The sequence below is a fragment of the Devosia sp. 919 genome (assembly GCF_013185965.1).
GTDB lineage: Bacteria > Pseudomonadota > Alphaproteobacteria > Rhizobiales > Devosiaceae > Devosia.
Genome location: NZ_JABAOL010000001.1, coordinates 1,070,782 through 1,128,452, shown reverse-complemented (window position 1 = coordinate 1,128,452; position 57,671 = coordinate 1,070,782). Strand labels below are relative to the sequence as shown.

Below are 57,671 nucleotides of genomic sequence, written 5' to 3'. Positions count from 1 at the left end.
GTTCAGATTCCTGATTCTCGTTCAGGTGCCTGAGTCACGCGCTATTCCGATCTTCGCGCTCGGTGTGGACGGGCAAAGCTGGCAGGTGCCATGAGCCGGATAGTTCAGCCCGGCACGAGACCACAAAGGATTAAAGCTCTGAGCGATAACCTAGTTGGCCGAGGAAAACTGGAGCGTCTAGCCAGCTTCCTGCCGACATTTTCCGCCAACGGTTTTGTTTTTGGCTCCTGGACGCAGTTGAGAAGCGAGGAGCATGGCGCAATGATCCTGCCTTCATACATGCTAGAACCGGCGGCACTCGCATTTGTTGAAACTTGCTACGCGGATGGGTGGATCAACCAAAACTTCGATTGGGTAAGCTGGAAAGAGACATCCGAGGCGTCGGCACTTCGAGATGATCCGACAACTCTCGCTTCTGCTTCTGCAAGCCAAATAGCACAGCTCCTAACAGTGCTCGTGCGACAAGATCGGTTTAGTGAGGGGACCCTAGATTGGGCCTTTCAAACTGGCTTACTCAGCAACATTCTTTCTCGTGTGAGCGAACTTGCAGGATTGTCTCATCCTAAATGAAAGCGTGAACCGCGCCACGCAGCACCCCTTCTTGCCCGAGATGAACTTTAGCCATTGACGCCGCACAGGCCTCATTCGCGTTCCGCCGCTTCTTCGGAGCTGGCGGGCCGCCCTTCTTCAACACGACGTGGCGGTTGACGCTGGCGATTTCACCGTCGCCCTCAAGGTAGGAAATTAGCAGTAACCCACTTGAGATCACTCGCACAAATGCTCGCCGAGAAAGTTTAAACGACGCCGGAGGGCTGGAGCGCATCACTTTCTGGTTCTCAGTTCAATACTTTATCTTTATACAAGATCACGAAATACTTGTACGGATCGAACATCCCGAATGACTGAAAGAAATCTTGAGAACAACCCTCACGAACCGGAGCTTTCGACCAAGATGGCGGGAACAATTGTGGGCCACTTCCACATCTGCTCCTACCAGCGTGGCTATCGTTGGGGAGAAAACGAAGTCCGCCAATTGCTGGATGACATCTGGGAAAGCAATGGCGCGCTGTATAGGCTGCAGCCTATCGTCGTCCGAGCGCTTAGCAAGGGGGAGTGGGAGTTGATCGATGGGCAGCAACGGCTCACCACGCTCTATCTGATCTATCGCTTTATGGAGCGCTCTGGGCTCAAGAATGTCCCGCCCCAATACTCGATCGCCTATCAGACACGACCGGACAGCGCTGATTTCCTAAACGACCCCACGCGCGCACATGCCACGAGAAATATCGACTTCCATTTTCTGCATCAGGCTTATCTCGAAATCGAAAAATGGTTTGGTCCGGAGGGACATGACCGGCAGGAACGGGCCGATACACTTTTCCTGTGGCTCAAGAAGAACGTCGAAGTGATCTGGTACGAGGCCCGCATTGAGGAGGACGCCATTGCCCTGTTTTCCCGGCTTAATGTCGGGCGCATCCCGCTGACAGCGGCCGAGTTGATCAAGGCGCACCTGCTGACTCAGTTGAACACTTCGGACCGCGGCCGGATCCATTCAGTCGCTGCGCAATGGGACAGCATCGAACGGGACCTGCGTCACCCCGATCTGTGGGCATTTGTGTCTAGGGAGGCTGCCGACGACTATCCCACTCGGATCACCCTACTGCTCGATACGGTTGCTGCTCGCTATCCCATCGAGGGTAGTCGCGACTTTGGTAAGCACCAGACCTTTGAAAGTCTTCGGCAGCATATCTCCAGCGACCCGGTCAGCATCTGGAACGAGATCGTGGAACTGCACGCCCGCGTTCAGGGATGGTTCGAAGATCACGATTGCTATCACCGCATTGGCTTTCTCGTCGCCGTGGGAGACCGCTTCGCGGACATCGTCCATCTGGCACAGAACAAGCTCGCATCGGAATTTACCGGCGCACTCGTCGATCGGATAAGGGGCAGGCTCGATCTCGACCGGACCGCACTTGCCGGACTCAGCTATGAAACTGAAGGGAGTCGGGCCAGATCGCTTCGCGCCCTGCTGCTGATGAACGTGGAGACCGTTCGCCGCCGCAAGACATCGGGGGAACGCTTTCCCTTCGCGCTACATCATGCCGGCCAATGGTCGCTCGAGCACATACATGCGCAGAATGCCGAAGCTTTGACCACCGAGAGCGAGTGGTCCGAATGGTTGGATCAGCATTTAAAAGTGCTAGTCGAACTCCCGGTGACTGCCGAGTTGACCGAAACGCGCGACGATTTGATTGCAAGACTCCAGGCCGTGACAAGACCCGTGACCGGCCCGGTTTTCGAAACCCTCGTCCCGACTGTGCTCGACTTCCTCAGTTCTGACGATGGCACAGCGGGCGCCACTTCCGTCGTTGAAATACATGACATAGCCAACCTCGCTTTGCTCCAAAGCGGCGCCAATAGCGCGCTCAGCAATTCCGCATTCGAGGTCAAGCGCCAGATGATCCTCGCCATGGACAAACACGGCAATTACATCCCGGTCTGCACCAGGCAGGTCTTCCTCAAATACTTCGGCGATAACGGCGCCCGTTCTGCTTATTTCTGGAGCGGGGACGACCGAAAGGCCTATTTTGGGGCACTTGAGGCGATGCTCGACCCCTATTTCAAGGAAGCTATCTGATGGCCGAGGGTTACATCACATCCTTTTTCCAGCTGTTCGAGGCGGACAAAGGTCCGCACCAGATCGATGAGATTCAAGTGCCGCTGATCCAGCGCGACTACGCGCAAGGACGCAGCGATGCCAATGCAAGCATGATCCGAGGCTCTTTCCTGGAGGCGCTGCATGAGGCCGTAGTCGGTGACCAAAGCATCAGCCTGGACTTCGTCTATGGCGATGTAGTTGAGGGCCGACTTGAGCCGCTCGATGGCCAGCAGCGCCTGACTACGCTGTTCCTGCTGCACTGGTATATTGCTTCCCGCGCCGGCAAGTTGGCTACAGATGCGCGCTGGAAGCAGTTCCGCTACGCCACGCGCCCCTCGGCCGAGCGCTTTTGTGCGCTGCTCGGAGAGCATGCCTATCCGGGGAGTGATGGCCTTGCGCAATGGCTCAGGAACCAGTCGTGGTATCTGCATACCTGGAATTATGACCCGACCGTTCAATCCATGCTCACAATGCTGGATGCAATCCACTGCCGCTTTGGCAGCGTGGACTTCGAACTGGCCTGGGACCGAATGACGAGCAGTACCAAGCCCGCAGTCTCGTTCAATCTCCTGCCGCTGGACGCTAGCCAGGGCAGCGCGCTCTACATCAAGATGAATTCGCGCGGCAAACCGCTGACCAGCTTTGAAAATTTCAAGGCCCACATGGAGCAGGTCGTTGCCGCACTGGACGATGCTCCCCTACTTGGCGGCAAGATGGACACGACCTGGCCCGACATCTTCTGGCCCTATCGCGACTCAAACACTCTGGTGGATGACCAGATGCTTCGCTATCTCGAATTCCTGTTCGAAGTCACGTTCTGGCGGGAAAATGAGCAGGCCAAGGAAAATACCTTCCGCCAGGTCCAACAGCTGTTCAACACCACTGATCCTAAAGCGCCCGAACGGCTCGCATGGCTGATCGCGGCGACGGACATCTGGGCCGAAGAGCCAATATCGAACGCGTACTCGATCTCGGCTTATTTCGGCGAATACCTCGAAAGCGATGCTTCCGGGACGCCGGGTCGACTGCCAATCTATCGAGCCGATCTCGACCTGCTCGAGCAATGCTGTAAAACCTATTCGCGGAGCGGCAACCCCCGGAAATTCGGCTGGCCTGAAACACTGCTGCTCTATGCATTCATCATCCATCGCATGGGGAAAACCACGGACTTCCGGCGCCGGCTGCGCATCCTACGCAATCTAATCGAGGCCTCGGCTAACGAATTGCGCCTCGACCTGATGCCGGGCTTGATTAGGGATGTCGAGACGTTGGTGTCGACGGCCGACATCAGGCAGGCACTGCACCTTACCACGTTCAATGCTGCGCAACGCGCGCATGAACTGAAAAAAGTCGAAGTGCTGGAGAACGAACCGTCGATAACCGGGGCAATGTGGCGCCTTGAGGATCATCATCTTCTGCGCGGCAGCCTGTTCGCCTTCAACCTCGATACTGATGCCACAACATTCAATGCGCGAGCAGCGATGTTCAATCAGTGTTTTGACCAGAGGGACTTGTGGCCGGACCTCGCCTGCGGGTTACTGGCAATTGGCAACTACAGCCGCCTCAAGGGTGCGCGTTTTTATTTTGGAAGCGGCCAAGAAACGTCATGGCGCGAGGTTTTTACCGGTGGCGATCACCACCAGGCAAAAGAAACCCGTCGCATCCTCGCATTACTCCTGGACAAACTGGCGCAGTCGCCAGCTGATTGTAAAGCTGAGCTACAAAGTGTAACTGCCGGCTATCTGGCCACGCCGCCCGGCGCCGGTGGATACGATTGGCGGCTCTATATGGTTCGCTATCCCACAATGCGCGATGGCAGGTCCGGCATCTATGTCAGTGTTGACCGACAGCTCGGATATTGCCTTTGCATGCTGGATAGGACGCAGCTCAATAGCTACTATCGCGACGCCGTCATATCGGCCATCGTCATGCAGGCCGCTGTGGCACCCGATCGGGTCGAGCAGATGTTTTTTGGCGGCGCGCACAATGCGCGTCGGATGAAGTTAAAGAGAAGCGGCATGACCGTTGAATGCGTTCCTGAAGGCTTCAAGATCATTCCACCGGTCGATGCCGCACAACTCGGTGACTACCTGTCCATCGCGGCTAACTTTGGCATCGTAAGTGACAGTCTCAACATCGCGAAGATGCCTGATGGTATCACCGACGCCGTCGATCGGATCGATCTTGGTGGAAAATTTCTAGCTGATCTGGTTACGACTGGACTATAGTCAAAATCATGCAGTTCGTGCCTAACTCCTTGTGGCGGTTGCCTTTTAATTAGGCTAGTGCAGGCTTTTGCCGAGTCGATGGACAGGAGTTTCTTAACTTAACGTCATGGCTAAGCGGTCCTAAGTCCACCAACAGGTGATTAGCTGGGCACCCGCAAAATCAGGTTTTTGAGCCCGCCGCCGCAATGAGGCTGCTGACTTCAGGGCTTGGGCAGACGTATTCTCGCATTGGACGGTCTGCTGTGCCTTACCTTTACTGAGTCACGACAGCATGAAATGCGCCCCCAAAGAGGCGAGATGACAGCAAACCTGGAGCAACCACGGCCTCCACGTTGTAAGCCCAGGCAGGCGGCCCCGATGTGCTTTCTTGTGTTCCCTGCTCAAGACCACAGCAGTCCCGCACATCATCTTTCTATAATCGAAGCATGTTCAACAAGAGAAACAACATGCCCGTACGCAAGCCACACGAAGATACTCGCCTCGTCCCCTTCCTGCAGAAGCGAATTCTCGAGCTTCGCCATACGAAGTCCCAGGCCGAAATCGCCTCCCAGGCTGGCTTTACCAACGTCAACATGATGAGCCTGATCAAGTCGGGCAGCACCCGCCTCCCCCTGGACCGCGTACCTGCACTCGCTCTCGCACTTGATGTCGATCCAGCCCGTCTGCTGCAGCTTGCGCTGGAACAGTGGGCGGGCTCCGCAGCCGCACGCGCCTTCGAGAGCATCTTCGAGACGATCGTCACTCGCAACGAAGTCGGCTGGCTGGCAGAAATTCGCAAGGCTTCCGGCAACAGTGATCCCGTCGTGACCAGCCGCGCCCGCTCTGCAATCCGCGCTATCTTCGGTAAGTAGACGTGCCCCTCCTTGAACCGCCGAGCCGCCGCCAGCCGGGAGACCGGCTGGTGCGGATGATCTGGCAAATGGCACTTGCCTCCGGCGGTAAGCTGCCGATGCCCACTGTCGAACGCGTCAAAGCGATGAAGAAGCTTGCGGCCTCCTGGCGGGCCGAGGATGAGGGAGGAGCATGCGATGAAGCCTAAGGCATGGCGGTGGCTGACCCGCATCGTTGGCGAACCAACGATCATCCATCGCATTGGCGTCTTCATTGACTGTGACGGGGTTTCTCCGAAAGATGCAGAACGCGCTGTTGAATTGATTACCGAGTATGGGCGCATCTGCCTCTTGCGAGCATACGGCAACTACACCGATCGCACTGCAAGTGCCTGGACCAGCTTCATCCGTCGCAACAGTGCTGATGCGCGCCATCTGCCCAACTTGACGGCGGGAAAGAACGCGACGGACATCGCTCTTACAGTCGATGCCGTTGAAGTGCTGCTGACCGGACCCATCGACCTGTTCGTGCTGATTGTCAGCGACGCTGACTTTGTTCCGCTCGCCCGCCGCATTCGTGCAGAGGGGAAAATGGTATTCGGGTTCGGGCAGAAGTCGACCGCGCTTTCGCTTCAGAACGCCTGCGACAAATTCTGGGACCTGAAATTGCTCGACAAACACTCTCCGTCCAGGGACCTTGCCCGGGTGTTCTGGAAGAAGTCGCCGAGGGATGCAGAGGAATTCCTGGTAATGGTCCTGCGAGAGTTGACCCCGCAGGGTGAGCCCGTCGGTCTTGAGATATTGAGGAAAGCGCTCGTTGAACGGGACCCCGGATTTGATCCACGAGTTTACAGTCGCCGTACCCTGACCGACCTGTTGCGTGAGCTGCCGTCTGTCGAACTGACCGAGCGAGAGGGGAGCCGCCAAGTTCGCCTGTCTAGAGTATGCGACTAGGACTGGCTGACTTTCGACGGAGGGTCCCTGCCCTAGTGACCGGTTGGGGGAAGAGTGAAGTCCTAGGAAATTCGAGACAGGGTGATGGGGATCAATCGGGTGTCCACCGAGCTCGGCGATCCTATCCTCCTGCCTGCGAAGGCAAGGTGATGGTCGCTCAATAGATCATCTGGTGCATCATGACCGGAGAGTGGGCCGATTACGAGATCGGCCACAAGGACACGATCCGCTCTGCCAACAGCTGGGATAACTTCCGGGAAGCAACGGAGAGTAAGAACCGGGCCAACCGGAAGGTCTTCTCCACCAAGGCGCTTAACGTGAAGGGGGAGCAAGGTCGGCAACCGCTACAAGGCTTACATTGGGGTGGCGGGCAAGCTCATCCACATTGGCACTTACGACACCCAAAAAGCCGCATCAGCCGCCTAACTGGACGCAGCTCGATACGTCCATGGCGAGTTCGCTCGCGCCTAACCGGAAGTTTACATCGGCAGCGAAAAGGTAAACTTAGCGACCGAAAATGTAAACTTAGCACCGCCCGACACCTACCGGATGTCAACTTTGAGGTGCGCCAAGCGGTAACTAAATACCGCCAAATTGTCGCCACTTACCACTAAGTTTACATCTTTTTGACGTTTTCACCCCGAAACAGACTTTTTAACCGCGATGTAAACTTAGCGCTCGCTCAGCGGACACTCACCAAACCAGCAGAGAAGCTCACCTGACGCAATCAACGTCACCCAGAGAGCAACGATAAGCAAACATATCACCGAAGCTCACCCACGAATTACGGAGAGAACGGGCAAACGCTGGGACCACAATGCTCAATAGCTATTTCCGTACATAGCTTTCTCCCGGTTGAACACTGGATGAGCCTCGTAGAGACATTCAGACTCACATCTGCTTGATGATCTGGTTTCGGACCGTGCAGAGCCACCAAGACCGGCAACTGGTACTAGCTGTAAGCGGACGCAAATAGTTATCCGAGGAGCCAAGAGTGGAAAGAGGAGGCTGGCGGTCGAGTCGACCCTCTCTCAAGTGCTACCGGAAATATCCTACCCTCCAGCAACCTGGCCGCACGCGCTGCGACTTCATCCCGCTGCGAAACTAGTCAGCATCTGGAAAGGCGCGATGGAGGTCATGGTGTTTCGAATAGGCACTGCTCATCATCGTACAGGGCTGTGCAGTGCTGTTACACCGCAGCGAGGAGATCCTCCGTCTCAACCTCGTCTATCCTCCAATGAGGGAGCATCTTTGTCTCACCGGGAGCGTCTCCGTCCTGATCCATCGTCTGTCCCTTTCTTACTTTCTTCTTATAAAGGTAATATCAATAGACAGACGATGGACTTTTGTGAGTTCCGGGAAGCGGTTACTCCAGGACGAATGAAGTCTGGGGCAGCTGTATGGATGAGGCCCTTTGTGGACTGGACACGCGGACCCGCATAGGCGCTCGCTGGCAGCGTTACCTGGCCGGCCGCAGTGTTGGCGTCACGTTGCAGCCGGACGCGGCCTGCGAGCTTCCCTGGCTCTGCAATTGGCGATCAGTTGACTGAGATAGCAGCATTGTCACTGTGGGTCTTCTGGAGTGTCCAATCATCATTCGTCAGCGTGTTCCGGCGCGACCTGGAATGGGCCAAAGCAGTCTTGGTCAGAGGTGAGAACGATCTTCATGAATCTAGGGGGGACAGCTATTGGCGCCAGGACCATGGTCGCTGTGCTCAAACGCACCTGCGCATAACGAACCGCTGGTGAGTTCCGCCTCCCGGCTACAGATCGGGATCAGGTGGGCGACAAGCCGCCGGAGTCGGGCGTGTCAGAGACAACACGCAATGCCAGTTTCGCGCGAGCAGAGGTGGGCAGCAAGCAGAGCCGCCCACCGGGTTTAACTAGAACTGCTCAATGGCAGCCGTGTAGGTCACGCGCTCGGACACAAGAAAGCAGACGTCAGTATACTCGTCATCTTCATCCAAGTGTGGTGCTGGCCGGTGCAGGTTGAACTCAAACCTGCCCGGGGCGGACGAGAACCCGGAGTGGTCACCGTAGTGGTCGAGGTGAACAGAACCCTCCGCCGGCATCAGGAGGTGGTGCGGCACAGGAACATGCAACGACTCCAATACGCCGATGTCGCAAATGGAGAACCTCTGGCTGTTCGCCAGCTCGATATCGATGGCCAGGTCACGGTCTGGAAAATAGGCCAGCGCGCGACTAATCTGCGCCTTTTCTTCGTCACTGACGAAGTTTGCGCGGTCCACGATGTTGCGCAGAGCATACCCGGTCGATGTCATCATTCCGCGTGAAACAGATCCGCTCATGCTGCTGGACGGAGGTGGCATGTCGACTGGATAATCGAATCCCGTGTAGGCGTCGGCCCGACCAAACTCGACATCATTGAGAGCCTCAGAGGTCTGCCGAGAAAGCTCGAACGCACCGTCCACAGATGTTGCGTCGGGGTCCTCTTCGATAAGGCTGAGTGCCTCCAAGCATGCTTCAAGGTGCGTCCAGTATTCTGGTGATGGATCAGCAATGATCGGGCGTGGCTCTGGTGCAGCCTGAAGAGCCCTGGAAAGGGCCAGGCAATAATCCGGCTGCGCACAATTTCCGTCTTCAACCACCCAGCTCAAGTAGTCGGCTACAGAAAGAGACGTGCCAAGCAGGCCTGACGTTTCGACGGCGCCCCTAGGAAAGAAGATTGTGGTCCAGCGAGGCAGGTTAGACAACGTGTTTGCCTTAGCCTGCAGCGGGCGGGAACAGAATAAAGCCCGCGCCTTCCCCATGGGAAGCGCCCCCTTGTAGCTCTCGATAGAAGATGCAAGGTCGTTCCCACCCTGGACGATGTCATAGCCGCGGCTGGGCAAGATCTCGTGAAGAGCCATCAGGCGGTGGTGGACGTGCAGAAGTTCGTTCTTACGGTCCTCCACAAGGTTGGACCATGAAGTTGGCGGGTTGAGCTTCGAAGCGAAGGGCATGTGCATTTGCTTTCCGATTGTTGATACTTTGCTTATAGCGAAACGCTTGCCGCAGATGCACATTTTGCGGAATTCAGTAGACGCATCTACCAAGGAAGCTGCATTCTTGGGGGATAGCCTCAAGCGACTGTTAGCGGATCGATGACCAAGCAAAAGCGAGACAATGCATACTACCTCCAACGTCTAAAGTCTGCGCGGCCGGACCTATACCGGAAGGTCTCGGCCGGCAAAATAACGGTGGCAGAAGCTCGTCGACAGGCGGGGCTTGGAGGACATCGAACTAGGCTGCACGAGCTCAAAAACGCCTGGTTGAAAGCTACACCGGATGAACGCTCCAAGTTCCTCTCCTGGGCAGGTCTGAGCGGCCATGCCGCGGTTGCCAAACCTGGCATTGTCAGCGCCTTTGATCCGGACGGGACAATGCAGAAGTGGGCCCAAGATCGGATCCTGGAGATAATGAAGCGTCGGCGCCTATCGTCCAGTGATGTATCGGATGAGCTAGGTATCAGCCGTCTAAACGCTTCAGTGGTCACGGCTGCTCAGCGGGGAACTAAAGTCAGGTCGCCTTCAACCGCTGCCGCTGTTGATCTATGGCTTGCAGCTAACGCTTCGGTCTAGAAAAGCTTCGACACCTGCTGCCGGCGCTGCTCCCAGCTCAGCTTGGCAAGCTGGCGGAGACTCTGGTCGATATACGTAAGGCGTTCCTGCTCGATCACCCTGGACGTGCGCGTGGCTCCCTTCTTCACGTAGTTTGCCCATCCTGCAGGACCACCAGCCTCGAGATCGAAGTTCTTGAGCTGCACCTGGCGCGACCCTGCACGCCCTGGAATATAACCGGCGGCCGACCGCAGGACGTTCTTCACAACGGACGGGCTGATGGTTCCAAGAACAATAGCACCATGAAGGTGCAGCTCGTCGCGGTCGTCAGGGGTCACTTCAAGCGAAAAGGCAAAGTAGGGCACCGCGAGCTTGGCGCGCTTAAACGCCCTCTGGATCCGCCTGCTCATAACGCGGACGGGGTCCTTTGAGCCAGTGACGGCAACGAGCGCATCCTTATCCAGACGAAGCGTGAAGACCCTGCCTCCCTTGGAGCCGATAACCTCATAAGCTTCCGCAAGGCGGTCAAAGTGGTCCGCCCGTTCCCATGCGGGCATGCACCAAGCGGTGACTTCCTTAGCGAGCCGGGTCGATGGGCAGGCGTTGGTAGCTGTGGCGTAGTCAAGCATCTATGTGTGTCTCTCTTCGGGTTCTTCCCCTGCCACCCTTCCCCACAACTGCCACTGGACAAACTGTACGGAGGGCTGGCGTGAGCAGCAGAAAACAAGGCCCGTAGCCCCACTTCTTGGAGCTACGGGTGGACCGGTTTTGTGCGGGATAAAGCGTCAATGCCTTCTGCTCACGCGTGCGATATAGCGAAACCAAATCCCCGAGCGCATCGAAAGGTAGATCCATCTACGCCGGCCCCCCCTAATTGGGCACCGTCCCCGTCTGCGCTCTAATCGCCGGTGCTCCGACCACCTGGAGTTCCGTGCCGTTGTGACCAAGTGGCCGCTATTGGCTTGGTCATCGATGCCGTGACCGTGAGATCATTGCTTGCTGCGCAGTGTCCAATGCTGGCAGGTAAGGCGAGATGCTGTGTGATCTGATGTTCGCAGACGTCGAGCGGCGCTTTAATAGGTAGTGTCCCGAGGCGGGGCGTAGCTGATCGGTAGTCATCGGCGGATTTCCGGTAAGGTCTGGTTGCTTCCCCCAACCCTGCACCGGAAGGACCACCGATGACTGAATGGATGATGAACCTGCTCACGCTGGTAAAGAAGACCCCGAAGCCGATATTCTGCGCGAGATGATTGGCTTTGCGGCTGAACGGCCCGTGGAACTGGAAGTGGGTGCCGCCACCGGCGCCGGCTATGGCGAGAAGAGCACCGAGCGGCAGGTTAACGCAATGGCTACCGTGAACGAGACTGGGAGACCCGGACCGGCACCGTCGAGCTGCTCATAGGCAGCTACTTCCCTGACTTTCTGGAGCCACGCCGCATGGCTGAGAAGGCGCCCGACGGCGGCGATCCAGGAGGCCTACATCTAGGTAATTTCGACCCGCTCGATAGACGACTTCGTCAAAGCCATCAGTGGCATCTCCAAAAGCCAGGTGAGCCGGCTGTGCGAGGAGATCGACGGCAAGGTCAAGGTCTTCCTCGATCGTCCTATCGAAGGGGACTGGCCCTGCTTTTGGATCGGCGCCACTTACCTCAAGGTGCGCCGGGGTGGCCGTATTGTCTCGGTGGCGGCCATCATGGCCGTAGGCGTCAACGCTGATGGTCGGCGTGAAATACTGGGCAATGGAATCGGCCCCTCGGAAGCTGAGGCGATCTGGACCGAGTTTCTGCGCAAGCTCACCCGTCGCGGTCTGCGTGGGGCGAAGCTGGTGATCTCCGACGCCATGAAGGCATCAAGGCAGCTGTCACTAGGGTCTGTGCGCCACCTGGCAACGCTGCCGGGTGCACTTCATGCGCAATGTTCTAGCACATGCTGGCAAGAGCGGCCGCCGGGTCGCCAGTGCCTTCCTCGCCGTGGCCTTCGCCCAGGAGACACCTGAGGCAGCCAATGCCAAATGGCGCGCCGTGCCGACCAGGCGGGGTAGAGGGACCATGTCCGGCGATTGACTTGTTCTTCGGGTTGTCGGTGCAGGGATTCTTCGACCATGGTGGCCCAAGCTTGTCGAAGTAGACCTTGCTGCCGTGCTGATTGGCATAGAAGAACACCGCTGCCGGGCGTTCACTCGGCCCCGGCCATATTTTAGGCACCCAACCAAATGTGCAGCTCGAGAAATGGTTGAAACCAGTCACGTTCTGCTTCCTGAGCTATGTAGCCTATGCAGCCGCCCCAATGATTTCAATGTAACCAATCAGCTCGGCCGCATAACTTGCGTCGCCGATCACCGCACCTTTGTGCTTCAGTTCCCTTTGAAGACTGGGTTCAACAGCTCTTGCAAACAGCTCCAGCCGTTCTGCCGGTAGGAAGCTCGGCTGGGTCGGGGGAGCATGCATGTACTTATCAAATTGGCGCTCAATCGCGGGGACGCGCGTGCCGTCTTCTCTCACGGCGATAGGTTGGACAATAACTCGGCGCTCGCCCTTGTCAGCTGAGGTGTCCACCTTCCAAAGGGAAAGCAGAACAGGGGACTCCACTTCCCCCAGCACAGCTATACCGATGTCTTCAGGAGGCAGATTCCGGCAGCGTTCCAGCTCCTCCCGCACAATATCATGGTCTAAGCCCATCAGATCCAAACCGTCGCGGCTGGTGGCTGCATCCCGGCTTACCGTGAAGAGAGCCCGACGCATCCCACTGCTCGTCACCAGCTCGAAAGTGTCATCGTCCAGCTTAACGAGCTTCTGATGATTGCCAGCTACGGCGGCTGTGAGAAAGCGCGTCAGCCGATCCAAACTGGACGATACATCCGAAAATGGTTTGTAGTCGTCCAGGCTGAAGCCTTCCAGATCCTGGAATAGGTCAAACACTACCTGCCGGGCTTCGCGGGAATTCGACAGCGCGGCTTCAAGTTCGACGTTCGTCCGCTTCAGCTCGGGATCGGATAGTGCTTCTTGGTACAGACGGTCGTAATTCAGCCGTTCTGATAGCTGCCCAAGAACCTGTGCCCTCAGGTCCTCAGCAACATTGCCTTGATCATCCACTTTCCCGAGCGTGCGCGCGATCTCGGTCAGCTTCTCGTCAAGAAGCATGAAAATACGCCCCTCAATGGTGTCCGAGAGCACCAGGTTGTAGACTTGAGCAGTATGGTTCTGCCCATAGCGATGGATTCGCCCAATGCGTTGCTCGATATCCATCGGATTCCACGGCAAATCGAAGTTGAACAGTATGCGGGCGAATTGAAGGTTTATGCCTTCACGGCCTGCAGCAGTGCAGACCAGCACACGAGGTCCGTCTTTTTGACGGAAACGCCGCTCCGCAGCCAGCTTTGCTCCGTGGTCACCGCCCCTGAGCACAACTACCCCTTGCCCGGGGTACATCTGTTCGATTTCCTGCGCGATCAGATCCACAGAACCCAGGTAAGTGGCGAAGATGACTATCTTCTCCTTAGGATTCTGACGCCATAAATGCCCCAGCCCATCAAGCAGCTTCTGCGCTTTAGTCTCCCGATGCTGAGGGAAGGCGCTTAGAAGATGGCGGATGCGCAAGCGTTCTTCAGGGAGATGTAGATCGACGGCTGCTGAGGCAGCTTCCTCAGCGTGAGCGGAAGAATACTCGCTACTATATGGCTCTGCTGCCAACTCCAGCGCCTCATCGTCCAGCTTCTTCACCAAACGGTATTTGAGGTCAGCCAGGACTCTGTCCACCTCGCTGCGGCCAATGCTGTCGTGCGGCAAGCCTAAGTCTTGATGGATTTGGGCACGTGCCTCGTCCATCAGGCTTTCGCGAGCTTCTATATCGAGTTCTTTGTCACGAAGCAGCGCTTCGTGCAGGGTCAGCATAAGCAGACGGCGCTTGAGGGTGCGTCGAACGGCGGCGAAGCTGGATGCAGCAATCTTCTGGAAGATCGCCATCAGAAAACCCAGGGCTTGCCCCTTGCTACCCTGCCGCTTTGCAAGGTCGAATCCTTCCTCAAGATACTTGCGCAGCTCGTCGTAGAATAGGCGCTCTTCCTGGTTCATCAGGAAGGATTCGGTGTGTACCCAGCGGCGTGCGAAAAGCGCAGAACCGTCCGGCTTGCAGGCGTCTGCTTTAGTACGCCTGAACATCACGGTATTCAGGCGGTGTCGGTTTTCGACCATCTCCTCAGGACTGCTGAATAGTGTCGGGTTGAGAAGCTGGACCAGCATCCAAAATTGGAAGTGATTGCCCTGGTGCGGAGTGGCCGACAGCAGCATCAAGTCACGTGAGTGATCCTTCAGTGCCTCGGCCAGCTTGTAATTTTCGGTCTTCCTGACCTTCCCGCCTATGCGGTAGGCTGTCAGGTGATGTGCCTCGTCAAAGACCACCAAGTCCCACCGAGGAGCGTCCAGCAGACGCCGAATGCGAGACGAGCGCTTCAAGGTATCGATGCTGGCGATCAGGCGATCGTGCTTGGCGAATGCGTTCGTTTTTCGATCGGTGATGTCCCCCTCGGAGCCAAACACCTCGAATCCCAGGTTGAAGACCTCGTTGAGCTCCTGGTGCCAGTTGTTCACTAGGCCGGCGGGCACAACTATCAGGGCACGATCCAGTTCGCCTCTACTCGCAAGCTCCCGCAAAATGAGGGCGGTCTCGATCGTCTTGCCCAGCCCAACTTCATCAGCGATCAAAAAGCGCCTGGGCGAAGCTGTCGCAACCCGGTGGGTCAGCACTACCTGATGAGGTAGCAGGTCGATCTTCGCAGAGGTGAGCGCAGAAGCGCTTTCGAGGATGGGGAGTGCGTGGGCCTCATATGACAACCAGGCATTCCGAGATCGGTCAACGCCGCTACCAACCGCGCCTAGGATGCGCGAGGTACGGGAGATCTCACGGCGTACAGAAGCTCCAGGTACCCGGCGTTCGCCTACACCGAAAAAGGCCCGAATGTAGCCTTCACGCGCCGGTTCTAGGACTACGCCTTGGCCGAAGTCAGGATGAGTGATCCGGTCGCCAGGGTACCAGTGGATTTCTGATTCCGTAACGGCCATCACGTAATCCGTAAGTGGAACAAACCGGCGGGTTTGCTGCCCTCCTTTAGAAGTATCTCTCGAGGATAACCGTTAGGCTTCCCCCAAAGAAGGCGGCCGAAGTCTAACTGCGTACCACGATAAGGGACCTCGCATGACCACGTCACCGCGTCGGTAGCGGTGTTGGTGGAGAGGCGTGCGTTCCCTAATGGCAACCAAAAAACGAGCGCGGCTTGCCCTTCATAGAAGGACTGGAACGAAAGAATGGCGCCTTTGATGGTACTACCCAGCCATGCTTCTCCATCCTGAGGGGTCAGCAGGTCCAGTCCTGCTTCCAACCCTGCGACAACGAGAGTGCGGCCTTCATTGCTCGGCAGATCGTCTGGCCAATTGTCGCTCGTCCGCAGGAACTGTCGCAAACTATATACTTCGGACGCAGTGCAGACATGGTTGCGAGCCTCCTCGTCCCAAATCCAACTGGTCCCTTGCCGCTGCCAACCTGTGTCTAGGAGCTGCCTCACGAAATATAATCCTCAAATAGGGAACCTTGGACAGGTCTTGGAGCTTGGCTCGCTGACCAGGCGTTGAAGATAGAGACTGCGCGTGAAGCGGCGTTTCGGGAATCTTGATGTGGGCTGTTGCGGTGTAGCCATTCCAAGAGGGGCTTCAATGCGACGTGAGGTTTGAAGTTCTCGTTCCTCAGAGTATCCGAAGCATTGATGCCGCTACCGTCGAAGCAGGCGCCGATCAACACTAAAGCCTGGTCGAGGTCCGAGGTGAGACCCCGACGATGTTTTCCTGACCACTCTCGAGCAAATTCCAACGGCTCCCTGCGGATGAATACCTTGTTTTTCTCCACGCACCAACCTCGCTGCACGAATTCATCGGGGGTGATGATTGAGCCCCTTAAGAATTTCTGAAGTTGATCGCGTTGCAGATCAACGGCATTGCCAAATGTACGCAAGAATTGACGGGTTATGGGCTCTGCGTTGCCAGGCAACGGCTCTTTGCCTTTGTCCGCATCATCATCGATGAGCTGGTTGATGCCAATCAATGCGTCCTTCACTGACATCGTACGCCCCTCATCCACAAACACTTTACCGTAGTGTCGCGAAAAATACTCCAAGGCCTTTCCACGCCGAATGACCTGAAGGTCAGCCGCAGGCAGACCGGCCCGGGCGTGGTTTTCTAACATGCCTTGCAGCTGACGAACGTCAGCAAGCACCTCACGGCGCATCCGGCCCCAGCTAACTGGCTTGGATTCCTCAGTGCGTTTGCGGCAGACGTGAATGATGTCGTACTCCACCTTTTGCGAACCATATTGACCATCGCCTTTGGTTTCATCGCCTCTTACAGGAAACGTTGCCTCAAGTATAAATCCTGCATCAAACAAACTCTCAAGGACATCAATCCAGGGTTCGTCCTGGCTATGATGAAACGTGAAGGCTAGAATGCCACCAGCCTTGAGTTTCTTTTTAACAGCTCCCCAACAACTGGTAAGAAGTCGTCTATAAAATTCGTCAGGGCCCTCAGGATTCCTAGCTCTGTTCGAAACAACTTCTAAATCTTTCGGAGTTTGCGCTCCTCCGAAAACCTCTGGATAAGTATCCTTCAGAAGAGGGCGGAGCCAGACGTAGAAAAAGTCCGACCATTCAGCATATTGCATAAGATCTCCGAAAGGAGGATCAGTTATGCACAGATCTAGTTGCTCATCCTTCAGGAAATCAAGGTCCGTCGACGATCCGCAATATATGTTCACACCGTCGGGATTTACTCTGTCACCGATGTAGGCCTTTTCGCTCTTTCCAGAAACTCCATCTATGTCCAGAGTGTCGTTGGCGACAAGCTCCCAGGGCTTCCGTGCCCACTCGACGGTTTCAATTATCTTTTCGCAGCATGAGGTCCAATTGCCACGCCCATCCTCACCAAAGAAACTATTCTCGACAGGCATTGCCTTTGGTCGGAAATTGTTCTTGGCAAATTGTGGCTCCAGCTTATCAGCCTGAACGTTCCAAATCGTCATCATGCATTGATTTCTCAGATATTGCTGGAATGCAGATATAACTAAATCAACAGCAGCGTCGGAATATTTTCCACGGCTCTCATGAATAGATTTGGACAGTATTGTAAGGCATAACAACTGGCGATGATTAAACATTGTGTGCCAATGAGTGTAGCCATGCCTGCGAACTGACCAGAAATCGGCTTCTAATCCGTACGGTAGTTCTTCCCTCGGCCAGAAGGCGGAAAGATCTTGGTCCTTGCGCTCTTCCCATTCCTTTTCTGCTGCATTCAAGGAATTTGTGTCCGCGACTGAGGAAAAGAATCTGCCTCCATAAAGCTTGGATTCTTCTCTCCTCTTAGGCGACATGCCTTGGAAGGCAATTGCTTGATAAGGAGCAGTCTTGTTAGTCCGAGATGTGCTGTCCAGAACATCTTGAACGAATCCGCAATGTGCGCACGCGAAGTTGGACTTCTTCGGGACACTACCACCACCTTCATCTGTCCTGAATCGTTTCTTGGTTTCAGGGCATTCGACCCAGATAGGCGTCACCGTTTGTATTTTGACAGCACCTGTCTGAGCGTTAGTTGTCTTGATTGTCTCCTTTCCACGAACTTCAAGCAGTCTCATAGACTTTGCCCGGTCGCGGTTCCAGCTTGACGTCGTATCTGCAGCGTCCTGAGCTGCCCCCCCGTAAGGCACGCCGTATTGGTCATAACTGGAGCTTCCAGATAGCCAATCAGGATCCACGACCAGCGCCAGCTCTACTTTCTTATTTTTGGCTTTGCTTAGCTTGATCATCGAAGCGTCGCCGCAGGAAGGGCAGACAACACGCCCCCTTGGGTCGAGGACCGCGTAGGGTTTTTCATCAGGCGCGACGTAAAGGGGAACGTCAGGTGCCATCCGCGCTTCCGTCATTTCGATATCGAAATCGGTACTACACGAGGCACAGACGTGCTCCCAACTCTTCACACTAAGAGTCTTCACTGCCATGACTGGCGTAGTCATAATTGGCGTACGATGCCCGCACCCTGTTACCTGACAGTGGCCGTGCTTGGACCAGAAGGTGTAGATGATCTCAGGTCCGTAATAGCTGTAGTCCTTCCGCTCGTTCGGCTTCAGAGCTAACGGATCGAAATCCACGCCCATTGTTTTGCCTGAGGGCTTGTGCGTCCAGGTGCCCTTCTCGCCTTCCGGACCGTCGCAGTAGTAGAACGGCATGATCTGCGGCCTCACCTCGGCCTCAATGTCAGCCAATAGGCGCTTGACTTCGTCGAGATCGACATCGGCAAGTTCCTGCTTCACTACAAACCAGGCCACAGGGTTCAGATCGTTCCCAGACATTTGCATGCCGAGCCGCGAGCCCTCGACCAGCGTAGTGCCTCCACCCATAAAGATGTCGGCTACGTTAAGGTGCTTGAAAGCACCCTTTTTATGGTGGTTGGCGTAATAGTTGTCCCAAACCAGCTTAGCAGCATGCGATGGATCTTCTGGTGCCTTGGTCGCGGCTGCGATCAGCATTGAGCGGAACACGCTTGATCGCCGCCGTGCCCACCATTTTGACATCTGATAGATCGGCTTGCCTGCATTACCCTCAATCGCAGCGACCTGGTTCACGGGCAGGATTGGAAAATCTACCTCAAGGCAGGTTTTTGGCCTATTCGGATCGCTGAAATCTACGGTATCCATGGCAACGGCTTTGCCGGCGCCCACCGCCCTAGCTACTTCTTGTGCGATCTTTTCTTTTTTGGTGGCCATCTGCCGCAATCCTTATTTGGTCAGCTCGACGAACGGGGAGAGCACCTCAAGGAGAGACAAACCGCCATGAGTGAGCGTCGGGTAACCGCCCGCGCTGCGCCATTTCCTTCGGCCTAGGGCCAGCAGGTGCGCTCCGTGTGGGCTGTTGATCTGCAATGCTACGGGCGGAACAAACGGACCTGTGTCACCAGCCCCCGCGCTGCTACGCCCGCTGGAAAAAGTCTGTTTCAGGAATTGGCTGACTTCGCCGTCCGCATCGGGAAAGTGACCCGTTGCCGCATAGCCGTGGTCCGAAGTAATAGCCAACCTCCGCCCGGTGGCGAGTCGCTCGACGAAATCCCAGAACTCGTCGCTGGTCAGCCGCTCGGCCACGTCCTTCGTCAACTGCTCTAGTCCATGCCCTGCACCAGAGCCGTCATGCAGCTTAGCGTCAGGCCAATGATGCCAAAAGATCTGGTTGGGAGCGTTGCCGACCAGGGCTTCACAGTCCTTCCATGGAAGGTCCAGCGCCTCGGTCTGAGATGGCTGCAACTTATGAGATGAGCCGCCGCCATTGTTCTGCAGCTTGCTGCGCCCTGCCATGCCAAGCGCATGAGCGAACTGATCAGTTTCTCCTGGAAGCTCCGAGGCGCTGGCGCTGACTTCGTGAAGAGTGAAGCCACGGTCCGTGGCGCCCTGCATAAGCCACGGCAACTCACGTAAAGACAGGCCGTCGAGAATGAGTACCGCTTTCGCGCTGTATGGTTCAGCCCACCAGCGAACTAAACGATCCGAGGTACGTTCCACGGCGTCGCCAAAATCTTGCCAGAGGTCCCAGCTGCTGGAAGAAAGGCAGTGATCAAGCGTGCCAATCTCTCGATCTCGTTTGATCACCTCGCTTGCCGCGTTTTCCACGATCAGCGGCTTGGACGTAATCTCGAGAGCGGTGCTGATGATTTGGCGCCAAGCTTCAACAGGAGAGCTTATGGTCAGGGTATCGAGCAGGACGCGATCAAGAGGCATCAGTTCTCTTCCTTCTCGAGGCTAAGCTCAAAGGTCATTCCATCGGGAAGTTTCTTCAGGAGCTCTTTCAGCTGCGCGCCGCTGGCAGCCGTTATCTTGATGGAAACATCTGCCAACTGCGTTCCTGGGTTGATGCCCCAACTCTCAAGCTTGCCTATCAAGTTTAAAGGTGACGTGGGGGGATTGCTGTAGGGAGCGCGCGGCTTGGAACCGCCCGAATTGCCGCCAATGAAGATCCCACCCCCTGGCGTTGCAGGTGGTGATGGTTTCTCCACAACGACGTCCTGCCCACCAGGATGAGTCGGCGGCCATGTGCCCCCCGAGACGTCTCCTGATCCAACATTTGGAGGGGGCGTGGGTACAGCTCCTCCGGTTGTTGGGACAGCAGATGGCTCCAGGAGAAGGATCTCGTCCAGCTGTCGTCCGGTGTAGGGCAATTTTGGCCGCAAGCGCTTCCATGCAGCGTCTTCGTCTTCGCCAGCTTGGGTCTGCAAATATTCAAGGCCGCGCACATTGAGCGCTATTCTGCCACGGGAGCAGAGGCCAAGGACCTTCTCCTTCATCACGGTTTCGCCGAGCCAAGGTACGCAATCTTGCCCTGCAGGCCGGGGCTCCTGCAGTTCACGCAGCAGCTTGCCAACCGAAGAACTTTCTGCCGCGGCCGCAACCACGAGTTCCTCGAAATCTTCTGGAACGAAAAGATCCCTTGAGAGCGTATCTTCGATCGCCTCAGGGATCTGGGTTCCCTGCTTCTTGAGACTCTCAACACTGAAAAGGCATTGGTTCGGGTCGGCGAAATTCCACCGATGAAGCACTGCAAACCGGTCAAACCGCTTCTTGAGGTTGTCGCGGAGGCTGGTTTCGAACTCCTTCTGAAGCTTTTTGTACTCGGGGCTTTGCTCGCTCCACTCCTTGGCCTTCATGTCGGCCCGCGCGAGTATCACCAGATCCCGATCCAGGAATGAATTCGTCGAACCAGCTGTGGGAAGCAGGAAGCGCACGGTGTTCCTTCGCTTCTGGAGGTGATCTTTGAGCCACTTCCCAAGTTGCTGGTCCAGTTTTTCTGGCTCTTCTGGAAGTACCAAAATGGGCAGCCGATTGTCCCACACATCGGGACGTTCAGCTTCTTCCAATGCCGACCAGGGATCGTGCTGCCACGACCGTGGGAGGGCGATCACTCTGAAGCTTTTCGCTACCTCTTGGCTCCCGCCGATCACATAACGTATCTGGTTGGCTAAGTGGCTCTGGTCCGCGCCGTCTGCGAAAAGCTTGTCGTTGCGAACGCAAGCCATCAGTTTGGCGCGTGGATTCTCTTCTTCTCGGAAAACCAGGCGAGCGCCGTCCTGGTGGATGTTGAAGCTGTTCTCGACAATGGTGGCGAGTTCGACTTGGAAGGCGTTGTCATCGATGGCCTTTCCGCGGGTGATGTCGATCTGCAAAGTGGCATCGTCTGCACCTGCGAGATTACCGACAGCAATGGAGCGGAGCCACAGCGCCCCCACCAACTCCTGCAAATGAGTAACAGTGGATCGATCGTAAACCGCTTCAGTTACTGAGATGACGTTCTGCTGGGCCTTCTCGCGCAGGGTGCGATGATGCTCGTTGGACACCGAGTCCAGTAGAGCGCCAATTCCGGAGGCGTCGTCGTCGAGACGGAAGTCTGCCGCTGTAAGCACAGGCGCCAGTTCCCCACGACTTTTGTAGAGATTGGCCAGGATGCGGATCATATCGCGCGTTTCCTGAGCGTCGGTGGCTACCAAAACCTGCTCTTCAAGAAGTCGAAGGAGGTGGGGAGCAAAGGGCCAGGACTCGGTAAACTCCTTGCGCTTGCGCTCTTGCTCCGCAGGCGGCACGGCGAGAAGGCGGAAATATTCCGATACGTGCGTCGCTAGAACAGTGTCGATTGCAGAGCTGGAGATTTGAAGACGATTGTCGAATAAGCGGTGAAGCAGCATCCGCCGGCGGTCTTGCTGAATCTGTTCGGCATTGCCGCCAGCTTTGAAATCTATGGCTACAGGATTAACCCGATGTACCTGCTGGTACGCGTCGCTGCCGCCATGACGGACGGAGATCACCAAAACAAGGAGATCCGGCCGCTCTTTTGCGATCTCGGACAAGATCTGTATGAAATTGAACGCCCAATTTCGCCAAGGATACTGCTTGGTGTTGGTCACACCATCGAACCAAGTCTGAAATTCGTCCAAGAGCAGCATAGTAGGAGAGTGCTCAAGCAGCTCAAGGATGAGCTTGTCGGAGGGAACATCAGTGCCCATTCCCTCCCATTTCCCCCTGATGTACGACCCGTGCGGATGGCGCTCGAATAGAAGATCCCAGAGGAATTTGTACCGCTGCCGATGGAGGCTCTCCCCAACAACGAGCATCGGGTCACGCAGAGCGATCTTGCCGATGCTTGGATCTCCCAAGGTAGTGGCCCAGGATTGCAGCCAAGCACTGGTTGAGGTGGAGTCATTTATGGTGTGGTACAGCGCGGCCAATAGGTGTGACTTACCCAAGCCACGATCACCAATAACGACTATTGGGCGACCCTGATCTGGCCCGACGGCTTCTATAGCCTTCAGCAGGTCATGCGTTGGGTAGGTGATACCAAGAAATTCCTTGGCCGCGATCTGAGTAGCGCCAGTGTTGTTCTCGTTGGCGAGCTCAATTGCCGTCCCTTTAAGGCGTTTGCCACGGAACTCTTCTCGTAGGTTCAACCCAAGCATCTACTCATGCCCTCCAGAGGATTTGTCGTTCGCACGACCTTCGAGCCATTTGCGAGTGGCTTCTTCCACAATTTCATAAGCGTTACGGTCCTCGTCGACCGCGGCTTTCTTCAATTCCTTGATCAAGCCCGCGTCCATGTAGACCAGCAAAGATCTACGACCATCTGCTCGGTCACGAATGGGTTTCAAGGGCGAATTGTCAGGCATAAGCTCTCTGCACGCTAGATAGCTAAAGAGCTTCATCGCTCGATAGGTCAAAGTGTCACGAGTTTGTTTACTTGGCAATCCCGAGCGGGGCCAGCTCTTGGCGCTGGGAATTCAGGATGCCGGCCAACTGCGGGACCTGGAGCCCGAGCGGGCGCGCGGCATCATGACCGTAGTAGGGCAGAAGATCGTCCACGAGCTCAATGGCCGTTCCTGCATGGACATAGAGACGGTGGCGCCGCAGCGCCAGGGATGCGCGGTCACCCGCAGCTTCGGGCAGCGCGTGACCAGCAAGGTCGAAATGGAGCAGGCGGTTGCGGGCTACGCCACTCGCCTCGGCGAAAAACTGCGGCGCTACGGCCTTGCCACCGACCACGTGACAGTCTTCATTCACACCAGCCAGTTCAACGATGGCGAGCCTCAGCGTAATGTCTGCATGACCATCGACGTCCCAGAGGCAACCAACGATACCATGCAGTTGATCAAGGCCGCCAGACGTGCCGTCGATGGCCTATGGAAATCCGGGTTCCGGTATTCCAAGGCCGGCATCCTGACCCAGAACCTGGCGACGCCCGGATCGGCGTAGAAATCGCCGTTGGACAGCTTGGATCACGATAAGGCGGCCAAGGTGATGGCGGCCATGGACGAGGCCAATCGCCGGTGGGGCCGCGCAACTGTTGTACCGGCTGCTGTCGGCTTCTCGAGCAAATCGGCTTTCTCGACCAGGTTCGAGATGCGATCAGCCCGATATACGACGCGGTGGGACGAGCTGCCCAAAGTTCGCTGAGATGCAGCCGGGATCGTATGCCTTCTCGCACCGTTGAACATCGCCGACCGCTTGCCAAGCGACAATCGTGCCAGCGCCTAAACGGCACTTTTGCTGCCCTATGTGAGATCGAGGGCAATGACATGGAGCCGGAATGGCACGCCGAGCCAATGCGGAGGCGCAAAGCTGCGTTCACGGCGAATGCGATCGTTACAAAGTAGCGCACGTAACGCCGTTACAAAAAACTCTTTAAACCGCTGATATTTCTTAGCTAACAACAATTCAATCCTGTCCGGCAGCACCAGTTTTCTTCCCCTACATCACAGATCTTCGCCGTGACTCGGCCCCTGCCGAATCAGGGGCGGACCAAGTCCAGTTCCTTGCCCAGGCGTTCCATGGCGGCTGCGAGCCGGTCATGGGCCGGGATGGCGCCGACGGCCGTCGTGAGCATCAGCTGCTGGATGTGATTGTCGTTATAAAGGCTGATCATGAAGTCCTCGACGGGGAGCGCCTCGACCGCTTCGGCCGGCACGGCGACCGGGAGCAGTTCGAGGCGTGGGCCGTCCGGCTGTAGCGCCACCAGGGTGAAGATATCGGCCAAGGCCGGCGCGCTGGAGCGCAGCCAGGCGCGATAGGAGGGAAGATCGGGGGCGCCATGCGGCAATGGCGCGCCCGCCTCGATGCAGGCGTCCCAGATCCGGTCGGGCACATGATCGAGCAGCACCGCGACCAGCCAGGCCTTGCGCAACGACAGGCGTGCGCATTGGCTTGCGGCGAAGTCGCGCTGCAGCAGGTGCCAGTGGGCGGCGAGCTGCTCCCGCGCTCCACTCGGCGCGGGTATGGCGCCCCCGTTGCTCACTGCAAATGCTGCGCAAAAAAATCCAGCGTTCGCTGCCACGCCGTTGCGGCGCTGGCCGCGTCATAGCTGGACTGCCGCTCATCGTTGAAAAAGCCGTGCCCCGCTGGATACAAATATACCGGCACCTGCGGATAGCGGGCGCGCAACTGCTCGATTTGCTCGAGAGGGATGCCGGTGTCGCGATCGCCAAAATGCATTTCGATGGGGATGGTGGGCGCCAGATCAATGTAATTGGGGATGCCGCCGCCATAAAAACCGGAGGCCGCGGCAAGCCCGAGCCCCGCATGCGCGGCGCGCCAGGTCACCATGCCGCCAAAGCAATAGCCGGTGATGCCGACCTTGCCCGCTTCCTTTGCCACCTCAACGGCGGCGGCCACATCGGCAAGACCCTGCTCCGGGCGGAAGTTGCCAAAGAAGGCCCGCGACTTGGCGAATTGCTCGGGGCCGTAATCGTTGACCTCGAAGCCGGGGGCCCAGCGATCCTGCATGGCCGGTGCCACGGCAAGGTAACCCTGCGCCGCAAAGCGGTCGCACACGGCGCGGATATGATGGTTGAGGCCAAAGATCTCCTGGATCACTACGACGCCGCCTTTGGCGGGCCCTTCGGGATCAGCCCGGTAACCCGCAATGCGCGCGCCGTCGCTCGCCGTCAGTTCAATGGTTTGGCCCACAATATCACTCCCTTGCCTCGCCCGTGGCGCAATGTCGGCCAGATGCAGCCGGCGGCGTTGTTGCACTCAACGCGTGAGCCGGCGATTGGAGCCCTTCGTTGCTGGCGTGGAAACATGGGGCCCCCCTCGCGTTAAGAGGGTTAACGGAGCAAGGAGGCTGCAATGTCAAACCAACACACCGCGCGTGGGCGCGCCCAGGACCGGGCACGCGTTGCTGGCGGGCAGGACCATGAGGTTCGTTATGAAGCCCGCAAGGAAGGCGTTTCCCAAGAGGAAGTGAAGGAAGCCGTTCAGGAAGTCGGCAATAGCCGCAAAAAGGTCGAGCAGAAGCTCGAAAAGGGCAACTAGCCCCGCTAGAAGGGCCGCACCAAGGGCAAGGACCCGACCTCCCGCGCCACTATTCGGAGCACTCCCTAAGCGTTTGAACGCTTGTGCGGAGCGCTGCCTGCAATAGTGCTGCTGCGGGAGACCGCGCCATGCCGAGCATCGTTTATCTCGTTCCCAACCTGGCCGATCCGGCGGTGGCACGCCGCATTACCATGTTGCGCGCGGGCGGCGCAACGGTTTCCGTTGCCGGCTTTCTGCGCGGCGGCGCGGTAGTGCCCGAGCTCCATGTGCGGCATTGCGTTTGCCTCGGGCACACTTTTGACGCCCGGTTTACGCAACGCATCGCAGCCGTCCTCCGCGGCTTGCTGCGGATCACCAGCCGCTTGGCGAACTGGCCCAGGCCGGACCTGATCATTGCCCGCAATCTCGAAATGCTGCCCTTGGCGCGGCGGCTGCAAAACCGATGGGCCCGGCAGCCCCAGCTGGTTTATGAATGCCTCGACATCCATCGTTTGCTGCTGCGCCAGGACTGGCTCGGGCGCAGCTTGCGCGCGGCGGAGCGGCACTGGTCGAGCACTGCAGCGCTGCTGATCACGAGTTCTCCCGGCTTTCTGCGCCATTATTTCGATGCGCAGAGCAGTCTTCCCTCCCTGCTCCTCGAAAACAAGGTGCTGCTGACCCAGGGCGCCATCCCCCCAGCCCCGCGTACAATGCGCCCGAATGGGGTGATCAGGATCGGCTGGTTCGGTGCGCTACGCTGCCAGCGCTCGCTGGATGCGCTCGCCGCCCTAAGCGATCGCTGCAACGGCAGGGTGGAGGTCGTGCTTCGCGGCCGGCCCGCGCTGAGCGAATTTCGCGATTTCTTCGCGCAGATTGCCGGGCACCCCCATCTGCGCTTTCTTGGGCCCTACAGTGCTGCCGAGCTGCCCCAGATTTATGCCGAGGTGGATGCAAGCTGGACGATCGATTTCTTCGAGGAAGGCCAGAACTCGGCCTGGCTGCTGCCCAACCGGCTTTATGAAGGCTGCCTGTTTGGCGCCATTCCCATTGCCGTGGCCGGCACGGAAACGGCCGGTTATCTCCAGCGTCACGGCCTCGGCGTCGTTGTGCCCGATATTGCAGCCGCGACCCTCGACAATATGGTGGCCCAACTGACGCCCGAGCGGATGGAGAGGCTGGCGGCTGCTGTTGCGCACGCGGAGCCCACCCAGTTCGCCCATGGAGCCGAAGACTGCCGCGCGCTAGTAGCGAGGCTGGCGAGCCTTGGCAGCGGCAAGACGCAGGTAGCGGGGGTGCTGGCGTGAGCGAGGCTGTAGCGCAAGTCCCCGCCGCAGATAGCCCACCATTCGCTTCAACAAGCGTCGATATCTGTGTTTGCACCTTCCAGCGGCCCCACCTGGCCCAAACACTGGGTTCGATCGCCGCGATCGAAGCCGCCGATGCCAAGATTCGCGTGCTGGTCGCCGACAATGACGCGGTCGCATCGGCAGCGTCCCTGGTGGAGGCGCAGCGCGCCGATTTTCCCTTTTCCCTGCTCTACCTTCATGTCCCCTCGGCCAATATCTCGCTGGCGCGCAATGCCTGCCTCGAGCACGCCGATGCCGATTTCGTCGCCTTTGTGGATGATGATGAACTGGTCTCGCCGAGCTGGTTGAAAGCGCTTCTGGACACTGCCCGGCAGACCCAGGCCGATGTGGTGCTAGGCCCAGTGCGAGCGCTTTACGAGCCTTCGGTGCCCGCCTGGCAGCGCGTGGGTGATTTTCATTCCACCCTGCCGGTTCAAACCGGGGGCGGGATCCGCACCGGCTATACTTGCAACGTCCTGCTGCGCTGCACCGCTGCCGTCAAGTCGATGCGCTTTGACCTGGGCTTGGGGCAAACGGGTGGCGAAGATACCGAGTTCTTTTACCGCCTCACCGACGCGGGCGGCCACATTGCCTTTGCGCCCGAGGCCTGGGTCTATGAGCCCGTTCCGGCAAGCCGCACCGGCCTAGGCTGGCTCGTCCGGCGCCGCTTTCGCTCCGGGCAGACCTATGGAGCGCGGCTGCTCGCAACCGGCGAGAACCGGTTGCGAGCGGTAGCGCTCGCCAGCGCCAAGGCGGCGTTGTGCTTGGGACTTACCCTCGCAACAGCGTGGTCGCCCATAGCTTGGCGCAAGAACCTGCTACGGGGCGTGCTGCATCTGGGCGTCGTGGGAGGCCTTTTCGGCACCAGACAGGCCCGTCACTACGGCGCCTGAGAAGGCCAATGCGAGACCATCTCCTCACCCGCTCGCCTTTACTCAGTTCAAGTATCCGCAACTTCACCAATACTCTAAGTAGTTGTACTATTCATATGCAGAAAACAACGTAATGAACTTGGTTGACCAGAATTACGCATAGACCGTATGCGTTCTTGGCATTGTTTATCTTCCTCATTCATGTTTTGTTAACTCGCGGCTTGGGACGCATATTACCCTGCCTTCGAGGATTACTTTCTGCCTGGTGCCAACAGCGCGTTCATTCCGCCTTGGGCGAGATGGGCCGCCGGTGGAGCACGCCACGGAAGCAATCCGGACTGGGGTCGCGTCGGTATGGTTGAGGCAAGGCACGAATGTCGCTGGTCAATTCTGATGTTTCCCGAATTCCGTCGTTCTCGGAACTGCCGCGCGGGGGCAAGCTGAAGCGCAGTTTCGATATAGGCGCGGCCGCCATCCTGCTGTTCCTGGCGCTGCCGGCCATGCTCATCATTGCAATGATGATCGCCACCTGGGATCCTGGTCCCGTGTTGTTCGCCCATGAGCGGATCGGCTATAAGGGGCGGCGCTTCCGCTGTCTCAAATTCCGCTCCATGGTGGTCAACTCCTCCGAGGTGCTTGCCCGCCATCTGGAGGCCTCGCCGGGGGCCCGAGCCGAATGGAACGCCAGCCAAAAGCTTTGCGCTGACCCCCGCATCACGCCGCTCGGTCAATTCCTGCGGATCACCAGCCTCGATGAGCTGCCGCAACTGATCAATGTGCTCAAGGGCGAGATGAGCCTTGTCGGGCCGCGGCCGATCGTTCAGGCCGAAGTGCCCCGTTATGCCGACGCCATCTCGGCCTATTGGAGCGCCAGGCCGGGGATCACCGGGCTTTGGCAGGTCAGCGGCCGCAGCGATCTGGACTATAACAGCCGCGTGGCGCTCGACGAGCACTATGTCCACACCTGGTCGATGCCCAACGATCTCAGCATTTTGCTGCGCACGCTCGTCGTCGTGCTCGTGCGCAAGGGCAGCCGGTGAGTTTCGGGGGCCTCCGGCCCAGCGAGCGGGACCTTCGGTGACCGGGCACCTTGTGCAATTGGGGTGTGAGCCGCTGGTCAGCGTCGTCATGGCCAATCACTGCGGCGCACCCTTTCTGGCCACTGCGATCCAATCGGTGCTCGGCCAGAGTCATGCCAAGCTGGAACTGATCGTGGTGGATGATGCCTCTTGTGACAACAGCGTCGAGATCATCCGCTCCCTTGCCGCGAGCGATGCTCGGCTCAGGCTGCTTGCCCTCCCACAGAATTGCGGGCCGGCAGCCGCACGCAATGCGGGTCTCGACGCAGCACAGGGCGAATGGGTTGCCGTTGTGGATGCCGATGACCTGATCGAGCCCGACCGACTGGCGCAATTGCTGCACTTGGCCCGTGCCTTTCAGGCCGACATTGTCGCCGACGACCTTGCTTTCTTTATGGAGGGAGCAGCGCCGCATCACCGCTTGCTCGGCGGCCTGGAACTGTCGGAACCAACCACCATCACGCCCGAAATGCTGATCACGGAACGCGCGGCGGCGCGCGGAGCCAGCGTCCAGTTCGGCTATCTCAAGCCGATGATACGGCGCCAGTTCGCCAAAACCGCGCGCTACAACGAACAGCTGCGCATTGGTGAGGACTACGAACTGCTGCTGCGTCTGGTGCTGGAGGGTGCAAGGCTTTGCGTCACGCCGCAGAGCTTTTATCATTACCGGCGGCATAGCGCGTCGCTCTCGCATCGGCTGTCGACCGATACTGCGCGCGCCATGCTGCAGAGCCATGATGACCTTGCGCGAGTTTACGCTGCAAGATCTCCCGGCATCCGGGCTGCCTTTGAGCGCCGGCGCCAGATATTGAGCGAGCAACTGGCCTACGAACACTTGGTCGAGGCACTCAAGCAGCGCCGGTTCGTCCCCGCCGCCAATGCGGTGCTGCGCCAACCCGCTCTCCTCCGCCACCTGGCTGTTTCTGTGCGCGAACGGCTCGCCCGAAGGGGACACCGATCGTCCTATTCGGTTGAGTTGTCGCCATGACGCTCGCAGTCCATTCCCCTCGCGCTCTCAGCCTTGGCTGGCAGATGCGCCTCAATCTCGCCGCCCTGTTGAGCGCGATCTGCCTCGGCGCCCTGCAACTCGATCCGCTGCTGGGTAGCCGGGCCATCCTCCTGTTCCTTGGCTGCGGCGCCGTGTTGGTGCTTAGCAATGTGCAGCACAACATCCAGGGCCTCCTGCGCTTCTGGCTTATTCTGCTGCTGCCGCTTTATTGCCTGGCATCGACCTTGTGGTCCGAAGCGCCCCCGGACTCCTTTCGCGGTGCCATCCAGCTTTGGTTGACGGTCATCATTGCCATCACCATTGCCGTTCGGGTGCCGCCGCGCTCTGCCCTGCGTGCGATCTTTGTCGTGATGTTCCTCACCATGATCGCCAGCGTGTTGTTTGGCCGCGTGCGCGCCGATATAGGCGCCTGGGTCGGCATTTTTGGCAGCAAGAATGCCTTTGCCGCCGCGGTGTCCGTCTTCCTCCTGGCGTCTCTCGCCACCCTGGGCGACCGGGCGGGCTCAGCGCTGGAACGCTGGAGCGGGCTTGCCGGGCTGCTGCTCGCTTTGCCCCTGATCGGGCTGGCCCAATCGGCCGGGGCCATCATCGTGGTTGTGCCGGGAGCAGCCTTGATCATGATTGTGCAGCTCATGCGCTGGTTCGCTCCGACGCACCGGGTGGTGCTTGCCGCCGCCCTCCTCATGCTCGCTGCCGCCATGTCCCTGCTGATCGCCGCATACTGGAGCGAGATCATGCAGCTCGTGCTCGAGAGTTCGGGCAAGGACGTCACCCTGACCGGCCGCACCGAGCTTTGGACGGTTGCGCTCGATTTCATCAGCCAACGGCCATGGTTCGGCATGGGTTTTCGGGCCTTCTGGCTGCATGGCTTTGCGCCTGCCGAAGCCTTGTGGGCCCAGTTCGGCATCGGCAGCCGCAGTGGCTTCAATTTTCACAACACCTACCTGTCCAATGCCGTCGAGATCGGCATTGTCGGCGTCGCTCTCCAGGTGATGCTGCTGGCAACGGCCTTCATCCTCACCCTGCGCTGGAGCCTGCGCGCGCCCTCTGCCGCCAACGCGTTCTTTGCCGGTTACCTGACCATGATCCTTTGCACCTCCATGGTTGAGGTGCAGGTGTTCTACCAGTTCAGCTTCCAAACCGTGGTGGTGCTGCTGGCCCTGGTTTACGCCATCCGCGCCGCGTCTCAAATTCCCCGCCGCAGCCCTCTGCGTTACAGCAGGTAACGCACCCCCTGCCTCACCGGCTCACGCGGCGGTTGCCCGGTCGCAAGTTTGTCGCGAACAATGCCACCGGCCACCGCCGCCCAGGCGGGCCCGCTCAACCCCAGTTGGCGGCAGGCTGCCGCAAGGCCCTGCTGCCGCCGGGTATCGAGAAAGCGGCGGAGCTCGAACTTGGCCCGCGTTTGGCGCAGATGCACGAGCAGGGCGCTGCGGGCCGCTTGCGGCAGGTTGGGATCGCGCAGCAGCGCCGCGTCCACCTCAACCAATTGCTGCAGATCAACGGTGCGATGGCGCCCACTCAAGCTATCGGCTCGCACCAGCGCCCGATACCCGCAAGAACGCACCACCGCAAAGCGGGCGCCGCGGGCCAGCAAACGAGCATAAAGGTCATAATCTTCACCCAGCCGCAACGCGGGGTTGTAGAGGCAGCCGCTGCGCAGCAGCGTTTCGCGCCGCAGCACAGGCTTGAGGAACCCATACTCTCCCCGGTCCACCCCCGCCCGCGCCAGATTGCCGGCCACGAACGCCGCCAGACCTAGATAGAACGGCTCCCCGATCGAACGTTCGGGGAGGACGACCTCAGGATCGGCCACAAAGGCGATGTCGTCGGCCAGCAGATCCCACGCCCCTTTGAACTGCGCCAGGCGCTCGAAGCGGCCGGGCAAAAAGGCGTCATCGGCATCCAGAATGGCAATGAACGGTTCGTCGCTGCTCTGGATGGCGAGGTTGCGGGCATAAGCCGGCCCCCGGTTCTGCTCGAGCCGCAATACCGTAACCCGATCCGTCCCCGCCCCTTCCCGCCGGGCGAGTTCACCAGTGGCATCGCGTGAGCCATCATCCACCACGACGACGCGCCGCACTTCCGGCTCCGCCAGTGCCGAGCGCACCGCGCGCCCGATGGTTGCGGCAGCATCCTTGGCCGCAATGATCACGCAGACGCCGCCGGCCAGGCCCCCGCCTCGCTGGCTCGCATTGGCCTCACGCGTGCTGTCGCTCACGGGCAAGCACCTCAGCAGGTGATCGATTGGGGGAACAAGCAGCGCTCCCCAGGGGCCGTATAGCCCACCCAGTCCACTTCCATGGTCAGGGGAGCGCCGGGGTCCTGGAACTTGCCCATCCAGTCGCTCAGCGTTTCGGTAGACCACAGGCTGAAATAAAGCTTTTGCTGATGCTCGGGGGTCGGTGCCGGCTCCCCTAATTCATGCACCGGCGCGCCGTTGACGTAATAGCGCACCCGCCCTGGCTCCCACACAAAGGCATAATCGATAAACGCCTTGTCGGCCGGCTGCGGCAGCAGCGGGGTGGCCAGTTCCACGCCCTTGCCACCGACATAGCCACCGGCCTGCACCCGCGCGGGGTCCTTGAGCAGGATTTCAAAGTCGATCTCGTCATGCACCTCGCCGATGGGCGGGCCGCCATAGGTGAAAAAGGCCGCGTTCAGCCCCGGCGCCTCCGACGGGGTCTTGAGCCGGGCTTCATAGGTGCCATAGCTGAACCGGGCATGGCTTTGCAGTTCCCCGCAGCGATAGAGCCGGTTGGCGGCCGGATTGCGGGAAAACCCCACCTGCAGCACGCCCCCGGCTACCGCGATCTCGTTCTTGGACCAGCCGCAGCTTTGGTGATTGCCATTGCTCCAGCCATCGGAGGCGAACCAGCGCTCGGGGTCCAACCTGTCGAAATCATCGAAAAAGCTCCCGCCCAGCTCGCGCTCCTCGGCGTGAACGCCGCCAAGGGCAAAACAGGAGGCCAGCAACATCACCGTCACCGTTTGGGCAAGCATGGTGCCACCTCCGAATTGATGCGTCATGGGCTCGCAACCCTGATGGAGCGGGTGACCCGGATCACGTCGCCGGGCTGCAGTTCACTGGTTTCGGTGCCCGCGGTTTCGCTGCCGGCCCGAACAATGGAATAGCTATAGGCGACCAGCTCATCCCCTTCGGCCTGCAGCGCGGCGCCCAAAATTATGGCGTCCGTGATCAGCGCTTGCTGGGTATTAAGCTGCACATTGAGCTCGTCGATTTGCCCATCCACCTGCTGCAGCTCAGCCGTGAGCTCGGCCGTGCGATCATTGTCAAGCGCGGCAAGGTTTCGGTCGGTATCGCTGATGCTTTGCTGGGCGCGCAGAATGGCGGTGCCAATATCGAGCATCCGGGTTTCGAGTTCCGCCACATTCTGCTCAATGGCGGACACCCGCGTATTGGCGGCAAGGCCATCGCTGGCCAGCGACTTGATATTGCCCAGCTCACGGCGGGCAATCTCGAGTTGCCGCTCCACCGTCGCCTGCTTTTGCGCCAGCGTTGTCAGCTCGCGATTGAGCAGGTTGATCAGCTCCCGCAGCGATGCCGCCTGCGCCTGCGCCCGGCTGGCATTGGCGCGTAGGATCGCCTGCTCTACCGCCACCACGGCGGCCCCATCCGCCACCGCGCTCAGTTCGGACGGGACCGGCACCTGGCTTTCCCCATCCAGTTCGGCGGTGAGGCGCGCGCGCCGCGCCAGCAGGCGCTGCAGCTTGCCGCGGGCCACTTCCGCGCTGCCACTGGCGCTGATCAGGTCCCGTTCACCCCGCAGCAGGGCGTCGGTAGAAATGCGCTCGCCGCCTGCCAGGCTTACCGCCTTGATGACATTGAGCCCCGGGGTGAAGGGAAACTGCCCCGGCGCCTGCACATCGCCGGTCACAAAGACAGGGGCATAGGCGATGATCCCGACGGTGACATCGGGCGCGATATTGAGCCCGAAAACCTGCTGCAGCCCCTTGCTGATCTCCCCGCCCAGTTCGGCCGGCGACTTTCCCGCCGCCGCAGCCTCGCCCAGAAACGGCACTGGCACCGAGCCGTTGGGGCCGATCGACGCTTCTCCGGCCAGTGCGGTCCATTCCCGGAATTCGCCGGCGCTGGGCAACCACTCCACCACCTTGATGGCAATGCGATCCGAGACACTAAGCCGATAATCGCCGGCCTTGGCCTGCACCGAACTCGTCAGCGCCAAAATTGCGGCAAGCAGCGCCGTTCGAGCAAAGCTGCGGCTGTTCAGTGGCATGGTCGTCACCGGAATAATTTCCTTGTCGCCACAGCTGCGCGCCTCATTGTTGCAACACCAATCTGGCCTATCAGAAGCACCCATGGAGCACAGCACCGGACTTATACTTACATCGCGCCAATATTAGCCCGCAGCTCACCCACAGATCTAAGATCCAGATCATGCTCCAGTGCGGCAATTGCTTGCCCGATGCGCTGCACGCCCTCGGGAACCTGCAGCATGCGCACCTTGCCAGCGCTGGCGAGGGCGGCAGCGCGCCCGAAATAGGACGCCATGCTGGGACCAAACCCTGCTTCGCCAAAGCGCGCCATGTAAGCGTAGCGCAGCAGCGCCGTGAGCCCTTCGCCGGGCTCCACCATCGTCACCCCCGCCGTGTCACCGCGCCCGAGCACATAAAGGCGGCTGAGCGGCGCTGCTTCGGCCGAGAATCCTGTTGTAAGGCCATATTGCGACTTGGCAATCGCCGGGTGTAGCTGGCCTCCCTCGCGCAAGGGTAGCGGCGCCAGGCCTGCAACGGCTTCATCCCAAAGCTTGAGTTGGCCGTAGGCTGGCAGGATTTCGATCCGGTTGCCGCCGGTAAAGGCCAGCGCCACCACATCATCGGAAAGCAGCGTATAGCCGGCGGCGACCAGGGCTGCGGCGGTGGTTGACTTGCCGGCGCCCTTGTCGCCCAGCAAGGCAATGCCGTGCCCACCGAGCGTAGCGGCGCTGGCATGCAGAACCAGCAGGCCGCGCCGATGCAGCAGCGTTGCCATCACCGAACCCAAAAGCGGCAATGCCACCAGGGCATCGCTTACCCCCGCATTGGGATCGACCTCGATCAGGTCGGCCCTGCGGATGCGAAACGCACCGACCGTTTCCCAAGCGAGGTACTGCATTGCCGGCCCGAACTCGGCCACCGCACCGGGCTCGCGACGCCGCGGATGATCTATCGCGGTCCGGCTGATCGTGAGGTCGACCCTGCCGACCGGCGCAGCGGGCAGCTGCGGCATCTCGATCTCGGACAACACCGTCAGTCCAAACAGGCGATAGCGAAAGCCCGGCTCGAGAGCAGATCCGCTCATGAGGTAGCCGCCCGGCTCTGCAGCCAAAGCGACAGGAACAATGCGCGCCACAGCCCGAAGAGCTCACCAGCGTCGAGCCGAAGCGGGTCGGCACGGAGGCGCGCAATAGTCGACCGCACCTGGTCCATGTTCAGGAACAGGCTGACCCCGAAGCTGTCGCCGTCCAACGCGTCGAGCTCCCCTCCATGATGCTTGACGAGGCCAAGCCGCAGTTCGGAGCTGAAATCGGTCTTGTCACGCCGCCACTGCACCTGCGGCGGCAGGATGTCCTGCATGGCGCGGCGCAGCACGCTGCGCGACCACCCATCGCGCAGGATTTCGCTCGGTGGCAGGCTCAGCGCGTAGCACACCAGGCGGCGGTCAAAGAAGGGAAAGCGCAGTTCCACCCCGGCAAGCGCGGCGGCGCGATCCAGCGCCTCAAAACTTTGCCCCACCGCAGGGGACGACACGTTCCAGCGGTGCAGGCTGTCCTCATCCGCATGGGCGGTCCGCAGCGCCTGCCGCCACTCGGCATGGCGATCGGCAAGGCAGATGCGCTTCGCCAAGTCGGCCGCGACAAAGGCGGTGGGCCCCACGGCACCGGTCTCGGGCGGCCGCAATGCCGACCAAAGCCTCTGCGCCCTCCCCGCCAGCCGGCGCCCCGGCCCATAAGCCGCAAAATAGCGCAGGAACACGCGACTGGGACTATCGTTGAACGTCGCCGCAACGCCACGCAACTCACCATAGAGTGCACCCCACCGACCCGCCTGCGCCAGCTCCGCCAGCCGGCCATAGCCATGGGAGATCACCTCGTCGCCACCATGGCCGTCCAGCAGCACGGTGGCGCCCAGTTCCTTTGCGGTTTTGAACAAGCGCAGCATCTTGCCCGAACCTGGGGCAAACAGCAGATCCGCATCACGAAGCGCCAGTTGGGAAACCCCCTGCAAGGGCGCCAGATCGTCGAAGGGAACAAAACTCGGCTGGAGCGGATAAGCGGCGAGCACGGCATCGACGTAGCGGCGCTCGCTGAGCTCGGGCGTGGCGGGATAGTCGAACGACAGGGTGCGCAGGCTCACGCCCGGGCGCAGGCGTGCCGCAGTCGCCACGACCGAAGATGAATCGAGGCCGCCGCTCAACATGGCCCCCATCGCCGGCGCGCCGCGCAGCCGAGCCCGGACGGCTTGCTGCAACAGGTCGCGGACGGCTTCAGGAGGTGAAAGACCTGCGTCGGGAGCTGCCTGCGCTCTCCAATAGCGCCGCGTCACCAGTTCGCCGTCCTTGAGCTGCAGCCAATGGCCGGGCAGCAGGCGCCGTACCTGGCTTAAGGCGGTGGCGGCGGGATCATCCACAAAACCGGCAATGAAGCTGGCGACGCGATGCTCGTTGACCCCGTCGTCGTCGCAAATCAGGGCTCCAGGATCGGAACCGAAGGAAAACCCGCCGCCACTTTGCGCGTAAAACAGCGGCTTCACACCCCATTGGTCTCGCGCACAGAACAGGGTCTGTGACCCCTTGTCCCAAAGGGCGAAGGCGAAATCCCCGAGCAAGCGGCTGCAGCAATCGGGGCCCCAGTGGCGATAAGCCAGGCTAACCAGCGCAATATCGCTGGCGCTGCGCTCATCGGCGCCAAGCAGGTCAGCAAGTTCCGCCCGGTTGTCGAGCCGGATATCGGCAAGCCCGACGATCCCCGTCTCGGCCGCCGCGAAGTTGCTTTCAACAAAGCCCGTGCTGTGGCGATGTGCGTGCCTGAGATAAACCCGGCCCCCGCTCCAACTCCCCTGCCCGTCGGGCCCGCGCATATGCAAGGCTCGGCTTTGGCGATCCAGCCACTCGGGACGTGCCACCCGGCTATGCTCGGCCAGCAGGAGGCCAGCAATGCCGCTCATTTTCTGCCAGCACAGAATTGTGCGATTGGGGCGAAAGCGGCGACTTGCTGCCGCGAACCCCCGAGCTGCACCTGCCCGGCGACGCTGACCCAGGCATGGGCGGCAAATTCGCCCCGCTCGTTGTGCCGGACGCCGATCTTGAGTTCGGAAGGAACGCCGCGCCGGTGCAGCAGGATCTGGTAGGACAGCCCCTGGGTCAGGCAACTGGCTCCGGGAACAAGTCGCGCCGCGTTGCGAACGACCCGGGCGATGCGTGGCACATCCGCCCTCGCCGCCGACTCTTGCCGATCAGGGCCGAGAAACTTGTGCTGCAGCTGTTGCAACGAGGAAAAGCTGAGACCAAGGCGAACCTGGAGCAACAGGATGATGGCCTCCGCCAGCAGACGGTAGTCCGCGGCGCGCAACCGTCTCAATCGGAACAGCAGTGATCTAGCGAACATCCACAAGCTTGGCTGCAATCAGGTCATCCAACATCAGATCGACATCCCCGGCACAGCTCGCCGCATCGACGTCGTATTCGGCCTGCACCGCCTGGATCAGTTCAGCCTTGCTTTGCGGCGCCTGCAACCGGCGCCACAGCAGCGCTCCCACGCCGTTGAGCGTGAAATATTCGTTGGCTCTCAGATCCAGCAGCGCAAGGCCGTCGCCGAGTGCCGTGGTCAGCACAGCATCGCCGTTAACGGCACGGAAGGTCAGGGTGCCGCTGGTGGCCTGGTTCAGCTCTTGGGTCAAACCCCGCTCCTGCCAAGAGGAATGTTCGCTGCCGAATGCGACGACCCAGCAGCGAATACGCGTTTACGAGAAGGTAAGGTCGCCAAAAGGGGTGCCTGTGGGAAAAGTCGCGTCCAGGGCGCTACCCGTAGATGCACCCTTGGTCACGGCTTCTACAGACCCGTGGCGGACCAGCCGCGGCGCAGTATAAGTGAGTTTCGTCATGTCAATCTCCAGCCAGAACAGTTGAACTTTGTGCGCTTGCTGCAACACAACTGATCCTGCTCATTTGGGTCACAACAAGTCAACGCGTCATTAACTACTAGGTAGAGACACGTATATGGAAGATTGGCGTTGATTCGAGTTCTCTCGCGGGCAAACAACAGTTATCTACTTGCTGTCAGCTATCCAGCGGGGCCCGCCAATTCGCGCCGAGCTACAAACCGTGGTCCACGCGCTGCGCCAGCACTTTGCCCCTGGCGCACCAGATGGTCCCGCGCCCGGTTATGCCGGCGATTGCAGCGGAGTCTTGCGCATCGCCATCGCCAACAAGATCCTGCTTTACATCAGCGAGCCGCTCCGCCACCGATTGAGCCCGAGCGAGCAGGCCGCCGTTGCCGCCTATAAGTTCAGAACCTTCCAGATCAACTCGACGCTGCTACGCGAAAGCCTGGCAGTTTTTGCCACGCTCAAAGCCGTTCAGACTCCGTTCATCTACATGAAGGGACCGCTGCAACAGCGCTTGGTTCACGGTGACTTTTTCACCCGCCCGGTTGCGGATATCGACGTGCTGCTCCCCCGCCGCCATCATCGCGCCGCGGTCAAGTCATTGGCAGCATTAAACTATAGATCAGCTTCTACCTCGCTCTGGTGGCGCCTGTTCCTTGGCGAAGAGCATCTGGTCAAGATCGGAGCCTTTCCCACCACCATCGACCTGCACTACCGCCTCCAACAACCCGGCTCCCCCGCCCCTCGACGCGCCGGTCAATATCTTGAAATGTTTGATCAAATCGAGTTCTCAGGAACGCAGCTCCCCTGCCTTTCTCGGCACAAGATTCCTCTGATCTCAGCCATCAGCATCGCCAAGGGGCTTTACAACCGCGAAGCCACCGCCGCCCATGTCTGCGATCTTTTCGTGCTGTTGCAGGACGATCTCACCACCCCAGACCGGTTCCTCGCCACGGCCGCCGACCAGGGTCTCGGCGGCACGGCGCTCCTAGCGCTACGCGCCGTAACCGCGCTTTTTGGCACTGATAATCAACTACTTGACCGAGGACCACCCGTCCTGGCGAACATCTCCGACGAGACGCTGACCCGCATGATCCTTACCCCGGATGACCCTGAGCTGGTCTGGCCCATGCGCCGGGACGTGCTGTGGGAGCTGTGCCTCGGTCAGCGGACGCAATACGCCAAGGAGGTGGCCAGGGCCCTCGCATCGGAAGCGGCATTGCGCCTGTTTGAAGGTCGGCGCCTGCCGGAGCAGAACTAACGCTTTGGCAGCATTAGCCAAAGCGGCCTACGCTTTACCCCGCGCTGGCTCACGGTAATAGTTCTTGAAGGTGCTGAGATACCGTTCCGACCCATCGGGCGCACTGAAGCCGGGTAGATCTGCAAAGTTGACCTTGTTGAGCAGCGCGCCCTGAATATGGGCGGCCAGCACCGGGTCCTTCTCGAGCAACGAACGCACCAGTCGGCGCGGGGTCTTACCCCACTGCACCACCAGCAGGAAGGCATCGGTCCAGGGCAGGACGACGTTGGCGTCAACCACCGGCGCCAAGGGCGGCAGGTCGATGACCACATAATCAAACTCCCGCCGTAGCTCACTTATGAGTTCCTGCATGGCGGTTGAACCCAAGAAATCCCGGTTCTTGGCATTAGCACCGACGCCCCCTGCTGGAAGCACTGTCAGGCCAGTTGCGTCCTCGATGCAGGTCAGACTACGCCAGTCCGCGCCTTCAGCGATCTGGAGCAAGCCTGGACGTGCTCCTGGCGCGAGGAGCCTGCTCGCGCCCTGATGCCGAAGGTCGGCATCCAGCAGCACGACCCGCGAGCCTCCGGCAGAGAGCATTTCGGCAAAGGCGATCGCGACAGTGGTCTTGCCTTCGCCCGGGAGCGCCGAAACGATGCCGACGACCTGATTACCGTTGCTGTTCGGGGCTGCCGCATCCAGCGCCAGCTTGCCCGAACGCAGAGTTTCGGCAAAAGCGGAAGTAGGTGCGGACGGCTTCTGGCGGAGGATCAATTGGTGAGCGGTGCGGTAAACAGAGGCCTCCCTGAACCTGGTGCCCGCCTGGCGCTCACCTGCCTTGCTGCGCCGCCCACGCAGACAGGGCAGATAGCCAACAAACCGTAGCCCGAGTTCGCTGGTGATTTGTTCGCCGATGCGGAAGGAGCGGTCTCGGATTTCGCGCAGAAAGGCGAGCAGCGCGCCGATGAACAGGCCCCCCATGGTCGCGCCGATCAGCGAGAACAGCAGGTTGGGACTGGAGGCAGCCAATGGCACTTCGGCAGGGCTGATGATGCGGGCCGTCGGGATCGGAAATGACTGGCGCTGCAGGAGTTCTTCGTAGCGGGACAGGAAAGAATTATACAGGAGATTGAGGGCTTCTGCGCGTTGCTGCAATTCGTTGAGCTGCACGCGGTCCTGGTTGGACTGCGAAGCCAGCGCGCTTTCCGCCGCCAGATTGTTGCGCAGCTCCGCCTCGCGTCGTTCGGCAACCGCGACCTGGTCACGATAATAGTCGAGCCTGTCACGCAGCCGATTGAAAATCTCATTCCTCACGGAACGGAGCTCAGTCTCGAGGGCAGCGATCTGGGGATGATCGAGTCCGAAATTGCTGGTGATCTCGGCGATCCGGGCCGTGATGGTGTTCTGGCGGCTGAGCAGCTCTGCGACATTGCCAGCATCAAGGCTGCCGTCGGATAGCACTCGCGACTGGCCGGCCAGCCCTTCAGGACCACCTGCCAGAGTTACTTGCAGTTGCTCTGCCTGGGCCCGCATCTGCGCCGTATTGGCTTGGGCCAAGACCAGTTGTTGGGTTAGCGTTTCGGAGCGCTGGGTGACGAGATTGTCGCTATCGGCAAGGGAAAGGTCGGCGCTCCGACGAAACTCCTCGACGGCACGGCTGGCTTCTTGCTGGCTGACGCTCAGCTCGGTCAAGCGTTGCTGCAGCCAGTCCGCCGCGGTCCGTGATGCATCGAGATTGGTGTTGAGCTGGTCCTGCACGAAAGCGTCCGCATAAGCAGAGGCAATCCGATGGGCAAGCTCCGGGTCTGGCGAGCGATAGCCCAGGCTGATCACATAGCTGCGGCCGACCCGCTCCACGAGAACGTTACGGCGCAGCAGCCCGGCAACCATGTCGTCGGGGAGTTCAGTCAGGCGCTCCGGCTCCACTGGCGGCCGGTTCAGCAGCATTCCGACGAGATCGCCGATCATGCCGCGCACGCGGCCGGTAAATGAAGGCGGCGGGTTGAGGAAGGTCTGGTCCGAACCGAGGTTTTCGCCACGCGCGACTTCGCCCGCAAGCCTGGTGGATCGCAGGACCTCAAGTTGATTGAGGATGTCAGTCTCGCCACCCGCCAGCGAGGATGTGCTCTCTTCGTCATTGATCACGGCGCCCACCCGGGGGTCGATCATGATCTGGCTGACCGAAACATAGCTGCGCGGCGCGAGCATGAGGTAACCAACGCCAAAGCAGGCGCCAAGCAGTGCTGCGGCGAGCACAACCGGCATTTGACGGCGGAGCGCCATCAAGATCTTGCCAATATCGATGAAGCGAATATCGGATGAGAGCTCATCGTCGAGCTCAGGGCGCCGCACGGTATTGACCAGTTCGAGATTGCGGTGGCGGGCGGAGCCGGCAGACCAATGGCTGCTGGATTGGGTGTCCTTCAATATGGCCGGCTCCTGCATCTGCAACCTTCAGCAGGACTGTTGTAACGCCAATGATGAACGCGGTCTTTGACGGCAGAATTGTGAAGACTACTTAGGCGAGGCTCACGCCGAAGGGCTGCGGTTCAGGCAACTGCCAAACTGAACTGCAGGCGGGCGAGGTCGGCATATGGCCCATCGCGGCCCATCAGTTCGTCATGCGAGCCCTGGTCGACGATCCGGCCCCGGCTGATCACCAGGATGGTATCGGCTGTGCGGATAGTGGCGAGGCGGTGAGCAATCACCAGGGTGGTGCGCCCACTGCGCAGCCGGGAAATGGCCGTCTGCACCAGCCGCTCACTGTTGGAGTCGAGGGCGCTGGTGGCTTCGTCGAGCAGCAGGATCGGCGCGTTTTTCAGCACGGCGCGGGCGATGGCCAGGCGCTGGCGCTGCCCGCCTGATAAGGTCACGCCCCGCTCGCCAACTGGGGTGTCATAGCCCAGCGGCATCGCGGCGATGAATTCGTGCGCCAGCGCCATCTCGCAAGCAGCAACCACCGCATCCCGGCTGGCTTGCGTGTCGCCGAAGCGGATGTTGTCCTCGACGGTGCCGGAGAAGATCGTGGGCTCTTGCTCCACCACCGCGATGCGGCGGCGCAGTTGATGCAGGTCCGCATGCCGCACATCCACGCCGTCGACGAGGATCGCGCCGATCTCGACGTCATAAAATCGCTGCAGGAGCGAAAAGATGGTGGACTTGCCCGCCCCGGAGGATCCCACCAGGGCGATGGTTTGGCCGCTCTTGGCCTCAAAGCTCAGGCGGTCAAGCACAGGTTCCGGATCGTCTCGCTGGAAGCGAAAAGTGACGTTGCGGAACGCGATGACCCCCGTGCCTTCTGCGGGCAAGGCCTCGGGCGCTGCGGGGGTGGCGATTGTTGCGGGGGTGCTCAGGATTTCCACAACGCGCTCGGTTGAACCGGCGACCACATGGAGCGACCCGGCCACCTCCGATAGGGTGGCGAGCGCCCCTGCCCCCATCCAGGCATAAAGCAGGAATTGAGTCAGTTCTCCTGTGCTGGCCAGCCCATGGAAGACCGCCTGGGCGCCCCACCAGATCACGAAGATCATCGCGGTACTCGACAGCAGCATCAGCAGCGACATCATCAGCGCGCGCGACTTGAGCCGTCCGATTTCGGAGCGAAAACTGCCCTCCCCGATTGCCTGATAACGGCCAACCTCCTGACGCTCGCGGGTAAAGGATTTCACCGTGCGCGTGGCACTCAGCACTTCGGTGGAGCGGGCCGCAAGATCAGCTAGCGCGTCCTGGCTGCGCCGAGACATGCTGCGCAAGCGGCGCGCCATGAGCAGCAGCGGCAGCATGATTAACGGCGCCGCCAGGACCACTGCGACTGTGAGGAACACATTGGTTGTCAGCATGAACAGGAACGCCCCGGCCATGGTGACCAGAGCCCGCAGCGCGGTTGACGCTGTGGCGGTGATTGCGGCCTTGATGGTCGACACATCGCCATTAAGGCGAGATGCGAGATCACCCACGCGGTGGCGATCGAAGAAGGCGGGATCGAGGCTCAGGAGGTGGGCGAACACGGACAAACGGATATCGGCGACGATGCGCTCGCCGATATAGGCTATGTGATAAAAGCGAATGCCATTGGCAAGGGCGGCGGCAGCCCCGAATAGTCCGATGATCCAGGCATGGTGGCCCACCGTACCTAGGTCCCTTGCCACAAAGCCGGTGTCGATCATACGCCCGAAAAACAGGGGGATGAACAAGGACGCCGACGTCGATAACACCAAGAACGTGAGCGTCAAGCAAAGCCGAACCCGGTAGCGCAGGAGATAAGGCAAAAGGTGACGGAGTGGCTGTAGCCGGGCCACGGCCGCTTTGCCGCCCCCTCCCCTTGCACCTTGCACCCACCAGCTTTTGAACATGGATCCGAGCCGACCTCTTGCTGAGCCACGGGACGGCCCGGCACATTGAGATGCGCGGCGTGGGAGAGGGTCAAGCCGGGGCAACTACTGCCTGCTGGAGACGGAGCGCGCCTCGAGCACGAGCGTGGCGTTCACCTTGCTTTAACCCTGCTTAGCCAGTCTGCCCGGACAGCATCTTGCAAGGAGCAAACTATGCACACTCAGATCAAGGACCGCGCTTACGCACTTTGGGAAGCGGCTGGCCGCCCAGAGGGTCAGGACCAGCGGTTCTGGTTTGCCGCAGCCGAGGAATTGGCGGGAGCAGCCATGTCCGCACCGAAATCCAAGTCACCAGCGGTAAAAAAGACGGGCACGGCCAAGCCGCGGGCAAAAAAGGCGGCTTGAGGCTTGACGCCGGCGATTGAATGCCGGCCGCCGTTTTTAGATCCAGTAGGGCGGCACCGCGTAATATTCGTAAAGCCGCAAGCCGTTGTCGGCGCTCCAATAAGCGTCATCGTCGCGGTCGTAGCGGGGCGCCCCTTCGAGCTGCTCGCGCGTGATATCCACGCGATAGCCACCCAGCGCTTCATCATAGTCAAGCTTGGACCAGGGCAGTGGGTAGTGCTCGTCGCCGATCCCGAGGAAGCCGCCGAATTTGAGCACGGCATAGCTGACCTTGCCGCTGCGCTTTTCAAGCATGAGCCGCTCGATCGAGCCAATATGCTCGCCGGATCGGTCGAACACCTTGGTGCCCTCGACCTTGTCTGAACCGATCAGGTCGTGCGTTTCCTTGACATAGACGTCCTGCCCGGAAGCTTGTTCATAAGCCATTACCCTGCTCCCTTGTTGCCGCTGGCAGGTACAACGTCTCCTGCATCGCCCCGTTCCGAGGGGCAAGGATGGAGGAACCGCCGCCGCTTCCCCGCATTGCTTCTTGCAGACAAGGGCGAACTCGCCCGGGATCAAGGGAGAAAAGCTATGGCGACTGTTCCCAACAAGCCGACGCGCACCGTGGCAGAAGTGGACACGCTAATTGATGAGAATGGCTCGCCCATCGTGGTGCCGGAGGACTCGGCGCTGAAAGTCGCGGCGGGGGACGAAGCGAGCGTCGGCGCTACTGGGCCCACTAATTGGTGGCTTTATGGGCTGATCGGGCTTGCCGTGGTGATTGCGATGCTGCTGCTGATGCAGTTGTTCAATGGGGCGCCTGGAACCGACGTGCAGCCGGGCTCGCCAGTGTCCGAGCCGGTGGTGGAACCCGTGGCGCCAACGCCATAGAATGGGGGCAAGCGCGGCTGGCCGCGCTCGCCGCCCTATCAGATCAGCGGTTGATCGGGGAAATCTGGATCTCTACGCGACGGTTCTGGGCGCGGCCGGATTCGGTGGCGTTGGAGGCGATCGGGCTGGTTTCTCCCTTGCCTTCAATGAAGAAGCGCCGCTGGTCGATGCCCTGATTGGCCAGGATGGTGGCAACCGCTACGGCACGGCGCTGCGACAGGCTTAGATTGTAGTTGTCGTCACCCTGCGAGTCCGTGTGGCCATAGACGTCGACGATGGTCTGGTCGAACTTCTTGAGCACCAGCGCGACAGAAACCAGGGTCTGGTTGAACTGGGGCTGCACGCTCGCCTGGTCGGTGGCGAAGGTGATGTTGGAAGGCATGTTGAGGATGATCTGCTGGCCAACGCGGGTCACGGAAACCCCGGTGCCCTGCAGCTGAGCGCGCAGTTCGGCTTCCTGGTCGTCCATGTAATCGCCAATGGCAGCGCCGGCGAGACCGCCCACGCCGGCGCCGATCAGGGCGCCCACGCGCGGGTCGCCGCCCACGGCAGCGCCGACAAGGGCGCCGGTGATGGCGCCACCGCCCGTGCCGAGAAGGGCGCCGCCGGCGGTGTTGGAGAGCTGGGATTCGCCAGTATATGGATTGATGCTGGAGCAGGCGCTGAGCGCCAGGGCGGCAAGGCCGGCAACGAGTAGCTTGGACTTCATCGAGTCACCCCTGATGGATTTGGCCGTCGGTGCGCCCTGATTATGTCATCATGGTGAACGGGTAATGAACGAAAGCTGTCAGGTGTTGGCCCAGCCGCCATCGACCAGGAATTGTTGCGCCGAGATCATGGCGCTGTCCTCGCTGGCGAGAAACAAAACCATGCGAGCGATGTCTTCGGGATACACCCGGCCGGCAAGGGCCTGGCTGGCATCGATCAGTTGTTCGGCCGCCGGGTCGATCCAGTGGGTGAGCTGGCGCTCGGTCATTACCCAGCCGGGCACAACGGTATTGACGCGGATGCCGGACTTGCCCAGTTCGCGCGCCATGGCGCGGGTAAGGCCATGGGTGGCGGCCTTGGCGGTCTCATAAACAGGGATGCTGGGTGACATGATCATCCAGCTGATCGAGCCGGTGTTTATGATCGAGCCGCGACCGGCCGCCTGCATGCCGGGGGCGACGGCCTGGATGGCAAAGAAGCTGTGCTTGAGATTTACCCCCATGCGATCGTCCCAGTATTGCGGGGTCACTTCGCTCCAGTTGTGTCGCTGATCATGGGCGGCATTGTTGACCAGCACCAGGGCATCCCCATGGGCTTCGGCAAAGCCGGCGATCGCGGCCTGGTAGGCGTCGGTATTGGTGACGTCGCAAGGGGTGAAGCGCACCTGATGGCCGGCGGCCACGAGTTCGGCAGCAAGGCTGTCGCCGGCGGTTTGTGCAATGTCGACAAAGCCGACTTTGGCGCCTTGGGCGGCAAAACTGCGCACGAGGCATTCGCCGATGCCCGAGGCACCGCCAGAGATCACGACGGGAGTGCCGTCTAGGCTTGGATAACGGCTATATTCAGTCAAGGCTGGTATGGCTTTCTGCAGGAATTGGGGCCGGGTGAATTGAGCGGACCTCGGTGGTCTCGAGAAGCGTCACGATATCATCAACCCGGTCGATATAGCGCTGCTCCATGGCGAAGTTCAGCGTGATATATTGGCGATTGGGCACAAAGGTGCAGAGATTGGCGCTCGGGTGGAACGAGCCGACATAAACGGGCTCCACCAGATCACGAGTCATGTTGCCATACATGCGGTGCGGCGGCACCAAGGTCAGCACCACGTCGGTGGTGCGGCTGAAGCGAAAGAACTTGTCGCCATAAAGAAAGGGCAGCAGGCGAGAAATGCGCCGATGCAACGCGAACATGCCCATCAGGATAAATTGGTAGGTCGTTGTATCGCGCGCTTCGATTTCACTCAGGGTCGCATCGATCCCACGGACATAGTCGATGAAATCAGGTTTTACGGCAAAGCCGGCCATGAGGGCGCGGACGCGGAACTGGTCGTCATCGACCTCGCTGCGTTCGGAGTTGTCCAGCATGGTATAGGCGGCGGTGATGACCTTGGCCTCGGGACCCTTTTCGGCGACATTGAGGGCCTGGGTGATCAGCCCGAACATCAGCGCGCGCTGGCGTACGCCGATGCGGTTGGCAAGGGCGCGGATGCGGCTACGGGTGATAGCCAGCGAGCGGAACTGGATGTTCTTGACCGGCACATCGCTCTTGTTGGCGTAATAAAGCTGCAGCGTGGCACCCATCACCGAACCCACGGCCAGACCCATCCGGCGCTTGAAGGGCAGCTTCTGCTTGGGCTTGGCCGCTTCGGGGGTTCGGGCAATGGATTGGGAACGCGTCAACAGGGACGAATCATGTCCCTCCAGCAGCGCATGGCTCGATCGCACCAGGACCATGGAAGCATGGCCCTGCCCATCAGGGCCCCCGCGCAACGTGGCAGCATAAACGCGAAACAGCGGCAGGTCCTGCCGCTCGAAAATATCGAGCCCCTTGCCCAGCCATTTATCGGGATAACCCTCGAAGCTGTCGACCTCGATCACCGAAGTAATGGCGTCCAACAGGTGCTGGGGAAAAGGCTGTCCGGGCAAGGCACCCTTGAAGCCATGGGTCAGCTGGGGTGCCAGAGACACCATTTCGGCAACAAAGTTGGCCAGGCTTTCCTTGGTGAAGGCCGTTTTCGAGTAGGCGGTGAAATAAACAGTGTTCTTGGAGTTGTATAAGAACCACTGGAAATTGGTGAACAGCGCCTGCGGATCCTTGCGCACCGCTGCCGCTGCCCAATCGAGCATTGCCGGGCCTTTGCCAGCGGCGCTCGTTTCTGGAAAGTCGCTCACCCCTGTTCCCCCAATACCCGTTCGGGCGCTGTTGCTGTTGTTGTAAACGCTCGCAAGGCAGGCTTCAACTGCACTGCTGTTGCGCAGTTAACCCCCGATAAGTTGTCGGGATTATTGGGGGACCAAGCTCATATTTGGTCAAGCAAAGTGCGCTGGCGCATTGGCAGATGGACCGCGCTTAGTTTAGAATAGGTCTTATCTTGGCACCCGGACTCGTGGCGTTGGAACGAGTTAGCGGTCGGGTGCGCGTCGAATTGGCTCATACCCATGGTCGCGGCGTGCTCCTAAATCTATCGGGCAGCAGCGGATCGGCCTGCCGGCATCAATGCAGAAGGACAGTGGGATGGACTATCGCGGAATCTTCGAAGATGCGGTGGACTCGTTGCGAGCGGAAAAGCGCTACCGAGTGTTTGCCGATCTGGAGCGGATTGCCGGACGCTTTCCCAAGGCGATCTTCCGCGATGAAGCCGACAATGCGCGTGAAATCACCATCTGGTGCTCCAATGACTATCTGGGCATGGGCCAGCATGAGGCCGTGATCGGCGCCATGCAGGAAACTGCGGGTCGGCTCGGGGTCGGCGCCGGCGGCACGCGCAATATTTCGGGCACCAACCGGCCGCTGGTCGAGCTTGAGCGTTCGCTCGCCGACCTGCACCGCAAGGAAGGCGCGCTGGTCTTTACCTCGGGCTTTGTGTCCAACGAAGCAGCGATCTCGACCATTGCGCGCCTCTTGCCGGACTGCGTGATTTTTTCGGACCAGCTCAACCATGCCTCGATGATCCAGGGCGTGCGCCAGTCGGGGATGCAAAAGCACATCTTCCGGCACAATGATGTGGCGCACCTGCGCGAATTGCTGGCGGCGACCGACCGCAAGCGCCCCAAGCTCATTTGCTTTGAGTCGGTTTATTCAATGGATGGCGACATCGCGCCTATCGAGGCGATCTGCGATCTGGCCGAGGAATTCGGCGCGCTGACCTATATCGACGAAGTGCATGCCGTGGGCATGTATGGCGCGCGCGGCGGCGGCATCGCCGAGCGCGACGGGCTGATGGATCGGATCGACATCATCGAGGGCACGCTGGCCAAGGGCTTTGGCGTGATGGGCGGCTATATCGCCGCCAACAAGTCGATCATCGATGCGGTGCGCTCCTATGCACCCGAATTCATCTTCACCACCGCCCTGCCCCCGGCCCTTTGCGCCGCAGCGCGGGCATCCATCGAGCACCTCAAGGCATCCCAGACCGAGCGCGCCATGCAGCAGCGCCAGGCGCGGCTGCTCAAGGCAATGCTCAGCGATGCGGGCCTGCCGGTGATGGAAACCGAAACCCATATCGTGCCGGTGATGGTGGGCGATGCACGCCAGTGCAAGGCGGCCAGCGACATGCTGCTCGACAAACATAATATCTATATCCAGCCCATCAACTACCCTACCGTTCCCAAAGGCACCGAGCGGCTGCGGATCACCCCCACCCCGCTCCATACCGACGAGATGATCTTTGCACTGCGCCATGCGCTGGTCAGCGTCTGGACGAGCCTCGAGCTGCCGCGCGAGCCGGCCGATGCCGCCATCACGGCGAGCAAGCTGACCTCGGGCAATCTGACACTGCCGACCAGCGGCGGCTAAGGCGTTCAGGCCTATCCAGGCAATCTTTGATAACGTGCCCCGGCCATCGCGCCGGGGCATTGTTGTTTAAAGCCGACTACAAGCGGGTCCTTGTGACAGCCGGCAGCGCTCCCCAAGTGAGGGAGCCTCGAGCTGGAGCACCCATCATGAAAATCGGTATTATCGGCATTGGTCATATCGGCAGCACACTGGCGCGAAAGCTTGCCAGCAATGGACATCAGGTGCGGGTCGCCAACTCCAAGGGCGCGGACGCCGTAAGATCGTTTGCCGACGAGATTGGCGCAGTTCCCACTGACGCGGCCGGCGCCGTGGCGGACGCGGATGTCGTGATCCTCTCGGTCCCCTTCCCGGCCGTGACCAAGCTGGCCGAGGTGATCGCGAGCGTGCCTGCCGCCGTGCCGGTGATCGACACCGGCAATTATTACCCGGATATGCGCGATCCTCGTATTCCCGAGATCGACCAAGGCATGACCGAAAGCGTTTGGGTGGCCCAGCAGCTCGGGCGGCCGGTGATCAAGGCGTTCAACAACATCCTCGCCTATTCCCTGAAAAATTTGGGTCGGCCGCCGGGGGCACCCGATCGGCTCGCGATAGCTGTGGCCGGCGACGACGATGCTCAAAAGCGCATCGCCATGGCCATTGTGAACGAAGTGGGCTTTGATCCGGTCGATGCCGGCTCGCTTGACGATAGCTGGCGGCAGCAGCCGTCCACTCCTGCGTATTGCTGTGACTGGAATGCAGAAGAGACCATCCGCGCATTGGCGGCCGCCAAAAAGGGTGCCGCAACGGCCAAGCGCGACCGGCTGGCAGAGCAGTTTGCCAAGCTAGGCCCAAACCCGAGCCATGGGGATGTCGTCGCGGCCAATCGCTTGGCCAACGCGCCCTAGCGGCTCACGACCAAGGGCGTCCGCATCGTTGCGGGCGCTCCTGCGTCGCCATTGGGAGCGCCCACAAGGCTGGGGCCGCAGCCTGGCTCACGAATGAGCCAGGACCGGAACCCCGGCTCTCCATTGCTGTTGACCCCGCAACAGCAGAAATGGAGAACGAGATGCGTTTGCCCATCGCCCTTGTTGCAGCATTGATCGCAGCGGCTCCTGCCTCGGCCCAGGAAGCTGGCACCACAACAGCGCTGGAAATCAACCCGCAGTCTTATACCGGCCTTTGGTACGAGATTGCGCGCACGCCCACGCCCTACCAGGAGGACTGCGAGGGCGGGGTGACGGCCACCTATAGTCTGCTTGATGAAACCAGCGTCGAGGTAATCAACCGCTGGGATCGTGCTTCAGGCGATGAGCAGGGCGTGGTTGGTACGGCTGAAGTGGTCAATGGCAACTTCAACACGTTCTCGGTGGAGTTTGGCGAAGATAGCGGCGCTCCAGGCGTCAACTATGTCGTGGCGGCAGTTGGCGAGGAAGACGGCGGGCAATATCCCTGGGCGGCGGTTTATTCGCCAGAGGGCAATACCGGCTGGATCCTGGCGCGCGAGCCCGAATTGAGTGCGAAAGAGCGCAAGGAAGCTGAGGCAGCCTTAAGCGAGGTCGGCGTAGACCTGGCGCAGCTTTCGGACACCGCTCAGCCACCCCAAAGCTATGATCCCGCAGCCGAATAAGTTCGCCCCGGGGCGTCAAAAACCCTCATCGTGGTGGGTTCGCTCACCATTGCCCGGCGGGGGATAGGATGTCCCACGAGGCGGATTGTGGTCCGCTCCACGCCCCGGCCATGGAGCGGGACGTCACGCTCCGCCTTAAGGGCCGCCTTAAGCAAAATTGCTAGCTTAGCTCGTGAGCACGATGCGCATGAGGTCGGCCGTGTTGCGAGCGCCCAGCTTCTCCATCACGCGAGCGCGATGCACTTCGATGGTGCGCGGCGAAATTCCGAGCTGGCGGCCGGCTTCCTTGTTGGAGCGGCCATTGGAAATCAGCTGCAGCACTTCGCGCTCGCGCGGCGTCAGCTGGGAAAAGCCGCGCACTTCCACCGGGCGGCCCGACTGCTGGCCGCCGCCAAGATGAGCTTCGTGGCGCATGGCCGCCCGCACGGCACTAAGCAGATAATCGCTGTTGATGGGCTTGGTGACCACATCGGAGGCGCCAAGCTTCATTGCCGTGACAATGGCATCGACCTGCGAGGTTTGGGCGAGCATGAACACCGGCGTGCTGTGGCGTGCCGCCTTGATGCGCTGCAGCAGGCCCAGGCCGCTTTGGTCGCCGAGTTCGAAATTGAGCACCACGGCATCAGGACGCCGACGCTCCATGGCGGCGGCGAAATGGGTGGCGTCCAGCGAGAAAGTTGTTTGAAAACCTTCCAGCCGGAACAGCACGCTTAGTGCTTCGCACACGGCCGGGTCGGCATCAACAATATGGATCAGTCGGTCACGGTTCAAAAAGGAATGGTAATAAGGGTGTTCGCTCATCCTGCCTCGTCCTTGATAGGCTGCGTCGCACGATCGATGCTCTCCGACCTGAGGGCGACTTAATCTTAGCCTGAACTTTGGCCTTGACTGAAGATGCTGCTCGGTCATCACCCGGGTAATTTGAACTAAGTGTAGATGCAGTCCGATAAGGGGAACACGTAGGAGGAACTACCTAGGCCAATATAGGTATATCGGCCTAGATTAGGTCAAGTCAATGGTTTTTATTCCTATTTTTCCGTCGGCTGGACCGGGCTTTGCCGCAGCTCGTCTCGGATTTCGGTGAGCAGAACTTCTTGCCGGGTCGGCTCGGCCGGGCCGGGGTCGGTAGCCTCCTCCCGCTTGAGGCGGTTGATCACCTTGACCACGAGAAACAGCGCGAAAGCGATGATGAGGAACTTGACCACGGCATTGATGAAGAGGCCGATATTGAGGGTTGCAACTCCAGCGGCGCGGGCAGCTTCAATTGAGGGAACAGGAACGCCGTCGGGATTGGAAAGAACAATAAACAAATTGGAGAAATCGATGCCGCCGATCAACAATCCGATGATCGGCATAAAGATATCGTCAACTATAGACGAGACAATAGCCCCGAAAGCGGCGCCGATGATCACACCGACGGCGAGATCGATCATATTACCCCGCATGGCGAAGTCGCGAAATTCCTTGAGCATTTGAGTATCCTCTTGGCTGATCGAGCGCATCATTCATCCTCCAAGCAGCCGGGCAAAGCAATGGGCCAAGAGTTGAGCTTGCGAGGCAGACCGCGGAGGTCGATAGTCCGGCCGGTCACCAGGATTTTCAGATGCAATCGAGCCTTTTCACCGCTGAAGCGAGCCTCAGACAGGCGCTGGATTTCGTGCCCCAGGGCATTGCGGTGTTCAACAATGCGTTGCGGCTGGTGTTTTCCAACCAGCGCTACAGCACGCTTTTGATGCTGCCCGAGGAGTTGATGCGACCGGGCACGCCATTGTTCGACCTCGCGATCTGGCAGGGTGATCGGGGGGATTTCGGGCCGGGGGACGCCGCGCGCCTCGCCATCGAGCGCATCAATGCATTGACGGCAGCACCCACGACGGTGAGCCAGCGCACCGGGATCGGCGGGCAGATGCTGGAGTTCCAGTCGAGCCGCCTGCCCGATGGGGGTCTCGTGATCAGCGTGGCCGATGTGACGGCGCGCGAGGACACCGAAGGTTCGCTCGAGCGCATGAACCAGTCGCTGGAAGCCCGGGTGGAGGAGCGCACGGCGGCGCTGACGCGGGTCAATGCCGAACTCGAAATTGCCCGCGCCAAAGCGGATGCGGCCAATCACGACAAGACGCGGTTCCTGGCCGCCGCGAGCCACGATCTGTTGCAGCCGCTCAATGCGGCGCGGCTTTATACCGCCACGCTGATGGAGCGCGCCAAGCTGACCGGGCTGGCCGATCTCGCCAACTCGATCGAGGCATCGCTGACGGCGGTGGAAGACATCATGGGGGCGCTGCTCGATATTTCACGGATCGATAGCGGCGTGCTGCGGCCAGCGCCCATGCCGGTGAACGGCAATGATCTGCTCAAGCGGCTCGAGGTCGAGTTCGGGCCGATGGCGCGGGAGCGCTCGATTTCGCTGCGTATCCTGCCCACCAAGAGCGCGGTGCTGGTGGATCGCACGCTGGTGGGGCGCATTGTGCAGAACCTCGTTTCCAACGCGATCAAATATACCCCGCCGGGCGGCAAGGTGCTGGTGGGGTTGCGGCGGCGGGGGCAAAGAATGCGGCTCGATGTGGTGGATACCGGGATCGGCTTTGCCCGGGATCAGCACCGGCTGGTGTTTGCCGAGTTCTCGCGGCTGGAACGCGGCGCGCGCATGGCGCAGGGGTTGGGGCTGGGATTATCAATCGTGCAGAGGCTGGTGGCGGCCATGGGCTTGACGCTGGAGCTGGATAGCCAGATCGGGCGCGGCTCGCGCTTTTCGCTGTTTTTGCCCACCGCAAGGGCAGTGACGCCGGCCAAGGGCAATGACCTGGCGCCGGCGGAACCCGCCTTTGGCGTGCTCAACCTCAAAGTGCTATGCGTCGACAACGAGCGCTCGATCCTTGAGGCGATGGAGGGCCTGCTCACCCATTGGGGCTGCGATGTGCGCTCGGCCTTGTCGCTCAAGCAGATCGACCGGGAGCGGCTGCTGGAAGGGTGGTATCCCGACCTGGTGCTGATGGATTACCATCTGGACCAGACTTCGGGGCTCGATGCCATCGAGTGGCTGCGCCACAATCTGGGCGGGCACCTGCCGGCGGCGCTGGTAACTGCCGACCGGAGCCCGGCAGTGCGCACGCTGGCCGAGGAGCGCGGCGTGGCCGTCGTTACCAAGCCGGTCAAGCCCGCGGCCTTGCGCGCGGCGATCACGGGACTCGCCAGCCAGACCGGCCGGCCCGTCAAACGCACCGGCTGAGCGCTGCTTAGGCCTTTTCTGCGCCAGTGGCGAACAAGGCTTCGAACTGGCCGTCCTCGATCCGCGACGCGGCGATCACCGCCTGGGTGCGGCTGTCCACGTCCAGCTTTTGCAGGATGGCCGAAACATGGGCCTTCACCGTGGCTTCGGAAATGGAGAGTTCATAGGCGATCTGCTTGTTCATCAGCCCGTCGCTGAGCATCATCAACACGCGCACCTGCTGGGGTGTGAGGGTCGCGAGGCGCCGCATCAGGGCGGAGTTGGCGTCCTCCACTCCAAGGCTTACCCCTTCCGGCACGAACACTTCGCCCGACAAGACGGTTTCGATGGCGCGGCGGATTTCCGTGGGGCCCACCGACTTGTGCAGATAGCCCGCGGCCCCCAGCTCAAAGGCGCGGCGCACGACCACCGCGTCTTCCACGGCGGAAATGATCATCACGGGAATCTCGGGATATTGCGCCCGCAACAGCAGCAGGCCGGAAAAACCGCGAACACCGGGCATGTTGAGGTCAAGAAGCACGAGGTCGCAATCCCGATCGGCATCGAGCGCGGCGCTGAGGCTGGCAAGGTCACCCGCTTCCTCGACGCTGACCGTGGCATCTCCCCCGGACAGCGTCTGTCGCAATGCGGCGCGAAAAAGCGGGTGGTCATCAACAATGATGATGCGGCGGCGCGTCATGAATGGTGGTCCTCCTGGAGCTTGCCGGCAAGCACTCACCGGCACTTAGCCGCACCAGAGCTCGCCAGCATCGGCAAAATGCAACAATGCTTAACGGGATGTTTACCATGTTTTCGGCAAATGAGGGTCCCTACCTTCGTGTTGCATCGCGAGGGCTCCGCCGACACCCATCAGGGGACACCAATGGCCCGCGCCTCTTCCAAATCCGTACCGGCCGAGACAGCATCGCCATCCAAACCGGGCGAGTGGCAGGCGCTGCGCGGAGAACTGGTGGCCCTGCTCGATCAGGTGGAAGGCCGCTATGTGCAAGCAGAGCAGGCCGATCCCGCCCTCGACGGATTGGCCGAACGCGTACGGAGCCTGCGTGGCCAAGTGGAAGTACCTCAGCCGGCGATCCGCCGCAGCGAGGCGCTCAAGACCGTCAAGCGGGCCGTTGATCGCTTCACCGATCGTGAGGACGACCAGGCCGCCGAGGCTACCGATGCGCTGACGCTGGCTATCGCCGAGATTCGCGGCCGGCAGATGTCGGCGCCCGCAGCAGCCCTGCGCCGACAAGCCAATGACATGCCTGAATTCCGCGAACTGAGCGGGCTGGTGGGCGGTCTATCAAACCGGCTGGCGCGACTGGAAGGCGAACTCAAAGCGCAGCGCGACGGCCATGGCAATGTGCGCGAAGTTGCCAGCCAGGTCGAACAACTCACCCATGTAGTGGAACTGCTGGCTGGCGCCGTCGGCGAAACCGGGCAGGTCAAGCGGCTCGAAGCCCAGATCGGGAGCCTGGCGCGCCTGATCGGGGAAGCGCCCCAGGTTGATCTTTCCGCCATCAACACCAGGCTCGACGATGTGTCGGCTACGGTGGGCAAGCTTGCCCAGTTGCAGGCCGAGCAGATGGAGCGGGAAATTGTGCGCGAGGATCGACGCGCGCAGCAACCCCGGCCCGCCGGCGTGGAAGCGCTGGCGCCCACGATGGACGCGATCGAAAACAGCGTCCGCAATGTTTATGACCGCATCGACGCGATCGAAAAGAACGTGGCGCTGGGATCGGGCGACTTTGAACGGCTGACCGCCGAAATGGCCGCCTTCACCAAGGCAATCAAGGAGCGGGAAGCTCAGCCCGGCAAGCTCGTCGCCAAGGTTGATGCCCTTGCGGCCCGGATTGGGGCGTTTGATGCGCGCAACGACGATATCGATGGGCTCAAGGATGATATCTCGACGCTGCGCCAGGCGGTGATTGCCGGCATGGAGCCGCGCTTTACACGCATCGAGAGCCAGCTCGAAGTGCTGACCGACCTTGCTGCCAACCCCGCCCCGGTACCGGACAATTCGCAGGTCGAGAACCAGCTCAAGCTGTTGATGGAGCGCATGGACGAGACCGGCGCCCAGCTTAATAGCCTGGCGAGCCTTTACTCGGCCAAGGAAGCCGATGCGCCCGATCTGGAGGCGCTGGCGAACCTGGTTGCTGAGCGCACCAGCGATGCGGTGACCCGCAAGGCTCCGGCACCAGTGGCCATGTTTGGCCCTGAAAGCCTCAAGAGCATTGAGGACCGTATCGGGGGTCTGATCAAGCGGGCAGGACGCGAACCCGATATCGAGGCCCTCGCCAATCTGGTGGCAGAAAAGACCTCGCAGGCTGTGGCCGGCGTTGCTCCCACAGCCGGCCCAGGCTTGAGCGAGGAGAATCTTTCGGCCCTTGAAGGGCGCATGACGGCCTTGTTCAACACCGCCGGCAAGGACACGGCCGAACGCTTGGCGCGGCTTGAAGCCACCTTGCGGGAGCGGGAAGCCGCCCAGATCGACGCCACGGCCACTCCGGCGCGGGAAGCCAGCAAGCCCACCAAGGCTGCCGCGGAAATGGCGGGGCTCGAAGCCATGCTGACCGCACTTGCCCAATCCAAGGGCGACTCCATGCCGGCCAATCCCGCCGATGAAGCGCCACTGCTTGATCCGGGCTTCAAGGATTTCGGACCGATCACCCGGCCAGTCGGCCGCCCGCCCCAGCCTGGCGCCACGGCGGCAATGGCTGATGCACGCCCCAGCTTTGACCCAAGCACGGTGGAGCCGCCACCGCGGCCCCAGTCAAGCTTTGGCAGCGACACGGTGGATCCGTTTGAAGCGCCCCCGGCGCCCCAACCGGCAGCCCCGTCGGTGCAGGCGACCCCCAGCCAGAGCAGCACCAGCACGTTTGTGGCGGCCGCTCGCCGCGCCCAGCGGGCCAAGGTGGAACAGCCCACCGGCATTGCTGCTGGCGGCTCGCTGATTGGCCGGGCACTTGCCCGCGTCCGGCCCGCTGCTACCGATGAGACAGCACTTGCGCCCGACACCAAAGCTGCACCCGATGAGGTTGCGGTAGCCGAAAATCCAATCAAGCGCGAAAAGCCCAAGAAGGAGCGCAAGACGCGCCTTGCAGCGGATCCCGCACCAGAGCCCGTGCTTGATCTTGATGCGGACGGTTCCGAAGCCGAGCCGGCGCGGCAAAGCTTCCTGCTGCGTCATCGCCGCCCCATTCTACTGGCCGCCACACTGGCAGCCGTATCGATGCTGGCGCTCAACCTGGTGATGCAGCGCATGGAAGAGGCAGCGCCGCCTGCCGCCGCGGCCATGGTGCAAAGCACTCCGGAAGAGCCCGTGGCCGAGCCTGCAGTTCCACCTACGGGCGAGCCTGCGCCCGCAGAGGACGGGATCGACGTTTCCACCGGTCCGCGCGTGATCGACATGATCGACGACACCGCCACGGGCTCCATCAACCCCGCGGCCACGACCAGCTTCAGCAAGTCGAGCGACGCTGCCGCCCTG

At 60.3% G+C, this 57,671-nt stretch carries 44 protein-coding genes and 2 pseudogenes (1 of these 46 running past the window's edge); 21 read left to right on the top strand and 25 right to left on the bottom strand.

Annotated elements, in window-relative coordinates; all coding sequences use genetic code 11:
• The first annotated feature begins 90 nt into the window (after window positions 1-90).
• From HRQ64_RS05395 to HRQ64_RS05375, 5 genes are all read left to right on the top strand, one after another.
• Window positions 91-570: a DUF6508 domain-containing protein gene (locus tag HRQ64_RS05395; RefSeq protein ID WP_172122502.1), complete on the top strand. Its 480-nt coding sequence runs from the start codon at window positions 91-93 to the stop codon at window positions 568-570.
• A gap of 328 nt (window positions 571-898) precedes the next feature.
• Window positions 899-2,638, top strand: a complete 1,740-nt coding sequence (locus HRQ64_RS05390; RefSeq protein ID WP_172122501.1) for a DUF262 domain-containing protein — start codon at window positions 899-901, stop codon at window positions 2,636-2,638.
• Window positions 2,638-4,887 (top strand): DUF262 domain-containing protein, encoded by a 2,250-nt coding sequence (locus HRQ64_RS05385; RefSeq protein WP_172122500.1) that lies wholly within the window; start codon window positions 2,638-2,640, stop codon window positions 4,885-4,887. The genes HRQ64_RS05390 and HRQ64_RS05385 overlap by 1 nt, the downstream gene beginning before the upstream one ends.
• A 446-nt stretch (window positions 4,888-5,333) precedes the next feature.
• Window positions 5,334-5,738, top strand: coding sequence for an XRE family transcriptional regulator (locus tag HRQ64_RS05380; protein ID WP_172122499.1), 405 nt, complete (start codon window positions 5,334-5,336; stop codon window positions 5,736-5,738).
• Between the two features lie 177 nt (window positions 5,739-5,915).
• Window positions 5,916-6,671 (top strand): NYN domain-containing protein, encoded by a 756-nt coding sequence (locus HRQ64_RS05375; RefSeq protein ID WP_172122498.1) that lies wholly within the window; start codon window positions 5,916-5,918, stop codon window positions 6,669-6,671.
• A gap of 1,883 nt (window positions 6,672-8,554) precedes the next feature.
• Here HRQ64_RS05375 and HRQ64_RS05370 read toward each other — a convergent pair.
• Both HRQ64_RS05370 and HRQ64_RS05365 read right to left on the bottom strand, forming a co-directional pair.
• Window positions 8,555-9,640 carry a hypothetical protein gene (locus tag HRQ64_RS05370; RefSeq protein ID WP_172122497.1) on the bottom strand — a complete coding sequence of 362 codons (1,086 nt, stop codon included), beginning with the start codon at window positions 9,638-9,640 and terminating at the stop codon, window positions 8,555-8,557.
• Between the two features lie 608 nt (window positions 9,641-10,248).
• Complete coding sequence (locus HRQ64_RS05365; protein WP_172122496.1) at window positions 10,249-10,860, bottom strand: hypothetical protein; 612 nt, start codon at window positions 10,858-10,860, stop codon at window positions 10,249-10,251.
• Window positions 10,861-11,409: 549 nt separating this feature from the next.
• Here HRQ64_RS05365 and HRQ64_RS05360 point away from each other — a divergent pair.
• Window positions 11,410-12,255, top strand: a pseudogene (locus HRQ64_RS05360) (IS256 family transposase); the annotation flags it as partial.
• 246 nt (window positions 12,256-12,501) lie between these two features.
• Here the strand turns inward: HRQ64_RS05360 and HRQ64_RS05355 are convergent.
• The 5 genes from HRQ64_RS05355 to HRQ64_RS05335 all read right to left on the bottom strand — a co-directional run bounded on the left by HRQ64_RS05355 (window position 12,502) and on the right by HRQ64_RS05335 (window position 22,959).
• The gene (locus HRQ64_RS05355) at window positions 12,502-15,288 is read right to left on the bottom strand and encodes an SNF2-related protein (protein ID WP_172122495.1); all 2,787 of its coding nucleotides are present in this window, start codon (window positions 15,286-15,288) and stop codon (window positions 12,502-12,504) included.
• A gap of 496 nt (window positions 15,289-15,784) precedes the next feature.
• A complete protein-coding gene (locus tag HRQ64_RS05350) occupies window positions 15,785-19,027 on the bottom strand; it encodes a DUF1156 domain-containing protein (RefSeq protein ID WP_172122494.1) in 3,243 nt (1,080 codons plus the stop codon).
• Window positions 19,028-19,039: 12 nt separating this feature from the next.
• Window positions 19,040-20,029 (bottom strand): hypothetical protein, encoded by a 990-nt coding sequence (locus HRQ64_RS05345; protein ID WP_172122493.1) that lies wholly within the window; start codon window positions 20,027-20,029, stop codon window positions 19,040-19,042.
• Window positions 20,029-22,752, bottom strand: a complete 2,724-nt coding sequence (locus tag HRQ64_RS05340) for a DUF499 domain-containing protein (protein ID WP_172122492.1) — start codon at window positions 22,750-22,752, stop codon at window positions 20,029-20,031. Before HRQ64_RS05340 ends, HRQ64_RS05345 begins: the two co-directional genes overlap by 1 nt.
• Complete coding sequence (locus tag HRQ64_RS05335) at window positions 22,753-22,959, bottom strand: hypothetical protein (protein WP_172122491.1); 207 nt, start codon at window positions 22,957-22,959, stop codon at window positions 22,753-22,755.
• Between the two features lie 97 nt (window positions 22,960-23,056).
• Here HRQ64_RS05335 and HRQ64_RS05330 point away from each other — a divergent pair, with 97 nt between their 5' ends.
• Window positions 23,057-23,542: a hypothetical protein gene (locus tag HRQ64_RS05330; protein ID WP_172122490.1), complete on the top strand. Its 486-nt coding sequence runs from the start codon at window positions 23,057-23,059 to the stop codon at window positions 23,540-23,542.
• A 535-nt stretch (window positions 23,543-24,077) separates the two neighbouring features.
• Here HRQ64_RS05330 and HRQ64_RS05320 read toward each other — a convergent pair.
• Together HRQ64_RS05320 and HRQ64_RS05315 are read right to left on the bottom strand one after the other, a co-directional pair.
• The gene (locus tag HRQ64_RS05320) at window positions 24,078-24,581 is read right to left on the bottom strand and encodes a hypothetical protein (RefSeq protein WP_172122488.1); all 504 of its coding nucleotides are present in this window, start codon (window positions 24,579-24,581) and stop codon (window positions 24,078-24,080) included.
• Window positions 24,578-25,252 (bottom strand): dienelactone hydrolase family protein, encoded by a 675-nt coding sequence (locus HRQ64_RS05315; protein ID WP_127752082.1) that lies wholly within the window; start codon window positions 25,250-25,252, stop codon window positions 24,578-24,580. The genes HRQ64_RS05320 and HRQ64_RS05315 overlap by 4 nt, the downstream gene beginning before the upstream one ends.
• A 162-nt stretch (window positions 25,253-25,414) precedes the next feature.
• Here HRQ64_RS05315 and HRQ64_RS05310 point away from each other — a divergent pair, with 162 nt between their 5' ends.
• The 6 genes from HRQ64_RS05310 (at window position 25,415) to HRQ64_RS05285 (ending at window position 31,111) form a co-directional block, all read left to right on the top strand.
• Window positions 25,415-25,600, top strand: coding sequence for a DUF3606 domain-containing protein (locus HRQ64_RS05310; RefSeq protein ID WP_127752081.1), 186 nt, complete (start codon window positions 25,415-25,417; stop codon window positions 25,598-25,600).
• Window positions 25,601-25,728: 128 nt separating this feature from the next.
• Window positions 25,729-26,883, top strand: a complete 1,155-nt coding sequence (locus HRQ64_RS05305; protein WP_172122487.1) for a glycosyl transferase family 1 — start codon at window positions 25,729-25,731, stop codon at window positions 26,881-26,883.
• Window positions 26,880-27,818, top strand: coding sequence for a glycosyltransferase (locus tag HRQ64_RS05300; protein ID WP_172122486.1), 939 nt, complete (start codon window positions 26,880-26,882; stop codon window positions 27,816-27,818). Before HRQ64_RS05305 ends, HRQ64_RS05300 begins: the two co-directional genes overlap by 4 nt.
• A 353-nt stretch (window positions 27,819-28,171) precedes the next feature.
• Window positions 28,172-28,837 carry a sugar transferase gene (locus HRQ64_RS05295; protein ID WP_172122485.1) on the top strand — a complete coding sequence of 222 codons (666 nt, stop codon included), beginning with the start codon at window positions 28,172-28,174 and terminating at the stop codon, window positions 28,835-28,837.
• Window positions 28,838-28,874: 37 nt separating this feature from the next.
• A complete protein-coding gene (locus HRQ64_RS05290; protein ID WP_172122484.1) occupies window positions 28,875-29,864 on the top strand; it encodes a glycosyltransferase family 2 protein in 990 nt (329 codons plus the stop codon).
• The gene (locus HRQ64_RS05285; RefSeq protein ID WP_172122483.1) at window positions 29,861-31,111 is read left to right on the top strand and encodes an O-antigen ligase family protein; all 1,251 of its coding nucleotides are present in this window, start codon (window positions 29,861-29,863) and stop codon (window positions 31,109-31,111) included. Before HRQ64_RS05290 ends, HRQ64_RS05285 begins: the two co-directional genes overlap by 4 nt.
• Here the strand turns inward: HRQ64_RS05285 and HRQ64_RS05280 are convergent.
• From HRQ64_RS05280 to HRQ64_RS05250, 7 genes are all read right to left on the bottom strand, one after another.
• A complete protein-coding gene (locus tag HRQ64_RS05280) occupies window positions 31,099-32,106 on the bottom strand; it encodes a glycosyltransferase family 2 protein (protein WP_349236673.1) in 1,008 nt (335 codons plus the stop codon). The genes HRQ64_RS05285 and HRQ64_RS05280 overlap by 13 nt on opposite strands.
• Before the next feature lie 11 nt (window positions 32,107-32,117).
• A complete protein-coding gene (locus tag HRQ64_RS05275) occupies window positions 32,118-32,888 on the bottom strand; it encodes a family 16 glycosylhydrolase (protein WP_172122482.1) in 771 nt (256 codons plus the stop codon).
• Window positions 32,889-32,911: 23 nt separating this feature from the next.
• Window positions 32,912-34,144, bottom strand: coding sequence for a polysaccharide biosynthesis/export family protein (locus HRQ64_RS05270; protein WP_248308239.1), 1,233 nt, complete (start codon window positions 34,142-34,144; stop codon window positions 32,912-32,914).
• 107 nt (window positions 34,145-34,251) lie between these two features.
• Window positions 34,252-35,208 (bottom strand): serine kinase, encoded by a 957-nt coding sequence (locus tag HRQ64_RS05265; protein WP_172122480.1) that lies wholly within the window; start codon window positions 35,206-35,208, stop codon window positions 34,252-34,254.
• The gene (locus tag HRQ64_RS05260; protein WP_172122479.1) at window positions 35,205-37,073 is read right to left on the bottom strand and encodes an asparagine synthase-related protein; all 1,869 of its coding nucleotides are present in this window, start codon (window positions 37,071-37,073) and stop codon (window positions 35,205-35,207) included. Before HRQ64_RS05260 ends, HRQ64_RS05265 begins: the two co-directional genes overlap by 4 nt.
• Window positions 37,070-37,486, bottom strand: a complete 417-nt coding sequence (locus tag HRQ64_RS05255; RefSeq protein ID WP_172122478.1) for a lasso peptide biosynthesis B2 protein — start codon at window positions 37,484-37,486, stop codon at window positions 37,070-37,072. The genes HRQ64_RS05260 and HRQ64_RS05255 overlap by 4 nt, the downstream gene beginning before the upstream one ends.
• A 16-nt stretch (window positions 37,487-37,502) precedes the next feature.
• Window positions 37,503-37,805, bottom strand: coding sequence for a PqqD family protein (locus HRQ64_RS05250; RefSeq protein WP_172122477.1), 303 nt, complete (start codon window positions 37,803-37,805; stop codon window positions 37,503-37,505).
• Between the two features lie 508 nt (window positions 37,806-38,313).
• Between HRQ64_RS05250 and HRQ64_RS05240 the strand changes: the two genes are divergently transcribed.
• Window positions 38,314-39,273, top strand: a complete 960-nt coding sequence (locus tag HRQ64_RS05240) for a nucleotidyltransferase family protein (RefSeq protein WP_172122475.1) — start codon at window positions 38,314-38,316, stop codon at window positions 39,271-39,273.
• 27 nt (window positions 39,274-39,300) lie between these two features.
• Here the strand turns inward: HRQ64_RS05240 and HRQ64_RS05235 are convergent, their stop codons facing one another.
• Together HRQ64_RS05235 and HRQ64_RS05230 are read right to left on the bottom strand one after the other, a co-directional pair.
• Complete coding sequence (locus tag HRQ64_RS05235; RefSeq protein WP_172122474.1) at window positions 39,301-41,679, bottom strand: Wzz/FepE/Etk N-terminal domain-containing protein; 2,379 nt, start codon at window positions 41,677-41,679, stop codon at window positions 39,301-39,303.
• A 122-nt stretch (window positions 41,680-41,801) separates the two neighbouring features.
• Complete coding sequence (locus tag HRQ64_RS05230) at window positions 41,802-43,484, bottom strand: ABC transporter transmembrane domain-containing protein (protein WP_248307220.1); 1,683 nt, start codon at window positions 43,482-43,484, stop codon at window positions 41,802-41,804.
• A 312-nt stretch (window positions 43,485-43,796) separates the two neighbouring features.
• Between HRQ64_RS05230 and HRQ64_RS20075 the strand changes: the two are divergent.
• Window positions 43,797-43,904 (top strand): annotated as a pseudogene (locus tag HRQ64_RS20075) (DUF2934 domain-containing protein); the annotation flags it as partial.
• A 120-nt stretch (window positions 43,905-44,024) separates the two neighbouring features.
• Here HRQ64_RS20075 and HRQ64_RS05220 read toward each other — a convergent pair.
• Entirely contained in the window at window positions 44,025-44,414 is a 390-nt protein-coding gene (locus HRQ64_RS05220; RefSeq protein WP_172122471.1) for a PRC-barrel domain-containing protein, read from the bottom strand.
• Window positions 44,415-44,561: 147 nt separating this feature from the next.
• Between HRQ64_RS05220 and HRQ64_RS05215 the strand changes: the two genes are divergently transcribed.
• Window positions 44,562-44,861: a hypothetical protein gene (locus tag HRQ64_RS05215; RefSeq protein ID WP_127752063.1), complete on the top strand. Its 300-nt coding sequence runs from the start codon at window positions 44,562-44,564 to the stop codon at window positions 44,859-44,861.
• Between the two features lie 43 nt (window positions 44,862-44,904).
• Here the strand turns inward: HRQ64_RS05215 and HRQ64_RS05210 are convergent, their stop codons facing one another.
• The 3 genes from HRQ64_RS05210 to HRQ64_RS05200 form a co-directional block, all read right to left on the bottom strand.
• On the bottom strand, window positions 44,905-45,570 hold the full coding sequence (locus HRQ64_RS05210) for an OmpA family protein (RefSeq protein ID WP_172122470.1): 666 nt from the start codon (window positions 45,568-45,570) through the stop codon (window positions 44,905-44,907).
• Between the two features lie 78 nt (window positions 45,571-45,648).
• A complete protein-coding gene (locus HRQ64_RS05205; RefSeq protein WP_172122469.1) occupies window positions 45,649-46,419 on the bottom strand; it encodes an SDR family oxidoreductase in 771 nt (256 codons plus the stop codon).
• Window positions 46,412-47,740, bottom strand: coding sequence for a hypothetical protein (locus HRQ64_RS05200; RefSeq protein WP_127752060.1), 1,329 nt, complete (start codon window positions 47,738-47,740; stop codon window positions 46,412-46,414). Before HRQ64_RS05200 ends, HRQ64_RS05205 begins: the two co-directional genes overlap by 8 nt.
• A 343-nt stretch (window positions 47,741-48,083) precedes the next feature.
• Between HRQ64_RS05200 and hemA the strand changes: the two genes are divergently transcribed.
• From hemA to HRQ64_RS05185, 3 genes are all read left to right on the top strand, one after another.
• Window positions 48,084-49,364 carry a 5-aminolevulinate synthase gene (gene hemA, locus HRQ64_RS05195; RefSeq protein ID WP_127752059.1) on the top strand — a complete coding sequence of 427 codons (1,281 nt, stop codon included), beginning with the start codon at window positions 48,084-48,086 and terminating at the stop codon, window positions 49,362-49,364.
• Between the two features lie 116 nt (window positions 49,365-49,480).
• Window positions 49,481-50,251: an NAD(P)-binding domain-containing protein gene (locus tag HRQ64_RS05190; RefSeq protein WP_349236672.1), complete on the top strand. Its 771-nt coding sequence runs from the start codon at window positions 49,481-49,483 to the stop codon at window positions 50,249-50,251.
• A 161-nt stretch (window positions 50,252-50,412) separates the two neighbouring features.
• A complete protein-coding gene (locus tag HRQ64_RS05185; protein ID WP_172122467.1) occupies window positions 50,413-50,973 on the top strand; it encodes a lipocalin family protein in 561 nt (186 codons plus the stop codon).
• Between the two features lie 165 nt (window positions 50,974-51,138).
• Here HRQ64_RS05185 and HRQ64_RS05180 read toward each other — a convergent pair whose 3' ends face one another.
• Complete coding sequence (locus HRQ64_RS05180) at window positions 51,139-51,774, bottom strand: LuxR C-terminal-related transcriptional regulator (RefSeq protein ID WP_172122466.1); 636 nt, start codon at window positions 51,772-51,774, stop codon at window positions 51,139-51,141.
• A gap of 227 nt (window positions 51,775-52,001) precedes the next feature.
• Window positions 52,002-52,445, bottom strand: coding sequence for a large conductance mechanosensitive channel protein MscL (mscL, locus tag HRQ64_RS05175; protein WP_172122465.1), 444 nt, complete (start codon window positions 52,443-52,445; stop codon window positions 52,002-52,004).
• Between the two features lie 131 nt (window positions 52,446-52,576).
• Here mscL and HRQ64_RS05170 point away from each other — a divergent pair, with 131 nt between their 5' ends.
• Window positions 52,577-54,199, top strand: a complete 1,623-nt coding sequence (locus HRQ64_RS05170) for a PAS-domain containing protein (protein WP_127752055.1) — start codon at window positions 52,577-52,579, stop codon at window positions 54,197-54,199.
• Between the two features lie 7 nt (window positions 54,200-54,206).
• Here HRQ64_RS05170 and HRQ64_RS05165 read toward each other — a convergent pair whose 3' ends face one another.
• Window positions 54,207-54,878, bottom strand: coding sequence for a response regulator transcription factor (locus tag HRQ64_RS05165; RefSeq protein WP_127752054.1), 672 nt, complete (start codon window positions 54,876-54,878; stop codon window positions 54,207-54,209).
• A gap of 183 nt (window positions 54,879-55,061) precedes the next feature.
• Between HRQ64_RS05165 and HRQ64_RS05160 the strand changes: the two genes are divergently transcribed.
• Window positions 55,062-57,671 carry the 5' portion of a peptidoglycan-binding protein gene (locus tag HRQ64_RS05160; protein ID WP_172122464.1) on the top strand. 981 nt of this gene lie beyond the right edge of the window, so the window shows 2,610 of its 3,591 coding nt (coding positions 1-2,610); its start codon is at window positions 55,062-55,064; the stop codon falls past the right edge of the window.

Bases quoted from the DNA above. Each gene is read 5' to 3' on its own strand.
- HRQ64_RS05170 (WP_127752055.1), top strand. From the start codon at position 52,577: ATGCAATCGAGCCTTTTCACCGCTGAAGCGAGCCTCAGACAGGCGCTG.
- HRQ64_RS05260 (WP_172122479.1), bottom strand. From the start codon at position 37,073: ATGAGCGGCATTGCTGGCCTCCTGCTGGCCGAGCATAGCCGGGTGGCA.
- HRQ64_RS05305 (WP_172122487.1), top strand. From the start codon at position 25,729: ATGCCGAGCATCGTTTATCTCGTTCCCAACCTGGCCGATCCGGCGGTG.
- HRQ64_RS05275 (WP_172122482.1), bottom strand. From the start codon at position 32,888: ATGCTTGCCCAAACGGTGACGGTGATGTTGCTGGCCTCCTGTTTTGCC.
- HRQ64_RS05165 (WP_127752054.1), bottom strand. From the start codon at position 54,878: ATGACGCGCCGCCGCATCATCATTGTTGATGACCACCCGCTTTTTCGC.
- hemA (WP_127752059.1), top strand. From the start codon at position 48,084: ATGGACTATCGCGGAATCTTCGAAGATGCGGTGGACTCGTTGCGAGCG.
- HRQ64_RS05375 (WP_172122498.1), top strand. From the start codon at position 5,916: ATGAAGCCTAAGGCATGGCGGTGGCTGACCCGCATCGTTGGCGAACCA.
- HRQ64_RS05340 (WP_172122492.1), bottom strand. From the start codon at position 22,752: ATGCTTGGGTTGAACCTACGAGAAGAGTTCCGTGGCAAACGCCTTAAA.
- HRQ64_RS05335 (WP_172122491.1), bottom strand. From the start codon at position 22,959: ATGCCTGACAATTCGCCCTTGAAACCCATTCGTGACCGAGCAGATGGT.
- HRQ64_RS05365 (WP_172122496.1), bottom strand. From the start codon at position 10,860: ATGCTTGACTACGCCACAGCTACCAACGCCTGCCCATCGACCCGGCTC.
- HRQ64_RS05370 (WP_172122497.1), bottom strand. From the start codon at position 9,640: ATGCACATGCCCTTCGCTTCGAAGCTCAACCCGCCAACTTCATGGTCC.
- HRQ64_RS05220 (WP_172122471.1), bottom strand. From the start codon at position 44,414: ATGGCTTATGAACAAGCTTCCGGGCAGGACGTCTATGTCAAGGAAACG.
- HRQ64_RS05350 (WP_172122494.1), bottom strand. From the start codon at position 19,027: ATGGCCACCAAAAAAGAAAAGATCGCACAAGAAGTAGCTAGGGCGGTG.
- HRQ64_RS05185 (WP_172122467.1), top strand. From the start codon at position 50,413: ATGCGTTTGCCCATCGCCCTTGTTGCAGCATTGATCGCAGCGGCTCCT.
- HRQ64_RS05215 (WP_127752063.1), top strand. From the start codon at position 44,562: ATGGCGACTGTTCCCAACAAGCCGACGCGCACCGTGGCAGAAGTGGAC.
- HRQ64_RS05390 (WP_172122501.1), top strand. From the start codon at position 899: ATGACTGAAAGAAATCTTGAGAACAACCCTCACGAACCGGAGCTTTCG.
- HRQ64_RS05310 (WP_127752081.1), top strand. From the start codon at position 25,415: ATGTCAAACCAACACACCGCGCGTGGGCGCGCCCAGGACCGGGCACGC.
- HRQ64_RS05265 (WP_172122480.1), bottom strand. From the start codon at position 35,208: ATGAGCGGATCTGCTCTCGAGCCGGGCTTTCGCTATCGCCTGTTTGGA.
- mscL (WP_172122465.1), bottom strand. From the start codon at position 52,445: ATGCTCAAGGAATTTCGCGACTTCGCCATGCGGGGTAATATGATCGAT.
- HRQ64_RS05295 (WP_172122485.1), top strand. From the start codon at position 28,172: ATGTCGCTGGTCAATTCTGATGTTTCCCGAATTCCGTCGTTCTCGGAA.
- HRQ64_RS05380 (WP_172122499.1), top strand. From the start codon at position 5,334: ATGCCCGTACGCAAGCCACACGAAGATACTCGCCTCGTCCCCTTCCTG.
- HRQ64_RS05345 (WP_172122493.1), bottom strand. From the start codon at position 20,029: ATGCCTCTTGATCGCGTCCTGCTCGATACCCTGACCATAAGCTCTCCT.
- HRQ64_RS05385 (WP_172122500.1), top strand. From the start codon at position 2,638: ATGGCCGAGGGTTACATCACATCCTTTTTCCAGCTGTTCGAGGCGGAC.
- HRQ64_RS05270 (WP_248308239.1), bottom strand. From the start codon at position 34,144: ATGCCACTGAACAGCCGCAGCTTTGCTCGAACGGCGCTGCTTGCCGCA.
- HRQ64_RS05210 (WP_172122470.1), bottom strand. From the start codon at position 45,570: ATGAAGTCCAAGCTACTCGTTGCCGGCCTTGCCGCCCTGGCGCTCAGC.
- HRQ64_RS05285 (WP_172122483.1), top strand. From the start codon at position 29,861: ATGACGCTCGCAGTCCATTCCCCTCGCGCTCTCAGCCTTGGCTGGCAG.
- HRQ64_RS05355 (WP_172122495.1), bottom strand. From the start codon at position 15,288: ATGGCCGTTACGGAATCAGAAATCCACTGGTACCCTGGCGACCGGATC.
- HRQ64_RS05395 (WP_172122502.1), top strand. From the start codon at position 91: ATGAGCCGGATAGTTCAGCCCGGCACGAGACCACAAAGGATTAAAGCT.
- HRQ64_RS05180 (WP_172122466.1), bottom strand. From the start codon at position 51,774: ATGAGCGAACACCCTTATTACCATTCCTTTTTGAACCGTGACCGACTG.